The 57,671-nt window shown below is 40.1% G+C and carries 46 protein-coding genes and 1 pseudogene (2 of these 47 running past the window's edge); 25 read left to right on the top strand and 22 right to left on the bottom strand.

Annotated features, from left to right (window positions below; all coding sequences use genetic code 11):
* The 5 genes from ilvA to ATS74_RS03970 form a co-directional block, all read left to right on the top strand.
* Window positions 1–831: the 3' portion of a threonine ammonia-lyase, biosynthetic gene (gene ilvA, locus ATS74_RS03990; RefSeq protein ID WP_058547653.1), read on the top strand. 723 nt of this gene lie to the left of the window's left edge; the window shows 831 of its 1,554 coding nt (coding positions 724–1,554); its start codon lies off the left edge, out of view; the stop codon is at window positions 829–831.
* Window positions 832–975: 144 nt separating this feature from the next.
* On the top strand, window positions 976–1,959 hold the full coding sequence (locus ATS74_RS03985) for an ABC transporter substrate-binding protein (protein WP_058547677.1): 984 nt from the start codon (window positions 976–978) through the stop codon (window positions 1,957–1,959).
* A 56-nt stretch (window positions 1,960–2,015) separates the two neighbouring features.
* Complete coding sequence (locus ATS74_RS03980; RefSeq protein ID WP_058547652.1) at window positions 2,016–3,191, top strand: methyltransferase; 1,176 nt, start codon at window positions 2,016–2,018, stop codon at window positions 3,189–3,191.
* A gap of 31 nt (window positions 3,192–3,222) precedes the next feature.
* Window positions 3,223–3,882 (top strand): carbonate dehydratase, encoded by a 660-nt coding sequence (can, locus tag ATS74_RS03975; RefSeq protein WP_058547651.1) that lies wholly within the window; start codon window positions 3,223–3,225, stop codon window positions 3,880–3,882.
* A gap of 8 nt (window positions 3,883–3,890) precedes the next feature.
* Window positions 3,891–4,541 (top strand): NADH dehydrogenase, encoded by a 651-nt coding sequence (locus ATS74_RS03970; RefSeq protein WP_058547650.1) that lies wholly within the window; start codon window positions 3,891–3,893, stop codon window positions 4,539–4,541.
* 46 nt (window positions 4,542–4,587) lie between these two features.
* Here ATS74_RS03970 and ubiK read toward each other — a convergent pair whose 3' ends face one another.
* Window positions 4,588–4,851: a ubiquinone biosynthesis accessory factor UbiK gene (gene ubiK, locus ATS74_RS03965; RefSeq protein ID WP_058547649.1), complete on the bottom strand. Its 264-nt coding sequence runs from the start codon at window positions 4,849–4,851 to the stop codon at window positions 4,588–4,590.
* A gap of 161 nt (window positions 4,852–5,012) precedes the next feature.
* Between ubiK and rep the strand changes: the two genes are divergently transcribed.
* Window positions 5,013–7,031, top strand: a complete 2,019-nt coding sequence (gene rep, locus ATS74_RS03960) for a DNA helicase Rep (RefSeq protein WP_058547648.1) — start codon at window positions 5,013–5,015, stop codon at window positions 7,029–7,031.
* A gap of 1 nt (window position 7,032) precedes the next feature.
* On the opposite strand, the gene ATS74_RS03955 is transcribed toward rep, so the two are convergent.
* The 3 genes from ATS74_RS03955 to elbB form a co-directional block, all read right to left on the bottom strand.
* Window positions 7,033–9,600 carry a diguanylate cyclase domain-containing protein gene (locus ATS74_RS03955; RefSeq protein WP_058547647.1) on the bottom strand — a complete coding sequence of 856 codons (2,568 nt, stop codon included), beginning with the start codon at window positions 9,598–9,600 and terminating at the stop codon, window positions 7,033–7,035.
* Window positions 9,601–9,762: 162 nt separating this feature from the next.
* Entirely contained in the window at window positions 9,763–10,158 is a 396-nt protein-coding gene (locus ATS74_RS03950; RefSeq protein ID WP_058547646.1) for a c-type cytochrome, read from the bottom strand.
* A gap of 223 nt (window positions 10,159–10,381) precedes the next feature.
* On the bottom strand, window positions 10,382–11,029 hold the full coding sequence (gene elbB / locus ATS74_RS03945) for an isoprenoid biosynthesis glyoxalase ElbB (RefSeq protein WP_058547645.1): 648 nt from the start codon (window positions 11,027–11,029) through the stop codon (window positions 10,382–10,384).
* 524 nt (window positions 11,030–11,553) lie between these two features.
* Between elbB and polA the strand changes: the two genes are divergently transcribed.
* The 3 genes from polA (at window position 11,554) to ATS74_RS03930 (ending at window position 15,884) form a co-directional block, all read left to right on the top strand.
* A complete protein-coding gene (gene polA, locus ATS74_RS03940; RefSeq protein ID WP_058547644.1) occupies window positions 11,554–14,289 on the top strand; it encodes a DNA polymerase I in 2,736 nt (911 codons plus the stop codon).
* A gap of 492 nt (window positions 14,290–14,781) precedes the next feature.
* Complete coding sequence (locus ATS74_RS03935; protein WP_058547643.1) at window positions 14,782–15,369, top strand: YceI family protein; 588 nt, start codon at window positions 14,782–14,784, stop codon at window positions 15,367–15,369.
* Window positions 15,366–15,884: a DUF1285 domain-containing protein gene (locus ATS74_RS03930; protein ID WP_058547642.1), complete on the top strand. Its 519-nt coding sequence runs from the start codon at window positions 15,366–15,368 to the stop codon at window positions 15,882–15,884. The genes ATS74_RS03935 and ATS74_RS03930 overlap by 4 nt, the downstream gene beginning before the upstream one ends.
* A gap of 3 nt (window positions 15,885–15,887) precedes the next feature.
* On the opposite strand, the gene yihA is transcribed toward ATS74_RS03930, so the two are convergent.
* Window positions 15,888–16,553 (bottom strand): ribosome biogenesis GTP-binding protein YihA/YsxC, encoded by a 666-nt coding sequence (gene yihA / locus ATS74_RS03925; RefSeq protein ID WP_058547641.1) that lies wholly within the window; start codon window positions 16,551–16,553, stop codon window positions 15,888–15,890.
* A 283-nt stretch (window positions 16,554–16,836) separates the two neighbouring features.
* Here yihA and ATS74_RS03920 point away from each other — a divergent pair, with 283 nt between their 5' ends.
* The 3 genes from ATS74_RS03920 to ATS74_RS03910 all read left to right on the top strand — a co-directional run bounded on the left by ATS74_RS03920 (window position 16,837) and on the right by ATS74_RS03910 (window position 19,343).
* Window positions 16,837–17,469, top strand: a complete 633-nt coding sequence (locus ATS74_RS03920) for a c-type cytochrome (protein ID WP_058547640.1) — start codon at window positions 16,837–16,839, stop codon at window positions 17,467–17,469.
* A 755-nt stretch (window positions 17,470–18,224) separates the two neighbouring features.
* Window positions 18,225–18,815 (top strand): Der GTPase-activating protein YihI, encoded by a 591-nt coding sequence (gene yihI / locus ATS74_RS03915; RefSeq protein WP_058547639.1) that lies wholly within the window; start codon window positions 18,225–18,227, stop codon window positions 18,813–18,815.
* A gap of 12 nt (window positions 18,816–18,827) precedes the next feature.
* Window positions 18,828–19,343, top strand: coding sequence for a DUF2489 domain-containing protein (locus ATS74_RS03910; protein ID WP_058547638.1), 516 nt, complete (start codon window positions 18,828–18,830; stop codon window positions 19,341–19,343).
* A 75-nt stretch (window positions 19,344–19,418) separates the two neighbouring features.
* Here ATS74_RS03910 and hemN read toward each other — a convergent pair whose 3' ends face one another.
* Window positions 19,419–20,792, bottom strand: a complete 1,374-nt coding sequence (gene hemN, locus ATS74_RS03905; protein ID WP_058547637.1) for an oxygen-independent coproporphyrinogen III oxidase — start codon at window positions 20,790–20,792, stop codon at window positions 19,419–19,421.
* A 109-nt stretch (window positions 20,793–20,901) separates the two neighbouring features.
* On the bottom strand, window positions 20,902–21,435 hold the full coding sequence (yjgA, locus tag ATS74_RS03900; protein ID WP_058547636.1) for a ribosome biogenesis factor YjgA: 534 nt from the start codon (window positions 21,433–21,435) through the stop codon (window positions 20,902–20,904).
* Window positions 21,436–21,579: 144 nt separating this feature from the next.
* Between yjgA and pmbA the strand changes: the two genes are divergently transcribed.
* From pmbA to ATS74_RS03885, 3 genes are all read left to right on the top strand, one after another.
* Window positions 21,580–22,929 carry a metalloprotease PmbA gene (gene pmbA / locus ATS74_RS03895; RefSeq protein WP_058547635.1) on the top strand — a complete coding sequence of 450 codons (1,350 nt, stop codon included), beginning with the start codon at window positions 21,580–21,582 and terminating at the stop codon, window positions 22,927–22,929.
* 117 nt (window positions 22,930–23,046) lie between these two features.
* The gene (locus ATS74_RS03890; protein ID WP_058547634.1) at window positions 23,047–23,529 is read left to right on the top strand and encodes a DUF721 domain-containing protein; all 483 of its coding nucleotides are present in this window, start codon (window positions 23,047–23,049) and stop codon (window positions 23,527–23,529) included.
* Between the two features lie 256 nt (window positions 23,530–23,785).
* Entirely contained in the window at window positions 23,786–25,861 is a 2,076-nt protein-coding gene (locus tag ATS74_RS03885; protein ID WP_058547633.1) for a M13 family metallopeptidase, read from the top strand.
* A gap of 101 nt (window positions 25,862–25,962) precedes the next feature.
* Here the strand turns inward: ATS74_RS03885 and ATS74_RS03880 are convergent, their stop codons facing one another.
* The 4 genes from ATS74_RS03880 to ATS74_RS03865 all read right to left on the bottom strand — a co-directional run bounded on the left by ATS74_RS03880 (window position 25,963) and on the right by ATS74_RS03865 (window position 32,602).
* Complete coding sequence (locus ATS74_RS03880) at window positions 25,963–27,030, bottom strand: phosphotransferase enzyme family protein (protein ID WP_058547632.1); 1,068 nt, start codon at window positions 27,028–27,030, stop codon at window positions 25,963–25,965.
* Window positions 27,031–27,035: 5 nt separating this feature from the next.
* Window positions 27,036–27,434 carry an 8-oxo-dGTP diphosphatase MutT gene (gene mutT, locus ATS74_RS03875; RefSeq protein WP_058547631.1) on the bottom strand — a complete coding sequence of 133 codons (399 nt, stop codon included), beginning with the start codon at window positions 27,432–27,434 and terminating at the stop codon, window positions 27,036–27,038.
* Between the two features lie 60 nt (window positions 27,435–27,494).
* Window positions 27,495–30,203: a preprotein translocase subunit SecA gene (gene secA, locus ATS74_RS03870; RefSeq protein ID WP_058547630.1), complete on the bottom strand. Its 2,709-nt coding sequence runs from the start codon at window positions 30,201–30,203 to the stop codon at window positions 27,495–27,497.
* A 371-nt stretch (window positions 30,204–30,574) separates the two neighbouring features.
* Window positions 30,575–32,602 carry a methyl-accepting chemotaxis protein gene (locus ATS74_RS03865; protein ID WP_058547629.1) on the bottom strand — a complete coding sequence of 676 codons (2,028 nt, stop codon included), beginning with the start codon at window positions 32,600–32,602 and terminating at the stop codon, window positions 30,575–30,577.
* Window positions 32,603–32,719: 117 nt separating this feature from the next.
* On the opposite strand from ATS74_RS03865, the gene ATS74_RS03860 reads away from it, so the two are divergent.
* Entirely contained in the window at window positions 32,720–33,490 is a 771-nt protein-coding gene (locus ATS74_RS03860; RefSeq protein WP_058547676.1) for an NADP-binding protein, read from the top strand.
* On the opposite strand, the gene hutH is transcribed toward ATS74_RS03860, so the two are convergent.
* The 3 genes from hutH to hutC all read right to left on the bottom strand — a co-directional run bounded on the left by hutH (window position 33,487) and on the right by hutC (window position 37,518).
* On the bottom strand, window positions 33,487–35,022 hold the full coding sequence (gene hutH / locus ATS74_RS03855; RefSeq protein WP_058547628.1) for a histidine ammonia-lyase: 1,536 nt from the start codon (window positions 35,020–35,022) through the stop codon (window positions 33,487–33,489). The two genes, ATS74_RS03860 and hutH, sit on opposite strands and share 4 nt — an antisense overlap.
* 2 nt (window positions 35,023–35,024) lie before the next feature.
* On the bottom strand, window positions 35,025–36,698 hold the full coding sequence (gene hutU, locus ATS74_RS03850; RefSeq protein ID WP_058547627.1) for a urocanate hydratase: 1,674 nt from the start codon (window positions 36,696–36,698) through the stop codon (window positions 35,025–35,027).
* Window positions 36,699–36,810: 112 nt separating this feature from the next.
* On the bottom strand, window positions 36,811–37,518 hold the full coding sequence (hutC, locus tag ATS74_RS03845) for a histidine utilization repressor (RefSeq protein WP_058547626.1): 708 nt from the start codon (window positions 37,516–37,518) through the stop codon (window positions 36,811–36,813).
* 112 nt (window positions 37,519–37,630) lie between these two features.
* Here hutC and hutI point away from each other — a divergent pair, with 112 nt between their 5' ends.
* Together hutI and ATS74_RS03835 are read left to right on the top strand one after the other, a co-directional pair.
* Window positions 37,631–38,878, top strand: coding sequence for an imidazolonepropionase (gene hutI / locus ATS74_RS03840; protein ID WP_058547625.1), 1,248 nt, complete (start codon window positions 37,631–37,633; stop codon window positions 38,876–38,878).
* 123 nt (window positions 38,879–39,001) lie between these two features.
* Entirely contained in the window at window positions 39,002–40,666 is a 1,665-nt protein-coding gene (locus ATS74_RS03835; protein ID WP_058547675.1) for a bifunctional diguanylate cyclase/phosphodiesterase, read from the top strand.
* A 33-nt stretch (window positions 40,667–40,699) separates the two neighbouring features.
* Here the strand turns inward: ATS74_RS03835 and ATS74_RS03830 are convergent, their stop codons facing one another.
* Both ATS74_RS03830 and rraA read right to left on the bottom strand, forming a co-directional pair.
* Entirely contained in the window at window positions 40,700–41,746 is a 1,047-nt protein-coding gene (locus ATS74_RS03830; RefSeq protein WP_058547624.1) for a formimidoylglutamase, read from the bottom strand.
* A gap of 1 nt (window position 41,747) precedes the next feature.
* A complete protein-coding gene (gene rraA, locus ATS74_RS03825) occupies window positions 41,748–42,245 on the bottom strand; it encodes a ribonuclease E activity regulator RraA (protein ID WP_058547623.1) in 498 nt (165 codons plus the stop codon).
* A gap of 205 nt (window positions 42,246–42,450) precedes the next feature.
* On the opposite strand from rraA, the gene ATS74_RS03820 reads away from it, so the two are divergent.
* From ATS74_RS03820 to ATS74_RS03810, 3 genes are all read left to right on the top strand, one after another.
* Window positions 42,451–42,990, top strand: coding sequence for a phosphatase PAP2 family protein (locus ATS74_RS03820; RefSeq protein ID WP_058547622.1), 540 nt, complete (start codon window positions 42,451–42,453; stop codon window positions 42,988–42,990).
* Complete coding sequence (locus tag ATS74_RS03815; protein ID WP_058547621.1) at window positions 42,987–44,018, top strand: MJ1255/VC2487 family glycosyltransferase; 1,032 nt, start codon at window positions 42,987–42,989, stop codon at window positions 44,016–44,018. The genes ATS74_RS03820 and ATS74_RS03815 overlap by 4 nt, the downstream gene beginning before the upstream one ends.
* A gap of 107 nt (window positions 44,019–44,125) precedes the next feature.
* A complete protein-coding gene (locus tag ATS74_RS03810) occupies window positions 44,126–46,006 on the top strand; it encodes a methyl-accepting chemotaxis protein (RefSeq protein ID WP_058547620.1) in 1,881 nt (626 codons plus the stop codon).
* 27 nt (window positions 46,007–46,033) lie between these two features.
* On the opposite strand, the gene ATS74_RS03805 is transcribed toward ATS74_RS03810, so the two are convergent.
* The 5 genes from ATS74_RS03805 to priA form a co-directional block, all read right to left on the bottom strand.
* A complete protein-coding gene (locus tag ATS74_RS03805) occupies window positions 46,034–46,408 on the bottom strand; it encodes a gamma-butyrobetaine hydroxylase-like domain-containing protein (protein ID WP_058547619.1) in 375 nt (124 codons plus the stop codon).
* 62 nt (window positions 46,409–46,470) lie between these two features.
* The gene (gene hslU, locus ATS74_RS03800) at window positions 46,471–47,799 is read right to left on the bottom strand and encodes an HslU--HslV peptidase ATPase subunit (RefSeq protein WP_058547618.1); all 1,329 of its coding nucleotides are present in this window, start codon (window positions 47,797–47,799) and stop codon (window positions 46,471–46,473) included.
* 11 nt (window positions 47,800–47,810) lie between these two features.
* Complete coding sequence (gene hslV / locus ATS74_RS03795) at window positions 47,811–48,329, bottom strand: ATP-dependent protease subunit HslV (protein ID WP_002958366.1); 519 nt, start codon at window positions 48,327–48,329, stop codon at window positions 47,811–47,813.
* A gap of 79 nt (window positions 48,330–48,408) precedes the next feature.
* On the bottom strand, window positions 48,409–48,936 hold the full coding sequence (locus ATS74_RS03790) for an SPOR domain-containing protein (RefSeq protein WP_058547617.1): 528 nt from the start codon (window positions 48,934–48,936) through the stop codon (window positions 48,409–48,411).
* Window positions 48,937–48,956: 20 nt separating this feature from the next.
* Complete coding sequence (gene priA, locus ATS74_RS03785) at window positions 48,957–51,143, bottom strand: primosomal protein N' (protein ID WP_058547674.1); 2,187 nt, start codon at window positions 51,141–51,143, stop codon at window positions 48,957–48,959.
* A gap of 230 nt (window positions 51,144–51,373) precedes the next feature.
* Here priA and rpmE point away from each other — a divergent pair, with 230 nt between their 5' ends.
* Both rpmE and ATS74_RS03775 read left to right on the top strand, forming a co-directional pair.
* Window positions 51,374–51,589, top strand: coding sequence for a 50S ribosomal protein L31 (gene rpmE, locus ATS74_RS03780; protein WP_002958369.1), 216 nt, complete (start codon window positions 51,374–51,376; stop codon window positions 51,587–51,589).
* Window positions 51,590–52,104: 515 nt separating this feature from the next.
* Window positions 52,105–53,346: a malic enzyme-like NAD(P)-binding protein gene (locus ATS74_RS03775; protein ID WP_058547616.1), complete on the top strand. Its 1,242-nt coding sequence runs from the start codon at window positions 52,105–52,107 to the stop codon at window positions 53,344–53,346.
* Window positions 53,347–53,410: 64 nt separating this feature from the next.
* Here ATS74_RS03775 and metJ read toward each other — a convergent pair whose 3' ends face one another.
* The gene (gene metJ / locus ATS74_RS03770) at window positions 53,411–53,731 is read right to left on the bottom strand and encodes a met regulon transcriptional regulator MetJ (RefSeq protein WP_002958371.1); all 321 of its coding nucleotides are present in this window, start codon (window positions 53,729–53,731) and stop codon (window positions 53,411–53,413) included.
* 268 nt (window positions 53,732–53,999) lie between these two features.
* Here metJ and metB point away from each other — a divergent pair.
* Window positions 54,000–55,246, top strand: a pseudogene (gene metB / locus ATS74_RS03765) (cystathionine gamma-synthase).
* 169 nt (window positions 55,247–55,415) lie between these two features.
* Window positions 55,416–57,671, top strand: partial view of a bifunctional aspartate kinase/homoserine dehydrogenase II gene (metL, locus tag ATS74_RS03760; RefSeq protein WP_058547614.1) — the 5' portion only. It continues 90 nt past the right edge of the window; the window shows 2,256 of its 2,346 coding nt (coding positions 1–2,256); the start codon lies at window positions 55,416–55,418; its stop codon lies off the right edge, out of view.

Below are 57,671 nucleotides of genomic sequence, written 5' to 3'. Positions count from 1 at the left end.
CGTTTAGCCCAAAAGTTTTGCGACGAAGTAATCACTGTGACTAGCGATGAAATTTGCGCTGCCATGCAAGATATTTTTGTCTCTACTCGCGCAATTGCAGAGCCTTCTGGCGCTCTTGCAACGGCAGGGCTTAAAAAGTGGAGCCAACAATCGGGCTTAAAAGGGCTGCATTTAGCAGCGGTGCTTTCGGGTGCTAACTTAAACTTTGATCGTCTTCGTTACGTAGCAGAGCGCACTGCGCTAGGTGAAAAAAACGAAGCGTTATTAGCCGTTACTATTAAAGAAGAAAAAGGCAGCTTTAAGCAGTTTTGTGCTTCTTTAGGTGGCCGTGCTATTACTGAGTTTAACTACCGTTATGCAGGACCTGGTGAAGCGCAGATATTTGTAGGTATTGCCCTGCGCCAAGGCGAGCAAGAGCTTAATGAGCTAAAGCAAGACTTAACAAGTAACGACTATCAATTTTGCGATCTATCAGACAACGAACTCGCTAAATTACATGTGCGTTACATGGTTGGGGGCAAAGCACCAGAGCAATTACATGAACGTCTACTTCGCTTTGAGTTTCCTGAATATCCGGGCGCACTTGCACGCTTTTTAGATACGCTTGGTAGTAATTGGAATATTACGCTATTTCATTATCGCAATCATGGCGGCTCTATGGGTAATGTACTGGCTGGCTTTGCTATTGAGCCAAGCCAATTTGATATGTTCAACGAGTATTTAAACCGTTTAGGTTATAGCGTTCAAGATGAAACACAAAATCCATGTTTTACGCAGTTTTTAACATCTCAATCGCAAAACCCCAAAGCTGACGATTTAGTCTCAGCTTAATCCTCATATAAGCAAGCGCTCTAAGTAGGGTGCTTGCTTTATCTTGTGTTTTACATATAGTTACAAGTATTTACCATTATTTGGAACTCCCAGTTGCCTATTAAAGGATTAATACTCGTAACGTTACTTTTTTGCAGCCAGCTTATGGCACAAGAGCATGTGACTTTACAGTTAAAATGGACACATCAATTTCAATTTGCCGGTTACTACATGGCCAAAGAAAAAGGATATTACAAAGAACTCGGCTTAGACGTAACTATTAACCCGGCCAACCCTTTTATGCCCGACACCTTTGCACCGGTGGCTTCAAATAAAGCGCAATTTGGTGTAGCGCATTCTGGTATTTTACAGCAAAAAGTAAAGGGTCAGCCTTTTGTTGCCATGGCTGCTATTTTACAGTTTTCACCTTATTGCTGGATGGTTAAAGACACTTCAGATATTTTTCATCCCCGAGACTTTGTTAATAAACGTATTACTAAAGTAAGCCGCCTAGACAGCACTGAGCTATTGGTAATGCTTAAGCGCAGTGGTATAGATGTAGATAACCTTGCAGTTTATGACGGTGAAAACCCAACTCAAGCATGGGTAGAAAATAAGCTTGATGCTACACAGGTGTATGTCACTAATCAGCCCTATTACATGACTCAGCAAGGCATAGCCCATAGGCTTGTTTGCCCGCAGCGCTACGGAATGGACGTATATGGTGATATTCTATTTACGAGTCAATACATGCTTAAAAAGCATCCCAAAACGGTTGAGAACTTTTATCAAGCAAGTTTAAAAGGGTGGCGTTATGCCATGATGAACATGGATGAAGCGATTGCTATTACGCAATTAAAATACGCTAATCATAAAAATTTCCATCAATTAGCGTATGAAGCTGAAGTACTTCGAGAGTATATTATGCCGCCCACAACTAACCTAGGTAATATGTCGATGGCAAAATGGCGCCTGATAGCCGATTTATATGGCATTGGGCAAAATGAGTTTGATGAAGTAAAAGCTGACTTTATTTATAATTACGAAGAGCCAGAAACTATGCAGTTATCGTGGATGTTAATTGCTGCAATACTGGTGAGTATAATTTCTATTCCGCTGTACTTACGGCTTATTTTTAGCAAAAAGTAAGCGTTTAAAAGCGCTTAACTGGTATAATAAATCGTCTTTTTTTAGTTTAAGCTGTTATGACGTTAGCTGAGCGATTTTTTGCACTTGATACATTTTTAATGAGCACTCGCCAATATTGGCAGTGTACAGCGTTTGATTTTGAGAGCTGCCCGTGGCCAGAGTTAACAACCTTACTTAATAACTTAACTGATCAACAAGTCGTTGAACTTGATTGTGATCAGGAGCGGCTGTATGAGTTTTTTGCCCCTCATATAAATAACGTAAGTAAACTAGCTTTACTGTGCGAAATACCACAAATTAATGCTTCTCGCAGTGACTACCCATTTTGGATAAGTACGGGTATTAAAGGGCGTAAGTTTGAGCAGCTACAAGACTTTGTATCGGCATTACCTAACTCTGCTGAGCCAGTTATAGAGTGGTGCGCAGGCAAAGGACATTTAGGTCGAATGCTTGCTTTTAATGGCGCAAGTAGTGTGCACAGTATTGAACTTCAAGCTAATTTATGTGAACAAGGACAAAAAAGTGCTCAGCAACAAGGTTTAGCAATGCACTTTAGCCAAGCTGATGTACTGAGTGACGACACTCAGTCTTTTTTTAACGAAGACACCCACGCTGTTGCACTGCATGCATGTGGGGCACTACATCAAGTATTTATGCAAAAAGCATGCTTTGCCAAAGCCAAGCAAATTAGTTTCTCCCCCTGTTGCTATCATTTATATACGCCAAATAACTATCATGCAATGAGTGACGCTGCTAAGCAAAGTGAGCTTAATTTAACTCATCGAGACTTAAAGTTAGCTCTGCAAGAAACCGTTACTGCGCCTTCTCGATTAGATAAAGTGCGTAAAACAGAACTTGAATGGCGTCTTGGGTTTGACGCGCTTAGAAAATCGATAACTAACGAGCAGTCATATGTCAGTGTGCCATCGGTTAACAAGGCTATATTTTCAGATTCATTTAAATCATTTTGTGCATGGGCTGCTGAGAAAAAAGCATTAAATTTACCTCAAGGTATTGATTATGAATCGTTTTTAAATATTGGCCAAGCAAAAAAGAAAGTCACTGACCGAGTTGAACTGGTTCGACATGTGTTCAGAAGGGCAATTGAGGTTTGGCTTGTACTCGATCGTGCTTTATATTTGCAACAGCAAGGTTATCAAGTGAGTGTTAAAACGTTTTGCGAAAAGCAGTTAACACCACGTAATATATTGATTCTTGCCAATATAAATTAAATTCCCTGTCCTCGACTTAATAAGAGATGCAATGAGAAAGTTAAAAAATTTATTCGAAAACAACAAACGCTGGGCTAAACGCACAAGTGAAGCAGATCCTGAGTTTTTTAAAATTTTATCAATGCAACAAAACCCAGAATACCTATGGATTGGTTGCTCAGATTCTCGTGTTCCTGCAAACCAAATAGTTGATTTATTACCCGGTGAGTTATTCGTACACCGCAACGTAGCAAACGTTGTAGTGCACACCGATCATAACTGTTTATCTGTAATGCAATACGCAGTTGAAGTGTTAAAAGTAAAACATATTATGGTGGTAGGCCACTATGGTTGTGGTGGCGTACAAGCTGTATTAAACGATGCTAAATTTGGCTTTATTGACAACTGGCTTCGCCACGTAGGTGACGTGAAAGAAAAACACCTTGAGCATCTTAATGCTATGGATGAAACACAGCGCTTGAGCCGTCTTATTGAGCTTAATGTAATAGAACAAGTGCGCAATGTGTGTAGAACCAACATAGTGCAAGACGCATGGGAAAAAGGGCAAGACTTGACGATTCATGGTTGGGTTTACGGCCTTGAAAATGGCCACTTACATGACTTAGAAGCAGTTGTAACTTGCGCCGCAGAAGAAACCGAAAGTTATAAAAGAGCGGTACAGCACGTTTTTAAAAAAGCGGGCTGTGAGTAACTTAGCGCATGGCTAAAACGGCGGTTTTAATAGGTGCTACAGGCTTAGTGGGCAATGAGCTACTGCATAAGCTACTAAGTAGTGAACATTACTCAAAGGTAGTGACTTTAAGCCGTCGTGATTTAGCTATTTCGCATGTTAAATTAGTAAACCATGTGATTGATTTTGATAAACTGACTCAATATTCAGAACTCATTAAAGGCGATGTTTTTTTCTCTTGCTTAGGTACTACGCTTAAACAAGCGGGTTCAGTAGCTGAGCAGCGAAAAGTCGATTTTGATTATCAATTTATAGCGGCGCAATTAGCTGCAAATAACAATATTCCCCATTACTGTTTAGTTTCTTCTAGCGGGGCTAATGCACACAGTCGTAGCGCATACTTAAAAATGAAAGGAGCGCTTGAAGTTCAAGTTAAGCAGCTTAATTTTTCTAAGTGCAGTATTTTTCAGCCATCGTTGTTATTAGGTGAGCGTAAACAATTTAGAGCGGCCGAAAAAATAGGGAGTTATATTTTTCCGGTTATTACAATGCTGCCTTTTTTAAAGCGTTATAAGCCAATTACGGGCAAACAAGTTGCGCAAAAAATGCATACGGTGAGCATTGAGCAGCAAGCTGCGTTATCGTATTACGTGCTCGATGAGTTATTTAAATATAGCTAAAAATACAAAAGGCAGCCTAAGCTGCCTTTTGTATTTTTACGCTTAATTATTCAGCGTCTGATTTAGCACTTAGCTGCTGCTCAAGTAGGGCAACTTTTGCTTCTAATTCTGTCAGTTTTTCGCGAGTACGAATTAGCACTTGGCTTTGCACATCAAATTCTTCACGGCTTACAAAGTCCATTTCAGCAAGCTTGTTTTGTAAAACTTGCTTAGTTTTACCTTCAAGTGTGTCTGCTAAGTTTTTTACACCTTGTGGCATATTGCTCGTAATTTGCTTTGCAATTTCTTCAAGTTTTGCTGGGTTGATCATAATTGTCCCTTCGGCCTTGCCTAAAATGATAATAACTCATATTACCTTATACCCAATGTATTTAACACATGATCATCTTTATCGAATTAATTAAGGCAATTGCTTTGCCTGCTGTGGTGGTTACGTTAAAATTGCGCGTCTTTTAAATCTCTTTGGTCGTTATGAAACTCAATCCTAAACAAGATGAAGCAGTAAAATATATTAGTGGTCCATGCTTAGTTTTAGCTGGCGCAGGCTCTGGTAAAACCCGTGTTATAACAAATAAAATTGCTTACTTGGTACAACAATGTGAATACAAAGCGCGAAATATTGCAGCTGTAACGTTTACAAATAAAGCCGCTAAAGAGATGCGTGAGCGCGTGTTACAAACGCTTAATAAGCAAGAGGCAAAAGGATTATGGGTATCGACGTTTCATACCTTAGGCCTTGAAATAATAAAAAAAGAGTTAAAAACGTTAGGCTTTAAAGAGGGCTTTTCGTTATTTGATGATCAAGACACTAACCAGCTTTTAAACGATTTAACTGAAGACGAATTAAAAAACGATAAAGACTTACTCAAGCTATTAAAAATGCAAATAGGCAATTGGAAAAATGAACTCATTTTACCAGAGCAAGCAGTGCGTGAGGCACGCGATGCACAGCAGTCTTTATTTGCACAGTTATATGCGCGTTATCAAATTCAGCTGCGCGCCTATAACGCATTAGATTTTGATGATCTTATCATGATCCCAACGTTATTACTTACCAATAACGAGACTTCTCGAGAGCGATGGCAGCAACGCTTTAAGTACTTGCTGGTGGATGAGTATCAAGATACCAATACCAGCCAATATCAGCTTGTTAAGCTACTTGTTGGTGAGCGCGCACGTTTTACTGTGGTAGGTGATGATGACCAATCTATTTACTCATGGCGTGGTGCAAGGCCGCAAAACTTAATCCTTTTAAGTAAAGACTACCCTGGCCTTAGACTCATAAAGCTTGAGCAAAACTATCGTAGTGCACAACGAATTCTTAAATCGGCAAATATACTTATTGCAAATAACCCACACGATATTGAAAAGAAATTATTTAGTGAGTTAGGTTACGGCGAACCCATTAAAGTAATTGGTTGTCGTGATGAAGAGCATGAGTCGGAGCGTGTAGTTGCAGAGATCATATCTCATAAGTTTATGAAACGAACGAGCTATAAAGATTACGCTATTTTGTATCGCGGGAATCACCAGGCTCGTGGTTTTGAAAAATCATTAATGAGCAACCGTATACCCTATAAAATAAGCGGTGGAATGTCGTTTTTCTCTCGCTCAGAAATCAAAGATATTATGGCGTATCTACGTTTGCTAGTTAACCAGGATGACGATAACGCATTTTTACGCATTGTTAATACGCCGCGTCGTGAAATAGGCACGGTAACCCTTGAAAAGTTAGGAACGCTTGCAAACGAAAAACACCAAAGTTTATTTGCAACCTGTTTTGATAACGACTTAGGCTACAGACTTAAAGGCCGTGGCTTAAATGCGCTTTCGGGATTTGCTCGCTGGGTAGTAGAGCTATCTGACAATGCAGTGCGCAGCGATACACTAGAAGCCGTCAAAGATTTAGTTCGTAACATAAACTACGAAGCTTACCTGTATGAGTCATCACCGAGTGCAAAAGCGGCTGAAATGCGAATGAAGAACGTTTCTGAATTGTATCGATGGATCACCGATATGCTCACCGGCGATGCTGATAACGAGCCGATGACGCTCGCTGAAGTTGTAAGTAAGCTAACCCTTCGCGATATGCTTGAGCGCAACGAAGAAGAAGATGAGTCAGATGCAGTGCAACTACTTACTCTACATGCATCAAAAGGCTTAGAGTATCCGTATGTGTTTATGGTTGGCATGGAAGAGGGGCTTTTACCACACCAAGTCAGTATTGATGAAGATAACGTAGATGAAGAGCGCCGCCTAGCGTATGTAGGTATTACTCGAGCGCAGCAAGAGTTGACACTAACGTATGCAAAAATACGTCGTCAATTTGGAGAAACATCGCAAACGGAGCTAAGCCGGTTTGTACAAGAGTTACCGCAAGACGATTTAGCATTTGAGAACAAAAAAGCGCCCAACACTCAAGCTGAACGAATGGAAAAAGGCCAAGCTCGTGTTGCAAACTTACGGGCTATGCTTAAAAAGCCAGAGTAGCTTAACTTAGCTGTGACTGAGACACCGCAGATATGCCTTGTGCATGTGTGAGCGTGTGTTGCTTACCTACAAAAAAGGCTAGTCCGTGCTTATCTAATAGGGCTCTAAAATTAAGTATAGATGGGCCTTTAGCAATTACTTTCATATTCTTAAGTTTGGTAATTGCTAGTACACCTTGTAGCTGTAAATCAACGCTATCTTGTTGTAAAACACGTTTACTAAATGTGGAGCTAAGCAGTAAGTAATCGAAATTTATATCGGTTAGTAAGTTTAGCTCGCATCTATCTTTAGCAAAGTTATTCAGCCCAATAGAAAACCCTAACTGAGGTAGCTTTTTAAGGTTTTCTATTTGTGTTGCACTAGCATGGCGAATTTCTTGCTCATCAAATAACAAGCATAGCTGGCTTAAGCCTTGTTGTTTATTTAATACATCGGTAAAAACAATAAACTCTAACTGTTCAAGTAAATTACTTGAACATGGCACTAGTGCCATTGCTACATTGGCACTGAGTGCTTGTGAATAGGCCTGCTGCAACAATTCTAATTCAACTTGTACATGCTGATCTTTATCTGTTGCAAACTTTTTCAAAATATCAAAACTAGTGCAACCTAAGACGGGGTGTTCGCCAAAGGCTTCAAATAAAGACTCTGATTGAAATTGCTCATTGAGCGTAATAATTTCGCTGCTTCTAAAATGCATTGGCAGTAGGTCTAGATGATGAAGTGTCTGCGATTCTTGTGTAGGAATTGATTGAGTTAATAATGGATGAAACAGCTCGTAGCGGTCACGACCTGAATTTTTAGCATAATACATGGCGGCATCAGCATCACGGATAATTTCATCGGTGTGAGTATATTGTGGTTGTGAAAAGGTCACACCAATACTTGCGCCACTTTGTATACACGTACCTTTGCTACAAAATGGTTTTTTCATTATATCAATAATACGATTAGCAACGTCTTCAGCTTGCTGTGGCTCAGTTAAGTGGGTTAATAAAATAACAAACTCATCGCCACCTAAGCGCGCTAGTAAATCGTGTTCACGTATACAATGCGCAAATAAATCACCTACGCTTATTAAAAATTGATCGCCAGCTTGGTGTCCTAACTGATCGTTTATATCTTTAAATTTATCTAAATCAATAAATAAAACTGCAAAATGATGATCGGGAAAACGCTGATAGTGCTGCAGTGTTTTCTCTAGTTGCGTTAAAAATAAGCTGCGGTTAGGTAAGCCGGTTAACGAGTCGTGATGAGCATCGTGATAAAGTTGTTGCTCAATTTTTTTACGTTCATCTATTTGCATCTGTAAGTGCAGATTAGCTTGCTGAAGCTCTTTTGTTTTTTCGCTAACTCTAAACTCAAGCTCTTGGTGACTTTTTTCAATCGCTTGATTGGCAAGCTTAGTTTGTAAAACAGCAGCAATTTGATGCGATACAAAGGTAATTAGTTCACAATCGTCTTGGCTAAAAATATGTTTATTATTATATGCTTGGCAAACTATTAAGCCTATTACACCTTGTGATGTTTTAAGAGGAGCACCTAGCCAACTCGTTGCTTTTTGCTCTAAAGGTACAGGGGCTGAGCGCTGTACAACGCCGCTTTTTAATAGCTCCTTAGCTCTACAAGGGTGTATGAGCTGCGTTTGCTCAGTGCTAATTACTAACTCGCTATAACCTTTAGCAAAACGTCGAGGCTTTGCTACATCTCTAAACTCATCAGCGTAATAGGGAAAGTCTATCCAACCGCTTTCTTTGTTATATAGCGCGATATATAAATTGTCGGCATAGGTAATGGTTTTTATTATTTGATGTATTTGAACGTAAGCGTCATCAAGGTTTTTTGCTTGTGTGGCAAGTTCAGAAATTTTAAATAATATTTGTTGTCGTTGTAGCGCGCGCTTTCTCTGCTCTACTTCAATATTCAATGCATCATTACTTTGCGTAAGTGCACGGGTACGGATTTTTACTTCTGATTCAAGTAACTCACGTTTTTTTACACGCTCAATTGCCGTTGCTAAATAAAGTGACATAACTTCTAAGAGCTGTATTTGCCCAGAGCTATACCCTTGTTGGGTATCGTAGCTTTGTGCGGCAAGTACGCCAATAATATTTTTTTCTTGATAAACCGGAACGCCTACCCAATGCTCCGCAGGTGTACCTAATGCTTTAAATAAGCCATTTTCTGCGGCTTGTTGCATTTGTTTTTTTGTAAAATAAGCGGTTTTACCTTGCTTAAATACATAACCCGTAGCCCCCTCATCAAAACTATTTGATTGGTTGAGCGCTACAGCAATACCGTCTTTCTCATCTGAAAAATAAGATAGTTCCAATGAGTTGTTATACGAATTAGAAAGCACGACATAAAAGCTTTTACTCGGTACATATTTTTGCAATATATCGTGGATGGCAGGATAAAGTAGGGTTAGCTCGGCAACAGTACTCGCTTGCTCTGATAATTGTATCAGAGCACTTTGTAGATGGTGAGATTGCTTGTACTTTTCTAATAGCGCTTTGAGCTTTTTATTTTGGTGCGCTAATTTACTCGGTACATTGGGTTTATCTTCCAATGACGTTGACCGACTGTTTTTATTGTATAGTTATTGCTCTTATAATTTCACTTTTAAGGGGACGGGTCAAGTAGCTATTGTGGTAAAAATGCGGCTAAAAGCGTTAAAAAGGCATTAAAAAAGGCCTACCTAGGGTAAGCCTTTTTACATAACTAAATATGTTTACTTAGATGTCATGAAATCGATAGCAGCGCTAATCTCGTCATCAGAACAATCCATACAAGTACCTTTAGGAGGCATTGCATTAAAACCATTAAGTGCATGCTCAAGTAAAGTGTCTTTACCTTTAGCTATACGTGGAGCCCAATCATCAGCTGATTTAGGTGCACCTAATGCACCAGTACCATGACATGCAAAACAAGCACCTTGGTATACTTGCTCACCTGAACGTGGGCCTGTTGGCTCAGCAGCAACAGCTGCTTTGTCGCCTTCAAGGTATACAGCACCAACCGGCGCGAGACGTTTTTTAATTGCATCTTCAGTCATAGACTTATCATATGGCTGTGCGTATGCGGTGGTTGCTAGCATTACTAATACTGCAGCTGTTAGTTTTTTCATTTTGCCTTGCTCACTTCGATTTGAACGTGATCAATCACGATTATAGATGACGGAAATTAAACCGATTATAACTCTCTGAAGCAATTTATAAAACGCTAAGAGACTATTTTATTAATAAAACTGGCTAATTTTTGCGTTAACGCAATAAAATTTAAAAATTAACGTTACTTTGCAAAGTAAATAAACAAAGTTAATTAGCTACATTACAAGCGGTCACTTTAAATTAGTCCAACGACAATACGCAGCGTACAAGCTTTGCGATCCCTGCATCGGCTTCAACAAGCGATTGCGCAAGCATATAAGCAGGAGTGGTTACTAATTTATTTGGTTGATCAATTACAATATCATCAACAGCACAGTTTACATGCTTAGCGCCAAGTGATGTTAATGCATTTGCTGTGTCTTCATCAGTGCCGATAGTAAGTGAAGCACCTTCATAAATAAAGGGGATCAAAGCTGGAGCTATACACATATAACCAGCCGGTTTTTTTGCTTTTGCAAATGCTTTACCTGCTTCAAGTACTTCAGTGTTGATAGTGGCATTTGTACCGTTAATAGCAAAGTCACATAAGTTTTTTGCCGCTCCAAAACCACCCGGAACAATTAGCGCATCAAATTGTTGTACGTCTAATTCTTTCAGCGCTTTTATATCGCCTCTGGCAATACGTGCAGCTTCTACAAGTACATTACGAGTTTCGGGCATTTCTTCACCCGTTATATGGTTTAAAGTGTGATGCTGTGTTATATCTGGTGCAAAGCACTGATAACTAGCATCATTTTTAGCTATGTGCAAAAGGCTAAGTACGGCTTCATTAATTTCGCTACCATCAAAAACACCAGACCCTGCTAAAATTACGGCTACTTTTTTCATGCTTTTGTGCTCCTTAAATCATTTTTATAAGTCGATTGGATGAAGTCTAACATGCCCAAAATTTCTCGCTAAAATAAATTTTTAGTATAAAAAGCATTCGCTGCGCAAGCTATTTTGCGGTTTATGCCATTTGCGATCACTTCGCCTTTAAAAAAATTATAAAGGATCGCTATGATCTTTGATCCATTATGCTAGAATACTCCTCCGGTTATTTAAATGGATACAAATAATCAAAGTGACTAACAGCGGATGTAACAGTTAGAAAACCTTTTTCCACATTGGTTTAAAATAATAAAAAAAGAACCTCGTATTATCTTTTTTAAACAAAAACAAACAGTTAAAGTATTTTCTAAGCATTTTATATTGCTTCGGAAGAATAGCTTGTGGCTGTTATCTACATACTTATCCACAGCTTGCTCTAATTTATATACCACGACGGATGATAATTCACAGTCGTTTTATTTACTGCCTTATGGCATGCTTACAATTACCTTAATTTTTTGTATTTAGGATCCAAATTCACCATGGCTCAGATCCCCGAAAACCCACTAATTTTAGTTGATGGCTCTTCATATTTATTTCGTGCTTATCATTCTCCGCCGCATTTGACTAATTCAAAAGGCGAGGCTACCGGGGCTATTTACGGTGTGATCAACATGCTTAAAAGCCTAATCAGACAATATGATCCGTCGCACATGGTAGTGGTGTTTGATGCCAAAGGTAAAACCTTTCGTAATGATATGTATAGCGAGTATAAAGCTAACCGCCCGCCTATGCCGGACGACTTACGGACGCAAATAGCACCAATACACAGCATTATTAAAGCAATGGGTTTTCCGCTTATTAGCATTGAAGGTGTTGAAGCCGATGATGTAATTGGGACCTTTGCACGCATAGCATCAGAGCAAAAACGTCATGTACTCGTTTCAACGGGTGATAAAGATATGGCTCAGCTTGTAAATGAGCATGTAACACTTATTAATACCATGACCGACAGTATTTCAGACCCACAAACCGTAGTAGAAAAATTCGGTGTAGGCCCTGAGCTAATTATCGATTATTTAGCATTGATGGGTGACAAGGTTGATAACATACCGGGTGTTGAAGGATGCGGTCCTAAAACAGCTGTTAAGTGGCTTCAAAAATACGGTTCGCTTCAAGGTGTAATGGATAACGCTGGTGACATTAAAGGTAAAATTGGTGAAAAGTTAGCAACGGCGCTTGATCACCTGCCTTTAAGTTATGAGCTTGCAACAATAAAATGTGATGTTGAGGTTGAATCTGATCTTGATACCTTTAAGCTCCAAGAGCCAAATAAAGATGAGTTAATTGCATTATATGGTGAATGCGAATTTCGTCGTTGGTTAGCAGAATTATTGGATGATCCTAAAACCGCAGATACACATATAGATGTGCCTACTGAGGCAAATGAGCTGCCAAAAGTAGAAGATGCACATTACGAAACTATTTTAACCGAATCACAATTTGATACGCTTATTGAGCAGTTAAATAGTGCTGATTTATTTGCGTTTGATACCGAAACAACCAGCCTTGATTATATGCAAGCGCAGTTAGTCGGTATGAGCTTTTCAGTAAAAGCGGGTGAAGCAGCTTACTTACCTGTTGCGCACGACTACCCAGGAGCACCTGAGCAATTAAGCCTTGAGTTTGTAATGCAAAAACTTGGGCCAATTTTAGCTGATGCAAATAAAGCCAAAGTAGGACAAAATCTTAAGTACGATAAAAGTGTGCTGGCTAATGCCGGTTATGAACTTAACGGTATTAAGTTTGACACTATGCTTGAGTCGTACGTATTTAATAGCGTAGGCACACGCCATGACATGGATTCATTAGCACTTAAATACCTAGGCCATAAAAATATTAGCTTTGAAGATATTGCTGGCAAAGGTAAAAAGCAGCTTACCTTTAATCAAATTGAGCTTGAAAAAGCCGCACCTTATGCTGCTGAAGATGCGGATATAACTCTGCGTTTACACGAAGTGCTGTGGCCTAAATTAGCGGCAGATGAAAAGCTAAAATCGGTATTTGAAGAAATAGAAATGCCTTTGGTAAATGTTATTTCGGATATAGAACGCACAGGTGTAGCAATTGATAGCAACATGCTTGCAGCGCACAGCCAACGCTTAGGTGAACGTTTACTTGAACTTGAAAAAGAAGCATATGAAATAGCGGGCGAACCATTTAACTTAAGCTCACCAAAACAATTACAAGTTCTATTATTTGAAAAGCTTGAGCTGCCAGTTATTAAAAAAACGCCTAAAGGTGCGCCTTCAACGGCTGAAGAAGTACTGCAAGAGCTTGCCCATGATTATCCATTACCAAAAGTAATTATTGAACATCGTGGATTATCTAAGCTTAAATCAACGTATACCGACAAATTACCGTTAATGGTCAATGAGAAAACGCAACGTGTGCATACGTCTTATCATCAAGCGGTTACAGCAACAGGGCGTTTAAGCTCAACCGATCCTAACTTACAAAATATACCAATTCGCTCTGAAGAGGGACGCCGTATTCGTGAAGCCTTTATAGCCGCAGAAGGTTATAAAATTGTAGCTGCCGATTATAGCCAAATTGAGCTACGTATTATGGCGCACTTATCGCAAGATAAAGGCCTACTTAATGCCTTTGCAAACGGTTTAGATGTTCACAGTGCAACTGCTGCTGAAGTATTTGGTGTTGAGCTTGATGATGTAACCACAGATATGCGCCGTAAAGCTAAAGCAGTAAACTTTGGTTTAATTTATGGAATGTCAGCCTTTGGTTTAGCGCGTCAGCTTGATGTGCCACGTCACGAAGCGCAGCACTATATTGATAAATACTTTGAGCGTTTCCCTGGTGTACTTGAATACATGGAAACAACCCGCGAAAAAGCCGCTGAAAATGGGTATGTAGAAACTATTTTTGGTCGTCGCCTGCATTTACCAGAAATCAATGCGCGCAATGGCGCTCGACGCAAAGGTGCTGAACGTGCAGCAATTAATGCACCAATGCAAGGCACAGCGGCAGACATTATTAAAAAAGCAATGTTAAGTGTACATAGCTGGGTAAGCGAGCAGGCACCAAATACGATTAAGTTACTTATGCAAGTTCACGATGAACTGGTATTTGAGATTAAAACGGATTGTGCACAAGCGTACACAAAACAAATTTGTGAACTCATGTCGCAAGCAGCCATACTTGATGTGCCTTTAATCGTAGAAGCCGATGAAGGTGAAAACTGGGAACAAGCTCACTAATACTTAATTATTTATTTACTTTAAAGCGCCACTAGGCGCTTTTTTTATGACTGTAAAAAACTAGCGCAATAATGCTTTAGGTTTTTGCTGTGAACAAGGTTTAGTTAAAAGTAGGTTAATTTAAGCAACTATTTGTATTAAATAGTTATATGTTCGTCAATTCGAACTGTTTTTGAGGAATATCATTGTATTTTTATGCGCTCTTTTGTTAAAGTCCCGCCCGTCCTCATCCTGTAGGACATCCTGTTGATGATGCATCTGAAAGGATGCAACAAATTGATAGCTTCTCCCCAGTTTGCTATACCGGCCTGCCATATTTTTGGTTGGCCGTTTTTTATTCTGCTCCTAAAAAATCAGCTTTATTAATTTTGCTTATCGCGTTATCCATTCGTTACTTTGAGGTGGTTTGGGTACATCGCAGGTGATACCATCAAAGTGCTATTATTTTTAATTTCTATTATTTCCATTATTTTTATTACTAAGGAGTGCGTTATGTTTAAAGCATTAGCTATTGCAGGTTTTTCTTTATCAAGTTTAGTCATTTCTAATGTTGCGCAGGCTGATTGGCAGCTTGTTAATGATAAAAGCCAATTGAGCTTTGTATCAATTAAAAAAGATTCAGTTGCTGAGGCCCATCACTTTACCAACCTCGAGGGCATGCTTACAGATAGTGGTAAGTTTAGCGTAAATGTCGACTTAAGCTCTGCAGAAACGCTTATTCTAATCCGTAATGAGCGTTTAGCTAAACTATTATTTGAAGCGAGTAAATTTCCAAATGCTGTTTTAAGTGCTGATTTAGTTAAAGAACTTAGTAGTGTTAAAAAGCCAGGCCAGCATGTGCTTAAAGGTATTAATGCTGAACTAGATTTTCATGGAAACAAAAAACCATTCAAAATTGATGTGTTAGTAACTAGCTCACAAAACGGTGACTTAAGCGTTTCATCTTTCACCCCGATTATTATTAATAGCGATGATTTTGGCGTAACTGAAGGTGTTAAGCAGCTACAAAAATTAGCGGGTTTACCGTCAATAGCGACAGCTGTACCAGTTACATTTGCACTAACACTTAAAAAACAGTGATCTCTCTTGCACAGCTTAGTAAGCAATTAAGCGAGCCAAGCAAACCGTTTAACAGCTGGCAGCCAACTCATTGTGGTGAGCTGCCAATTGTTATTGATGAGCAAGGGCAATGGTTTTACGATGGCAGTGAGATAACTCGCATTGCTATGGTGAAGCTATTCGCCAGTGTTTTATGTAAAGAAGGTACGCAGTTTTACTTAAAAACCCCAGTCGAAAAAATAGCGATAGAAGTGCAAGATGCGCCATTTATAATTGTGGATTGGCGTTTTGAAAATACAGCACAAGGAAACGTTTTGTGTTGTATAGATAATATAGCGAGGCAATGGCTCATAAGTGCTAAGCAGCCATTAACTATACAAAACTATAAAGGTATAACAGTGCCTTATTTACAGCTGCCGTATGGTTGCTGTGCACGTATAAGTAGAAATGTATTTTACCAGTGGGCTGAAATAGCCGCAGTAGATGAGCGCGGCTATTATATAAAATCAGCAGGAGAAAAGTTTTATCTTTCTTAGCAATTAAGCATTAGAGTCAGTTTCTTCACTTTGCTTATCTTGTGGTGGGATTGCTACAACGGGACCTAAGTACCATTCATCTAGCTTTTTAGCGACTTCAGGTAAGCCTGTGCCTTTAAGCGATGAAAACGCATGTACAGTAATGTCACCGTCAAGCTGGCTTAACTCACGACGCACTTGTAGTACCTGTGCCTTACGCGCACCTTGCTTAAGCTTGTCTGCTTTTGTTAAAAGGGCAAGTACTGGTATTTCGCTACCTATAGCCCAGTTAATTAAATCTTTATCTAAGTCTTTTAATGGATGGCGAATATCCATTAATACCACGATACCTTTTAAGCTTTGGCGTTTTTGTAGGTATTCACCTAACGACTTTTGCCATTTCTTTTTCATTTCAATTGGTACTTTCGCAAAACCATACCCAGGTAAATCGATTAAGCGCATATCATCAACATCAGCAAGTTCAAAAGTATTGATTAGCTGAGTACGCCCTGGTGTTTTACTGGTACGTGCTAGCTTTTGGTCTGTAAGCGCATTAAGGGCACTTGACTTACCAGCATTAGAGCGACCAGCAAACGCGACTTCAATTCCCGTATCAGCAGGTAATTTAGTAATGTCTGGAGCGCTTGTTACGAAAGACGCAGTATTATATTTGATACGAGATTTGAGCACAGGCTCTCCTAAAACTTAAAAATGGTCATGTTGAGTAAACTAAATTCACTCAGGGCGCGTATTTTATACTATAAAGGATGTATTAAAAAGCGTATTTAAACACCTTAAAGCAGCACAAATGGCACATTAAAAGACACTTAAAGCTTAATCTAGGTCAAAACCCTATAATTTATAAGCTTAATATGAGTAGAAAACGTGCCAGAGAATTTTTTATCGTGTAGAATACATGTATTACAACTATCTATATTGTAGATGATACAGGGTCGGAAACAGAGAATTCACCATGAAAAAAATAGCACTATCTTTAACAATATTGCTTGGTGCGTTGTCAGCAAGCAACGCAACAGCATTCGATGGCGATGTAAACGCAGGTAAAGAAAAATCAGCAACGTGTGCGGCTTGTCACGGCCCAGATGGTAATGCGCCGGTTAATATCTACCCTAAGCTTGCAGGTCAACATCCAGATTATATTCTTAAGCAACTTCAGGATTTAAAATTAGGTATGACTTCTGGCGGTAAAGAAGGTCGTATGGATCCGGTTATGAGCGCTATGGCTATGCCACTTAGCGAGCAAGACATGAAAGATTTAGCTGCTTATTTCTCTTCACTGAATATGTCTGAAGGTTCAACACCTAAAGATGTGGTTGAAGTTGGTAAAATGCTTTTCAAAGCGGGCGACGCGGAACGTGGAATTCCATCATGTGCAGCATGTCATGGCCCTCGTGGTAATGGTTCATCGTTAGCTAAGTTTCCTAAAATTTCTTTTCAACATCCAGAATACATCAAGGCTCAACTTGAAAAATTCCGCGATGGCACTCGTAGTAATGACCTAAACGGCATGATGGGCGATATAGCTAAGAAATTAACAGATAAAGACATCGAAGTGCTTTCTCAGTACTTAGGTGGTTTACACTAAAGTCGTATTTATTTAGCCGTCACTAGTAAATACACTGTAATGTGTTGAAAAAGCAGCCTAGGCTGCTTTTTTTTGTTTTTTAATTTACCGATATTACCCACCTCTGATGTGAGACATTGTCCATATCCATCTGTAAGAAAAGTCTTCTTTTAAATTATCACTTTAACTTAACCTTCTGAATTTTAAGGGTTGTTGTACATGTTAATGTAATAATTATAATAAAAGTTATATAAACCAGTTGTAACAAAATTATTAACGAGTAAATTAACCACTGTCGCAAAACAACAATAACAAAATGGATTATGCTAAAGGAAAATGGCGCGACACGACTACATAGCACAAGATGTTGCTACTAAAGGAAATAATAAAAAAGAGTCAGGACGACCGAGAATAATAAAAAACTCATGGAAGTTTAATAATAAAAACAAAAGGGAATGTTACAGGGAAGGTATTAATAATAACAAAACGGACTGATAATAATAAAAATAATAAAGACTAAAAAAAGTCGAAGGGAGAAGTGTCCAGATAATGGCGCTCAGATTAGCAGGCGGTAGAGATGTTTTCTCTACCGCCTTTTTATTTGTCCTGTTACAATACCCACCGTTTAAAATTAGCGATTATTAGCTAAGGCGCTTTTTAATGAGTAACCCAACCTCTATAGCATAGCGCAAACTGAATTCTTCTGGCTAGGCCAGCACTGCGATGCCCATTAAGTTGCGCCTCGCTCAAAACCTCTTAAGTGAGATGATCAAGATATGAGTAGAACTAAAAAGTCACGCAAAAGCCCATCAAATGGACCTGTTCGTTTAAGCCAAGACAAGCTTAAAGAAATGCGCGCATTAAAAGAGCAGCGAGTTAAAAAAACCAAAGGTGCTAAGCCAGGTTCTCGTAACGCTCCAGAGCTATTAGATGATGATAGCCAAAAAGGTGGTTATACGCCCAAAGATAAGCGTGTAGGCAGTAAAAAAGCAGTGCCATTAATTGCTACAGCACCTGAACCTAAAGTTGAAATGAAACGTAACTTAAAACCTACGGTTGAACTTAAAAAGGTTACTGAGCCTGAGATAACGCCAGAACAAGAGCTTGAAGCACTTGAGAATGATGAGCGCTTACTTAAATTAGTCGAGCGCCATGAAAAAGGTGAAATGCTAACAGGTAAAGATGCTAAGTACTTTAATAGCCGTATTGCTCGCCATCAGGCTTTATGTAAAATCCTTGGTATTGAAGATGAAGACGAGTTTGAAGATGATTTCGAAGATGACTTTGCAAGTGAAGGCAACGCTGACTTCGATCAATACTTATCTGACGATTTAGCCAATGAATGGCTAGACGAAGACGACAAATAGTAAGGGCAAATAATGAGTACAGCGTTGATCATAGCCTTATTTGTAGGTGCTGCGATTATTGCTGGCTTAGCATTTTATGCGGGTCAGCTGCTTTATAAGTTAAGTGCACAAAAAAAGCTAATTGCAAAAACTCAAGCTGAGCAGCAAAAAAAGCTTAAAAAGTCGCGTTTAGAGCGTAATGCTAAATTGGCCGACAGCATTCATTTAATTGCTCGTGCAATGAATGAAGAGCAGTGTGAGTTTTCTGAAGGGTGTTTGCGTATTTGGGTACTTATGTCTCAATACGCATTTGAAGATGAGCGTGATTTAACGTCTCAGTACCCTGGCATTTTTGAAATGTACGAAGTAGTTAAAGAAATGCCAACGCATGATGCTCGTAAAAAATACTCTAAAAAAGAGATTTTTAAACAAGACACTGCTCGTTGGCGCGCAGAAGAAAAGCTTAATGACGCTATAAAAGCTGATTGCGCAAAAATTATTGTAGAGTTTAAAGCGGCTCCTGGCAGCGATAAAGTCGTGTTTAATTAGGTGCTATTGATAATATAAAAAGCAGACCTAGGTCTGCTTTTTTTGTGCCTATGTATTTATTACCTAAAGTTCAGGCTAAATCACTCTGGAAAATCGCGTTGCGTTGATTTGTTTTTGTAAGTGAGCATCGAAGCACATGCAAATTATACGTATAAATAAATTGCCGCGTGGCGTTACTTTAATCGTATTGTTATTGATTGTTACCATGGCATCATCTATTAGCGGAATAAGTGCAGTCAGAGCATCTGCAAAGTAACTATTAAATTCAATACCATGCTTATTGGCAAACTCTTCTGTATTAAGCTCAAACTGGCAAATAAGCTGTTTAATAGCATCAGCACGTATTATGTCATCAGTATTTAAATGCATCCCTTTACTAATCGCACAGCCGCTTTGTGTTTCGGTTGCATGATAATATTGCTTTAGCTCTTTTTGATTTTGCAAAATAGCACTGCCAATTTGTGAAATAGACGATACACCTAAGCCTAGTAAATCACAGTTACCATGTGTGGTGTAACCCTGAAAGTTACGGTGTAGCTTAGCTTCGTTTTGTGCAGTTGCTAGCTCGTTTTCGGGGCGAGCAAAATGATCCATGCCAATAAATTGATATCCTGCTTGAGTCATTTGTTCAAGAGTGTTTTTGAACATAGTCAGTTTGTCATGCGCGCTAGGCAAATCTGCATCTTTAATTTTACGCTGTGCAGCGAAGCGTTCTGGTAAATGAGCGTAATTAAATACCGATACACGGTCAGGGTTTAACGCAATTAATTGCTCAATAGTATGCTTAAAGCTTTGAGGTGTTTGTAGTGGAAGCCCATAAATCATATCTGCATTAATTGATTTAAAACCAAGCTCGCGAGCTTGAGTAATTAGTTGCTTAACTTTACTGGCTTGTTGTGGGCGATTTACAGCAAGTTGTACCTCATCATTAAAATCTTGAATACCAAACGATACGCGGTTAAAGCCTAGCACACGCAAATCAACGAGCATGTTGTCGCTAAGCGAGCGTGGGTCTATCTCTATTCCACGCTCAGTTGTATGAGTAAAATCAAAATGCTGCTCTAATAAAGTCACTAAGCGAGTCATTTGCTTAGTATTTAAAAAAGTGGGAGTTCCACCACCTAAATGTAATTGCTCTACGGTGTAGTGTTTAAATAGGGGAGCTTGGGCCTTAATTTCTTTAGCAAGGTAATCTAGATACACATCTGCTTTTGATTGATGACGAGTAATAATTTTATTACAGCCGCAGTAATAACAAAGTTGGCTACAAAACGGAATATGTATATACAAAGATAGTGAACGACTAGATGATGATTCAATAGCGCTTAGCAAGTCTTGCTGGTTATAACCTTCGCTAAGAGAAAGTGCCGTAGGGTAAGAGGTGTAGCGAGGACCTGAGACATTATATTTGTTTATTAGGGAATCATCCCATTTTGGAAGTTCTATCATCACGCGCACCTTGTATATTAATAAGGTGCAAATTATAAAAAGTTTTGTAAGAAGAGTTTTTGATCTACAACAAAAAAAGGTGCCGCAGCACCTTTTTAATTTTTTAACGCTAGTAAGTCACTGTATGGGCATCTTTAAGATACTGAAATAACTCTTTGTAGCCTTTACCTGGTTTTTCAGCTTTAGCTTCTTTGGTCGCATTACGAACTAACTGGCGTAATTGCTGGCGGTCCAACTCAGGAAACTGCTCAATAGTTTCATTTATTAGATCATCACCTTGCTCAATTAAGTCTGCGCGAAGCTGCTCAATTTTTTTAACCAATACTTCAGCTTGGTTATTTTTATTTAGCATTACATCAATTATCGCTTTAATTTCTTCGATGTTTTCTACAGTACGAAGCGTTTTAGCAATGTAGTTTAAGTGACGACGGTAAGCATCACTTTTATTACTAATTTTATCAGCAACAACCATGGCCTCTTTTAAATCGTCATTTAATGGTAGGCGCTCACGCTGTTTTTTACCCATTTTGGCAATTTCAGAACCTAACTGATGAAACTCTTGCGCTTCGCGCTTAAGCTCCGTTCTTGATACGTATATAATTTCTTCTTCAATTTCAGCAGGCTTGCCTTTTTTCTTTGCCATGGGGTGCTCTTAAATAAAAATAACTTTTGCCATTATACGCGATTCTTTTAGTGATTAATATTAGCTGATGTGGTGCAGTGAGTGTGTTAGCATTTAACTATAAAAAATGCGTGCAATATTGCCTTAAGGCTCAGGACTTAATTTATGAAAAGCCAACAACACGATCCAATTTATTCTCAAATCTCTCAAGTAAAAGATGCCGTAGCCGAAGTGCTTGAGCATGCAAAAAAGTTGGGTGCAACAGCTGCAGAAGCTGCAATGTCGAGCACATCTGGTTTATCGGTTAGTACACGTATGGGTGAAGTAGAAACCATTGAATTTAACCAAGACGGTGGTTTAGGTATAAGTGTATATGTTGGTAATAATAAAGGCTCTGCGTCTACCGCCGATTTGAGTCCAAAAACACTGCGTACCGTTGTAGAAAAAGCGATAGATATAGCTAAATTTACATCTGATGACCCATTTAATGGTGTTGCTGATAAAGAATTACTTGAGTTTGCACCAAAAAATTTAGATTTATACCACCCGTGGGATGTAAGCCCAGAGCAAGGTATTGAGCTTTGCCATGCCGCAGAGCAAGCTGCATTAAATGCTGATGAGCGAATTGTTAATTCAGACGGTGCCAGCTTTTCATCGCACCAAGGTTTACGCGTATATGGTAACAGCCATGGCTTAATTGCAGGTTTTCCTCGTACTCGTCATAGCATTAGCACTATGGTAATAGGTAAAGAGGGCGAGCATATGCAGCGTGACTCTGCTTACACCGTTGCGCGCGATCAAGCGGGTTTAAATGATGCTGCAGCTGTTGGGCTTGAAGCCGCTGCAGAAACGCTCGCTAAACTAAACAGCCAAAAACTAGGGACTATGAAGGTGCCTGTTATTTTTAGAGCTGATATTGCCAATTCACTGTTTGGCCATTTAGTGTCGGCCATTGGTGGTGGTGCACTTTATCGTAAGTCGAGTTTTTTACTCGACAGCCTTGGCACACAGGTATTTAGTAACTGTGTAAATATAGCTGAGCGCCCACATATTTTAAAAGGTTTAGCATCATCGCCTTTTGATAGCGAAGGGGTTAAAACGCTTGATCGTGAAATAATCCAAGGTGGCGAGCTACAAACCTATTTATTAGCAAGTTACGCTGCACGTAAAATGAATATGACGCCAACAGGCCATGCTGGCGGTATACATAACTGGTTAGTTGAACAAACCCATAATGATTTATCGGCTTTATTAAAAACCATGGGTACAGGTTTATTAGTTACTGAGCTTATGGGCCAAGGTGTAAACACCGTTACGGGTGACTACTCGCGTGGAGCAGCTGGTTTTTGGGTCGAAAACGGCCAGATTCAATACCCAGTAAGTGAAATTACTATTGCCGGAAATTTAAAAGATATGTTTAAAGGCATTAGTGCAATTGGTGGCGATATTGAGCGAAGAGGCGGTATTCAAACTGGCTCAGTACTTATAGATCAAATGCAAATAGCAGGCGCTTAATACCAATTTGCAATAATACTTAATTAAGCGAATTGGTGTAATATAAAAGCGCTCAGTTAAGCCAAACATTTACGTGCTTGGCTTAACTGAGCTTTATTTAAATTTATGGGGTGTTAAATGGCAAAAGATAGATATGCACCAAAGCCGTTAACCGACATTATGGCGGGGCTCAACAACCGCTTGTCGGCCTATGCAGGTAAAAGCCAAGCACTTGATAAACAGCAAACTCTATTAAAAGAGTTTTTAGGACCTAAGCTAAGCGAAAAGTGCAGAGTGAGTAACTACCGTGATGGTACCTTAATGATTGAGGCTGTATCGGCTTCTATCGCGCTTAAGCTTAATTATTTGAAAATGGATATGCAGTCACACTTTAGAGCTGCAGGCATGGCTGAGCTTGGGCAAATAAAAATTACTGCAAATCCGCAAGCTACTCAGCGATTAAGCGCTACTGGCAATAAAAGCCAAGCACAAAGCGCAGTTACGGGAAATTCTCGTAAAATGAGCACTCAAACCTCTGATTATTTAAATGCGATCGCTGCATCTGCACCTCCTTCTCTAAAAGAAAAATTAGAGCGCCTGGCTCTGCACGGAAAAAAATAATTTTTTTAAATTCAAATAATTTGTCATTGGTAGGGCTATTTCGTTTGCTCATCGCATTCAAAATACTTTGTTACATATTCTATTTTAATGTTTGTTTAATGGGGTTTATTATACCCACATGGCGTACTTTTATCTGAGTTCGCTCTTGATACCCATTCCATTAAGTGAAAGCGTGCTGTGAGTGCTATTACATTCCTCAAGTATTCAAGAATTTAATGGAGTTGGTATTAAATTCTAACTAACAAACGGAATAACTATGAAGAAAGTAACTATTACCGCCGCAAGTATTGCACTTGCGCTTGGCCTAGTAGGTTGCGGTGAAAAACAACAAGAAACAAAAGTCACCGAAACTGCAGCAGTCACGGCCCCTGCAGACAAAACGCTTGAGTTAGGTGTAGACCTTGCCAATATGGATGAGTCTGTACGTGCACAGGATGATTTTTACTACCACGTAAATGGTCAGTGGCTTGCTAAAACAGAGATCCCGGGCGATAAATCTAATTACGGTTCTTTTTCGCAACTATATGACGAGTCGCAAAAAGCGATGAAAGTGGCTCTTGAAAGCGCGGCTGCTAATAACGCGGCTAAAGCGGGCAGTGACGAGCATAAAATTGGTGCTTTTTATAAAAGCTATATGAATAAAGACGCGCGTAATGAAATGGGAATTACACCACTTCAGCCTTCTTTAGATACAATTGATAGTGTTGAGTCTAAAGCTGATTTAGCTGGCCTAATGGCTAAAATTCAAAAGCAAGGTGCTAGCTTACCATTTGGTTGGTTTGTAAATAACGATGCTAAAAATTCAAGCGAATATGCCTTGTACTTATCACAATCGGGCCTTGGTTTACCGGACCGCGACTACTACTTAAAAGATGACGAAAAATTCACTAAAATTCGTGCCGCTTACGAGCAATACATGACCGATATTTTAGCTAAATCAGGTGTTAAAAATGCATCTGAAGCCGCTAAAAGCGTTATCGCATTTGAAAAGTCTTTAGCTGATGCGCAGTGGAGCCGAGTACAAAGCCGTGATGCAACAAAATCGTATAATAAGATGACGGTTGCCGATGCTGATAAACTAATGGGCGATTTTGATTTAGCTACGTTTTTTAAAGACGCTGGTGTGGATATACAAGAAATTATTGTGCGTCAGCCAAGCTACCTAGAAGCATTTGCCGATGTGTATAAAAACACAGACGTAACAACGTGGAAAAACTATTTAAAATTCCATTTTGTTAGTGGTTATGCACAGCTACTTAGTGACGATTTAGTTGACCTTAAATTTAACTTTTACAGCACAACATTACGTGGTGTAGAAGAGCAAGCACCACTTTGGAAAAAAGCCGTTGATGCTTCTAACAGTGTACTGGGTGAAATTTTAGGTAAAGTTTACGTTAAAGATAACTTCCCGCCAGAAGCGAAAGCGCGTATGGAAGAGCTAGTTGATAACGTAATCAAAGGTTACGGTGTAGCTATTGAAAACCTTGAGTGGATGAGCCCTGAAACTAAGCTTGCAGCGCAAGAAAAGCTAAACAAATTTACCCCTAAAATTGGTTACCCAGATAAGTGGAAAGACTACTCTGAGCTTACAATCAATTCAGATGAACTAGTAGGTAACTACATTCGTTACAGTGAATGGGCTTACAAAGACATGATTGCTAAATTAGGCAAGCCTGTTGATCGTTCTGAGTGGCACATGACGCCGCAAACGGTAAATGCTTATTATAATCCGGTAAACAACGAAATTGTATTTCCTGCTGCAATTTTGCAACCACCATTCTTTAATTTAGAAGCGGATGATGCTGTAAACTACGGTGCAATTGGCGCGGTAATTGGCCACGAACTAGGCCACGGTTTTGACGACCAAGGTGCTAAATACGACGGTGACGGTAACTTACGTAACTGGTGGAGCGAGACTGACCTTACACAGTTTGAAGAGCGTACAGGTGCACTCGTTGCACAATACAACGAGTACAAACCGTTTGAAGATGCAGGTGTTAACGGCGAACTAACGCTTGGCGAAAACATTGGTGATTTAGGTGGCTTAACTGTAGCGCATAAAGCATATATGTTATCTTTAGGTGATAGCAAAGCGCCGGTAATTGATGGTTACACAGGCGATCAACGCTTCTTTATGGGCTGGTCACAAATTTGGCGCCGTAAGTATCGTGATGAAGAGTTACGTAACCGCTTAATGACAGACCCACATTCACCAAGCCACTACCGTGTAATCGGTATCTTGTCGAACATGCCTGAATTTTACGAAGCGTTTGACGTAAAAGAAGGCGACAAAATGTATATCAAACCAGAAGATCGCGTAAAAATTTGGTAATTGATATTTATTTTAATTAGCTTAACCAAAATTTAGGTTAACTTAATAAAAAACCAGCAAGTGTTTAGCTTGCTGGTTTTTTTATACCAATAACATTGCTGCTATTGCATGAGGGTTTTATGCATCCAGCTTTCATTACTTAAAATGTTTTTATACAAAGCCAGTTGGTTTTGAGCACGCTCTAAATTATGCTCTACATGAGTAGTTTTAAAGTACACATCGTTATTTAAGTAATCAGTTAGAAAACGCACACTAAGCATTAACGGCATAATTTTAGCACCAAGCAATAAGCTTGATTGCTCTGACTTACTCATAATAGGCTTAAGCGGAGGGAGGTAGCCCTTAACGAGCGCCTCAAAAATCTCTTTACGAATAACTACCTTATCAAGGTTGGTCGAGTCTTCTGCCTCAGCGCAACAAAATGTACGTACCATGTCACCAAAATCATACAGTAAAAACCCTGACATACAGGTATCTAAATCGATAACCGCTTTTGCTTTATGCGTATTACTACAATACAGCATGTTATTTATTTTAGTGTCGTTATGGCAAACCCGAATAGGTAAGTCTGCGGCTATATCACTGAGTTCTTTAATTAAATGCTGCTGCGATAAGCAAAAGGCTATTTCGCTTTCACAGCGAATGAGACGCTTATCACTACTTGTATTTATAGCTGAATTTAATTGCTCAAAGCGCATGGCTAAGTTATGAAAATCCTCAATAACAGTGTAAAGCAATGTGGCGTCAAAATCGTGAAGGGCGCTTGCAAAGGTGCCAAATGCTAAAGCTGCCTGATGTGCTTGCTCTATGGTTTTAACCACATCTTCACTAAAGCTTTGGCTAATAAAGTTAAGTACTCGGTACTGCTCGTTTTCAATGCTTATTAAGTACTCGTTGCTACGTGTGCTTATGTGTTTAACAATCTCAAGCGGGTAGCTGTTGCTTTGCTTTTTAGTGTATAAGTGCTGTTCAATTAATTTTGCATTATTAATGAGGTGTGCAGGGTATTTAAATACATGGGTATTAAGCCTTTGCACAATAAATTGCTGCGACGCATTACTAAGCAGCCACGTCGTATTTATGTGGCCGCTACCTATAACGCTAACCTGAGTAAGCTCAGGGTTTAGCGCTAAAAGCCCACTTAATTTATTTTGAATTAACGTATTCATTTAACCTACGCGTATCGAGCTTGTATTTTTTCAATAATATCAGCGTTAGCCGCAGGGAAGTCGTAGTTACTAAGCTCACTAATGGCAACCCATTCGCTTGGTTGTCCTTCAGCGCCACGCGCTTCACCACTAAAATTACTAACGACATGAATATCGAGTTTTACACATTTATCGCCGTAGTCATGCTCAATCACCATTAGCTGGCTAGAGCTGTGAATTGTGATCCCCACTTCTTCTGTTAGCTCTCGCTTAAGCGCTGCAAATACGCTTTCGCCAGCCTCTACTTTGCCACCCGGAAATTCCCATAAGCCACCTTGGTGTTGCTCATCACCGCGCTTACAAATAAAAATGGCATTGTTTTTTTTAATAACACCTACGGCTACATTTACTATTTTTATTGTCATGTTTTTACTCCATAAAAAAAGCGACGCTAGCGTCGCTTTTTAATTACTTACAATGCGTGGTTATTTTAATTTACCACAACACTGTTTGAATTTTTGACCTGAACCACAAGGGCACGGATCATTACGGCCAACTTTTGGCTCTGTTCTAGCCATTACGGTTGCGCTTTGAGGTGCTTCACCGCCTACGTGCTCAGCTTCTTCATGTTGGTATTCGCGAGGAGCATTTTCACTCTTACGGTGTTGCTCTTCTACTTTTTCAACATCTTCTTCTGCACGTACTTGTACTTTACTTAAAATGCCAACTACATCAACTTTTAAGTTTTCAAGCATTTCAGAGAACAGCTCAAACGACTCGCGTTTGTACTCTTGCTTAGGATTCTTTTGCGCGTAACCACGTAAGTGAATACCTTGGCGTAAGTGATCCATTGCAGCAAGATGATCTTTCCAGTGCTGATCAAGGCTTTGTAGCATAATCGCTTTTTCAAACTGGCGAAGTACAGAGTCGCCAACTTGTTCTTCTTTTTGCTGGTATGACTGCTCAACAGCTTGCTCAATACGTTCACGAAGTTTTTCTTCGTAAAGTTTATTGTCATCGGCTAACCACTGAGTAATTGGTAGCTCAATTAAGAAGTCTTGTTTTAAGCGTTCTTCAAGGCCAGGCACATCCCACATCTCAGCAAGGCTTTGCGGTGCAATGTACTGGTCAATAACACCAGCAAGTACATCACCACGGATAGCCGTGATAGTTTCTGAAATATCGCCTTCTTCAAGCAGTTCGTTACGCTGAGAGTAAACAACACGACGTTGATCGTTTGCTACATCATCGTATTCAAGTAGTTGCTTACGTACATCAAAGTTACGTGCTTCTACTTTACGTTGTGCGTTTTCAATTGCGCGGTTTACCCATGGGTGCTCAATTGCTTCGCCTCGTTGCATGCCTAGCTTACGCATCATGTTAGTCATGCGCTCGCCGGCAAATATACGCATTAGCGCATCATCCATTGATAGGTAAAAACGGCTAGAGCCGGCATCACCTTGACGACCAGAACGACCACGTAATTGGTTATCTATACGTCTCGATTCATGGCGCTCAGTACCGATGATGTGTAAACCGCCAGCATCAATTACTGCATCATGGCGAATTTTCCATGCTGCTTTAATTTCAGCAATTTGCTCATCTGTTGGAGTTTCTAGTTTTTCAACTTCGCTGTTCCAGTTGCCGCCAAGCACGATATCGGTACCACGACCGGCCATGTTGGTTGCAATAGTAACAGTGCCTGGTAAACCTGCATCAGATACGATGTCAGCTTCTTGCGCGTGAAATTTAGCATTAAGTACATTGTGCTTAATTTTTTCTTTGCGTAAAAACTGTGATAAATACTCAGAACTTTCAATTGAAATAGTACCGACAAGCACAGGCTGTCCGCGCTCTTGGCAATCTTTAATATCAATTAAAATAGCTTCGTATTTTTCTTCTTGCGTTAGGTAAACTAAATCGGCGCGATCATCACGAATCATCGGCTTATTAGTTGGCATAACTACGGTATCTAGGCCATAAATTGACTGAAACTCAAATGCTTCAGTGTCGGCTGTACCTGTCATACCTGCTAACGTTTCGTATAAACGGAAGTAGTTTTGGAAAGTGATTGAAGCAAGTGTTTGGTTTTCGTTTTGAATTTTTACGCCTTCTTTAGCTTCAACAGCTTGGTGTAAACCTTCAGACCAACGACGACCTTCCATTGAACGCCCTGTATGCTCATCGATAATAATGACTTCGTTTTCTTTAACAACGTAATCAACATCTTTTTGATAAAGCTTATGAGCGCGTAGTGCTGCATATACATGGCTTAAAAGGGTAATGCTACTTGCAGAGTAAAGCGAGTCGCCTTCTTCAATTAAGTTACGTTCAGTTAATAAGTCTTCAACTTTAATTTGGCCGCGTTCAGTTAAATGAACTTGCTTAGACTTTTCGTCAATTGTGTAATCGCCATCGCCTTCAACACCTTCTTCGTCTTCTTTTTCTTGAAGCTCTAAAAGCGGTACTATTTTGTTGATTTCGATGTAAAGCTCAGAGCTATCTTCAGCCGGACCTGAAATAATAAGTGGTGTACGCGCTTCATCGATTAGGATTGAATCCACTTCATCTACTACTGCATAAAACAATGGGCGCTGTACGCGCTCATCAATGCTAAATGCCATGTTGTCACGAAGGTAGTCAAAACCAAATTCGTTATTTGTACCGTAGGTAATGTCAGCAGTATAAGCTTGCTTTTTCTGCTGTGGCATCATGCCAGGTACGTTACAGCCCACAGTTAGGCCTAAGAACTCAAATAACTCGCGGTTTGTTTCAGCATCACGTTTAGCAAGGTAGTCGTTCACGGTAATTACGTGTACGCCTTTGCCTGTTAAGCCATTTAAGTAGGCAGGAAGTGTTGCTGTTAGTGTTTTACCTTCACCGGTACGCATTTCTGCAATGCGACCTTGATGTAAAACCATACCACCTAATAGCTGTACGTCGAAGTGACGCATGCCATTTACACGCTTTGACGCTTCACGTACCACTGCAAATGCTTCTGGTAAAATGTCGTCAAGGCTTTGTCCGTTATCGTAACGTTCTCTAAACTCAGCTGTTTTAGCTCTTAAATCTTCATCAGAAAGCGCTTCTAATTGCGTTTCTAGCGCGTTAATTAGCGCGACCGTCTTTCTTAGGTTTTTAATAGTGCGGTCATTGCGACTACCAAAAATCTTGGTAAATAAATTAGATATCATGATAAAACCGTTACAATGTATTCTTTGTTAACCGAGTGTCGGCTAACCCATTTTTTACAATTGGTAATTAATATGTGCTTTTACATAACACGTAGAACATATTAATTAGCAATTTTGTATTAAAGCGCCCAAAAAGCACTGTTTATTACGTGCGCTACTATACCAGACTCTGGCAAACAACAAACTATCTCAACAAAAAGATGTGTATTTAAAACAGAAAATTTTGATCTGATGCGAAAAAATCGCTTTAACTGATTTAATTACGCTAAAAATAGCTGCAAGTTGTAAAGATATGGTGCTAAATAAATTAAAAACAAGGGGAGTAGGCGCACAAGTTTTATACTTAGCGCTCTACATTGTTACCCCATATTTTATAACTTAAATTGGTTTACTGTTTTATTAAGTGCGGCAGCTAAATCGCTTAAATCACGCGCTTCATCAGCAAGTGTATAAGCATGATCGGCTGTACTATTTACTAAGTTGTTAATTGCCGATAGGCTGGTATTAATATCTTCAGCAACAACAGTTTGCTCCTCGGTAGAGGTGGCAATTTGGTGGCTTTGGTCTTGTACTTTAGTAACCGATTGCGCAATATTTTGCAGTGAGCTAAGTACTTCTTTGGTTTGTGATACTGAGCCTTCTGTTTGCTCTTGGCCTTGTAGCATCATTACCGATGCTTGCTGCGCTATTTGTTGCAAGCGAGAAATCATATTACGAATATCGTCGGTAGATTCTTGCGTACGACTTGCAAGTGAGCGTACTTCGTCAGCTACCACGGCAAAACCACGACCATGCTCGCCAGCTCGGGCTGCTTCAATAGCTGCATTAAGAGCAAGTAAGTTAGTTTGATCGGCAATGGAGTTAATTACATCAACTAATGCACCTATGTTATTACTTTCTTGCTCAAGGCCTGCCACTACTTTAGATGCTTCACCTATGTGAAGTGCAAGCTCGGTCATTACTTTTTGTGCTTGCGTTGAACGATTAGCCCCTTTTGCTGTAATGGCTTGCACTTCTTCGGCAGCACTGTTGGTGTGCTGCGCATTACGTGAAATTTCAAGTACGGTACTGGCCATTTCGGTAACCGCAGCGCTTACGCTATCTACTTGTTGTTTTTCTTGCTGTATTTCAGTATTTGTTTGCTCAGATACGCGCCTAAGCTGCGCTGCTGCATTAGTTAATTGCTCTGCTTGTGCGGCGGTTTCGAGCATCATGGCACGCAGTTTATCAATAAAGGTGTTCATATGATTAGCCAACTGGCCCACTTCATCTTTACTGTCGATATTAATTTTTTGCGTTAAATCGCCTTCACCCGATGCTATATCACGCATGATGTTAGTAAGTGTTGTGATAGGCTGCGAGATCATTTGAGTAGCCCACAAAATCATGGCTAAAATAATAACAAGCATAATAATTACAGCTGTAATAGTGGTAGTAACGGCTGCATTTACTGGCGCTTCAATCATGCTGGTAGGAATAAGTATCCCTACGTACCAATCTAAATAAGGCTGCTCTAGTTGCAAACGGTGGTAAACCACATAAAACTCTTCACCTTTTAAAGTAACCAGTTGGCTACCCTCAAGGTTATTGCGCATTTGAGTGTTTAGACTTTTAAAGCCAGATGTATTTGCAAATTGTTGTTCTAGGCCGTCGAGCCCTTCTTTACCTTTAGGGCCTTCGTCGGTAATAGATAATTTATGGCCTGTGGCTTTTGAAAAGTGTACTACTTTTTGATTGCCGTCGAGCAAAAACCCGTAGCCTTGACCATTAAAACGAATGTCTTCGACCATATCGTTAATTTTATTTAGCTGCAGATCAACACCGCCCATACCTATGAGTTTACGATGCGCGTTATATACTGGTTGTTGAACTACTGCTGATGCCACACCTGTAGTTAAGTCAACCGAAATTGGCCCCACGTAAAGCTTGTTGATTTGCAAAGCTTCTTGCCACCAACCACGCTTATAAGCATAGTAAGGTTGGCCGTTGTACTGACTGGTACGTTCGTTTTCTTTAAAATATTCACCAGTGGTTGCTGAAGCAAAAAAGGCTGATAATACGTTTTCATCATTTGAGCTAATACGCACAAAATCTTGGTTTACTTCGCTGTAACCTGGTGCATTTTTAATTGGTTGATCACGCACATTCCAATTTTCAAAAAAGTTGACTAAATGCGGGTTATTTACAAAAGTCGACACCAATTTACCGTACATTGCAAAGTAGCTTTGCATTGATAGTTGTTCGCTTTGTAGGTAGCTTTGTGCTTCGCGCTCTATGTTAACTCGGGAAAGATCTGCGATATGTTTAATAAAAAAAGTTGAGGCAATTATCAGTAAAACTGTAATCGTTCCACCAATCAATAATAATATTTTCTTCCGTAATGATAAATTATTTAGCATGAGTGTACGTATTATTGTTATTTAGTAAGTTATATCTAATCATATCTTACTTAAAATCGCTACGAAGTTAGATAGAAAGCACTAATTATGCGTTTAAAATGAAGGGTTATGCAAAAAATGGAAACTAAAGCTAATAAATTAGTAGTACTAGGAGCTGGTTGGCTTGGTCATGCTTTGTGCGTACAAGCTAAACACGCGGGTTGGGAAGTACAAGGCACTCACCAAAGTGTTGAGCATAGCGATGATTTTCAGCGTCAATTTACATTGGTTGATAACAAGCTAAAACACGAAGTGGATTTGCGCGATGCCTATTGGGTGTGCGCTATACCTCCACGTAGCCGTAACACGCAAAGTAACTATCCAGAGATTTTAGCATCAGCACTTAATCTTGCTAAGCAGTTAAATTCAAAAGGCTTTATATTGTGCTCATCTACCGGGGTGTATGACCAAGAAGCTGGTGTTTATAGCGAAAGCAGTGAGATATCGTGTACAAATGAGCGACAAATAAAACTATACGATGCTGAAGAGCAAGTACTCGAACAAAACGGTAAAGTACTGCGTTTAGCTGGGCTCTTTGGGCCAAATCGTGAGCCTGGTCGTTTTGTTGCAGGTAAAGAGCTAAACACATCGAGCCAACAAGTGGTTAATATGGTGCACCAGCAAGATGTAATAAATGCTATTTTTTCGGTAATCGAAAATTTTAATACGGGGCAAAATATTTACAATGTAGTCAATCCGTCACATCCGACTAAAGCGAATTATTATGCACTAAAGTGTGCTCAGCATGGCGGTGAAATGCCTACCTTTACAAGCGATGAAGTGGCTGAGCGAAAAGTGCTGGGCTCAGCCATTGAAGCATTAGGATTTAGTTATCAGCACACAATTTAATGTGCTGATGGCAGCGGGTTATCTATAACAAAACCACACAATACACCCTGCGCTAAAAGCATATTTGCAGATTCAATATCAGGGGCAAAGTAGCGGTCTTTGTCGTAGTAGCTAACATACTTACGTAGTAGTGCTTTGGCCTTTTCTACTTGCTCAGATGCTTTAAGTGGTGCTCTAAACTCAAGCCCTTGGGCGGAGGCTAGCCATTCAATAGCCAATACGCCTTGGGTGTTATTGGCCATTTCATTTAAGCGCCTAGCAGCAAAGGTTGCCATAGAGACATGATCTTCTTGATTTGCTGATGTTGGCAAGCTGTCTACAGAGGCAGGATGCGCGAGTGATTTGTTTTCTGATGCAAGTGCGGCGGCGGTTACTTGGGCAATCATAAAGCCAGAATTTACCCCACCGTTTTCTACTAAAAAGGGTGGCAAGGTTGAGAGGTTTGAATCAATTAGCAAGGCTATGCGTCGCTCGGCCAATGCGCCAATTTCAGCAATCGCAATTGCTAAATTATCGGCTGCCATAGCCACTGGCTCTGCATGAAAATTTCCACCTGAAATAATATCGCCAACATCAGCAAACACCAGCGGGTTATCGGTCACCCCGTTTGATTCACATAAAAGCACCTCTGCGGCTTGGCGTATTTGTGTTAAACATGCGCCGAGTACCTGAGGTTGGCAGCGTAAGCAGTAAGGGTCTTGTACTTTTTCACAATTTACGTGAGATTGACTAATTTCAGAGTGTTCACTGAGAAGCTCTCTAAATACGCGAGCAGTATCTATTTGTCCACGTTGGCCTCGAATATCATGAATACGGGCATCAAATGGTGCACGGCTTCCTTTGGCAGCTTCAATACTTATAGCGCCAATAACGCAGCTTTGCGTGTATAAATTCTCGGCTCTAAATAAACCTTGTAATGCAAATGCAGTAGACGCTTGTGTGCCATTTAATAAGGCTAAACCTTCTTTTGCAGCAAGTGTAAGGGGCTCAAGCGCCGCTATTTTTAGGCCTTGGCTTGCGCTAATAACCTCGCCTTGATAGCGCATTTGGCCTTCGCCTAATAGCACCAAGCACATGTGGGCTAGGGGGGCTAAATCGCCCGATGCGCCAACAGAACCTTTTTTTGGCACACACGGATACACTTCACTTTTTAATAGCTGCATAAAAAATTGAATTACTTGCAATCGAATACCAGAGTAACCGCGCGAAAGCGAATTTACTTTAAGGGTTATCATTAGCCTTACGGTACTGTCATCCATGTATTCGCCAATACCCGCAGCATGCGAAAGAACAATGCTGCGCTGAAGTAACTCAAGCTCGCTATCGGCTATTTTAGTATTGGCTAATAATCCAAAACCTGTGTTAATTCCGTATACGGTGCGGTGCTCGTTTATTACATTTTGAACGGTTTGTGCACTGGCTGCTATTTGTGCCTCGGCGCTGCTTTCTAAACTTAAATTAACAGCTGAATCGTTAATTTTTCTCAGTGTGTTTAAATCAAGGTGTCCGGGTGTGAGAGTGTGTGAAATCATGACTATTCCTTGTTTAGCATAGGTAAATCTAAGTTTTGTTCTTTAGCACAATTTTTTGCAATGTCGTAACCTGCATCGGCATGTCGCATTACGCCTGTGGCGGGGTCGTTCCAAAGCACGCGCCCTATTCGCTCTTTTGCTTCATTACTACCATCGGCAACAATAACCACGCCAGAGTGTTGGCTAAATCCCATTCCTACGCCGCCGCCATGATGCAGTGATACCCAGGTAGCACCGCCAGCGGTGTTTAATAAAGCATTAAGTAATGGCCAATCTGATACAGCATCTGAGCCATCTAACATGCTTTCGGTTTCTCGGTTGGGGCTGGCAACAGAACCCGAATCGAGGTGATCGCGGCCAATAACTACAGGGGCTTTGAGTTCGCCATTTTTAACCATCTCGTTAAAAGCGATGGCAAGGCGGGCTCTATCTTTTAAACCTACCCAGCAAATGCGTGCAGGTAATCCTTGAAATTGAATACGCTCTCGTGCCATATCTAGCCAATTATGCAAATGTTTATCATCGGGGATGAGTGCTTTTACTTTAGCATCAGTTTTGTAAATATCTTCTGGGTCACCCGAAAGTGCAACCCATCTAAATGGACCTATGCCCTCACAAAATAGAGGGCGAATATAAGCAGGTACAAAGCCAGGGAAGTCGAACGCGTTAGTTACGCCTTCATCAAATGCCATTTGGCGAATATTATTACCGTAATCGGTTGTTGCAGCCCCAGCTTTATGTAGCGCTAACATAGCCTTTACTTGCACAGCCATTGATTGTTTAGCGGCTTTTACAACTGTTTGTGGCGCTTGCTCTCGCATTTTAGCCGCGTGCTCCATGCTCCAACCTTGTGGCAAGTAGCCATTGAGAGGGTCGTGTGCTGAGGTTTGGTCGGTTACAATATCGGGAGTAATATCGCTGGCAGCAAGAGCTGTAAATACGTCGGCTGCATTACCGAGTAAACCCACCGATAACGCTTCACCTTTTACACAGGCATCGGTAATTAATTGCAGTGCATGTTCAAGATTTGTTGCTTTAGCATCAACGTAGCCCGTTTTAATTCGAAAATCGATACGGGTTTCGTCACATTCAACTACCAGAGCGCTAAAGCCTGCCATTGTTGCAGCTAATGGTTGCGCACCACCCATACCGCCAAGCCCGCCGGTTAATACCCATTTACCCTTTGCGTTACCAGAAAAATGTTGTTTTGCCATAGCAGCAAAGGTTTCGTAGGTGCCTTGTACTATGCCTTGCGAGCCAATGTAAATCCAAGAGCCTGCCGTCATTTGCCCGTACATCATCAACCCTTTTTTATCGAGCTCGTTAAAGTGCTCCCAATTTGCCCAATGTGGTACTAAGTTTGAATTGGCAATAAGGACGCGAGGTGCATTGCTGTGGGTTTTAAATACGCCTACCGGTTTACCCGATTGTATAAGGAGGGTTTCGTCGTTTTCGAGTCTATCGAGTGTGTCTATAATTTTATCAAAACTAGGCCAGTCGCGCGCCGCTCTACCAATTCCACCATATACCACCAGTGAATGCGGATGCTCAGCAACATCAGGGTCTAAATTATTCATTAGCATGCGTTTAGCAGCTTCCGTTTGCCAACTCTTAGAGCTTATTTTATCGCCATGGGGAGCACGTATTATACGTGTTTTATCTAATCGACTGTCCATATTTTACTCCTGTTGTATATACAAGGTAATCGGCTTTTAAAAAACGCCTTTTAAAGCGTTTTTATATTTAATCTGAACTGTGCTTGATATAATTTTTTATTTTGCATTCAGGTTATTTTTTAAATGTTAAATGCCCACCTAAGCGGTATTTACTCCCAGGCGATACAAGTCGTGCAAAGCTAACAATGCCTTTGGATGACCATGTACGGCGGATTACTTGTAGACAAGGTTCTTCGTTATACAAATTAAGCCATTGGCACATTTCGTTATTTGGCATAATAGCTTCCACAGTATGGCGGGCTTGTGTAAGTGGAGCCACGTTCGATAAATATTCGTGAGGTGTGAGTAATGTAAAATCTTGCTGCAAATAATCTTTTGCAAGCTCAGGGTTTACAAAGCGCTCTTCAACTTGCAGTGGTTTTTCGTTTTCGTTGTGTACAAGTACGCTGCGATAAACCACGCTGTCTATTTCTACCCCAAGTGCAATTGCAATAGGCGCGACAGCATTAATAGATTCGAGAATATGTACACTACAGCTATAGCGGCCATTACGCTCTTTGACCTCATCGGCAATATTTTTTATTTCCAGTAATGATGACTGCGATTTAAAACTCGCTACAAACGTACCTAAACCTTGGCTGCGGGTTAAAATGCCCGCATCGGTAAGCTCGCTTAAAGCACGGCGTGCTGTCATACGGCTAACGCTAAATTGGCTGCTTAACTCATTTTCTGAAGGAACGCGCTGATCTTCTTGCCACGATCCATTTTTAATTTTATCGACAATAAATTGTTTTATTTGAGCAAATTTAGGTGTTGTCATTGAAAAAGTGAGCTGTATTTATAATAAACAATGTTAGTTAAGATGACACAATTGCCTTGTATATACAAGATGGGTTGTTAGACTGTATTTTAAGCAAGTTAAGGAGTTGAATATGCAAAATAAAATATCAAACAATGAGCTAGGTGACATCGACTTACTAATTACTGATGCCAATATTGCCACTATGGACACCGCTATAGATGCTCCTTATGGATCAATAGAAAATGCAGCCTTGGCCATAAAAAATGGCAAGATTGCGTGGTTAGGTAAGCAATCTGATTTACCAAGTTTTGATGTATTTGCAACACCAACACTCAGTATTAAAGGACAGTGGTTAACGCCAGGGCTTATAGATTGCCATACACACTTAGTATTTGCGGGCTCTCGCTCACAAGAATTTGAACAACGCTTGCAGGGTGTAAGCTATGAGCAAATTGCTGCTCAAGGTGGCGGTATAGCAAGTACAGTCGCAGCCACGCGCTTAGCTGATCGTGAGCAACTCTTTGTTGATGGTAAAGATCGCTTAAACACCTTACTTGCTGAAGGAGTCACAACTGTTGAGATTAAATCAGGTTATGGGCTTGATGTTAAAAATGAGCTTAAAATACTCGAAGTAGCCCGCTTATTGGGTGAACATCATCCTATTGATATTATAACCACCTTTTTAGGGGCGCATGCTTTACCACCTGAGTATAAAGGGCGTACTGATGAATTTATTAATTTAGTTTGCACCGATATGCTTGAGCAAGTGGTTGCAAATAACCTTGCAGATGCTGTTGATGTATTCTGTGAAAATGTGGGTTTTAGCTATGAACAAACCGAGCAAGTGTTTGAAGCCGCTAAAAAGCATAACCTACCAATAAAATGCCATGCAGAGCAGCTATCTAATCAGCGTGGTGCACAGCTGGTGGCCAAATTTAAAGGTTTGTCGGCTGATCATATTGAATACCTTGATGAGGATGGTGTAAAAGCAATGGCGCAAGCAGGGACTATTGCTGTGTTACTCCCCGGTGCATTTTATTTTTTACGAGAAACTCAGTTACCTCCCATTGAGTTATTACAAAAATACAAAGTGCCCATTGCCATTGCGAGTGACTTTAACCCGGGTACTTCACCTTTATGCTCGCTACAGTTGATGATGAATATGGCGTGTACTTTGTTTAGGTTAACACCAGAGCAATCGCTTGCAGGTGTAACGCGCAATGCGGCATTAGCACTTGGTTTAAATGATAGGGGCGTGCTAAAAGTAGGAGCAAGGGCTGATATTGCACATTGGCAAATAGGCCACCCATCGCAATTAAGTTACCAATTTGGCGTAAATAAACTGTTAAATCTATGGATTTTGGGTAGAATTAATTAGTTTTGTATTATTTTTGTTCATAATTAACATGCTTTTATTGAATTTTATAGCTAATGGAGTGGCGTAAGCTTGAGTATTTTGACTGACAGTAACTTTCCGATTTTTTTTAGTGGTTCGCTTTTAATGGCGATGATCGCTACGTTATTTTCGGTTAAAAATATCAGTATTAAATTTAGTTATTTGTGCACTGGAGTGGTTGGATTAGCCATTTTAAGTAGTGGTGCGGCTTGGTTAGCTATTTTGCTGGCTTTTGGTTTTTGCTTTCATTTGTGGCAGGCTTTTGAGCGAAATAACTGGAGCATGATTATTGTCAGTGCTGCTGCCGGGCTATTATTTGTTGTTTTATTTTCGGCTCATCTATTATTAGAAGTACCACTTTTTTGGGTTGTAGTTGCCATATTATTATTAGCCATCGTTGGTTTTTTAAATGACGAAAGTGCAGTAAAAGAGGTTGTTATAGAACCTCAAAGTATTGATGAGGCGTTTATTGAAGAATCGCCATTATCTATTTTTGCGAATAAAAAGCAGCTACGCCAAGGTTACTACCATTGGTGTGAAAACAACCAAATAAACGCAGCTTTAGTTATTATTCGCCTTGAGGGGTTTGAGCAAGTTAACCAACATATAGGCCGCGACTTTGGCGATATTCTTTTAGCGCAAACTGCTAATAGAATTAAAGAATTATTAGTAAGTGATGAAATAGTACCTATAAACACTCATGAAAAGCTAGCCCATTTAGGCGGATTAAACTTTGCATTCATTTGTAGCTTAGCAAATCAAAAACACTTTCATGAAATAGTGATTGAGCAAATATTAGGGGCAACGCTTAAGCCTTTTAATGTAGCTAACTGTACGGTAGAGGTAAAAGCCCGTGCTAGTTATGTAAATTGTGATGAACAAGACAATAACTTTGATAATTTAATATCGTTTGCTTATCTTGCCCTTGATAGCCACCCAAATCGAAAAGTAGTGCCTTATCATCAGCAAATGATGGTAGAGCAGCTAGAGCAGCAGGCGCGCTTAAAAGAGCTTGCTAATATTGATTTTGCTAGTGAGCTTGAGCTTTATTTTCAACCCGTTATTTGTAATAACGGTGGCCAGATAGAATTTTTAGAATTGTTACTGCGTTGGCAGCACCCTAAACAGGGGATTTTATCTGCTAATCGTTTTATTGATGATATAAGAATTGCAGGGCTTGCTTATCCATTAGCTAAGTTTGTGATAGAGCGAGCAGCAGAGCTCGCAATGGCATTGAGAATTGAAGGCATTACTGTACCACTGAGTATTAATGTGTTTGGCCCTGAAATGCTCAACGAAGAATTTGTTGAATTTGTAGATTCGGTAATAAGTGAGCATCAATTAGAGCCGGGCGACTTAATAGTTGAATGCCCTTTACATATATTCACAAGCCTTGATGATAAAGGCCGAGCGATGATTGCTAGGTTAAATAATATTGGCTTAAAAGTATGTGTTGATGGCTTAGGTGATAACCCTGTGCTGCTTTCTAAGTTACCAAGTTTGGCTGTGGAATATATTAAAGTGGCGCCCTCGCTTACTGCTGATTTTAGCAATCAAAACAACATACGTAGCTTAGTAAGTGGCATGGTTGAAATGCATAACCAACAAAAGACTAAAGTCATATTTGAAGGCGTAGAGACTCTTGAACAACTAAAATTTGTCAAAAGTTTAAAGGCGTATGCCGCTCAAGGTTATTACTTTGGTCATCCGTTAAGTAGTATTGGTTTGATGAGTTGGTTGAAGCAGTGGCGTATGGATTTAGCTAAGTAACTAGCTTAAATAATTTTACAGGGGAAGCGCTGTTTATTGCTCTTTAGCTTGTAAATAGCTATTTGTCAGCGCACTTAATACTTGCCCTGTATGCTCAGCTCCAGCGTCTAAACCGTTAGGGTGTTGGCTAGGCGCTGCTTCACATAAATGTAAATACTTAGCGCGGCGATTACTAGCGGCTAAATGTACAAAATGTTCAGCATCAGCAACACTAAAACCACTGCAATTATAAGCGCTTACTGGCATGTAAGTTATACTATCTAAATCAACCTCAATACCTAGTGCATAATTATCGGTGTTGTTAAGTGCATGAGTGACAGCGCTACTTAGCGTTATTTCTCTTCTTACTGCAATTGCTTGATAACTAGTAAAACTGTGATTGGCTTGGGCCATTGCATCAAGTGTTGCCTGATTATTTTTAAGTTCGTGTAACCCAATTACATGGTAGTTATTTAAGTGCTGCTCGTCATAGGCGTAGGTAAAGCCATTTCCACTATGGCGGCCTTCACATGGTCTGAAATCGGCATGAGGATCTAAATTTATGGCGTTGATAGGGTTTTGGCTGTGTTTACTCAAAGCTCTGATAATACCTAGGCAGTTATTATGTCCGCCCCCTATTACAATAGGCTCAAGACCAGCTTTAAAGATTAAACTTAAAACGGCTTCTACACGTTCATCAAGCTGCCTGCAAAGTTCACGCAACTGAGTTAATTGCTCAGGCTGTTTTGCACTTAGCGGGTTACTTTGCAGCATTAAATCAGTGGTATTAACTTCACCAAGTAGTAATGTTTTTTGAGTTGCAATAAATTGATTATGAGGCTGGTTTAAAAAGCGCTTTAAAAAGGCAGGCCAAGCTTGGTGGGCACCTTTATTTCCTAAATTTGCTCTGGGACCGATATCTTCACAAATACCAAGTAATACATAGCGAATGCCAAATTGAGCTGCATCTATTAGTGCTTGTTGAACGTTTACTTGGGTGTCTAGCAGGGCCATTGACTGCCAAGCTTTAGTTTCGTTTGCGCGGGTAGTGCAAAGAGCTTTAACCGCGCTTTCATCATATACTGTTAAGTAACTGGTCACGTTATACTTCTACGATTTCCAATTCTAGTTCTTCAGCAGATAAAACAATGCCAGTGCTGTCGGCATAAATAAAATCGTCATCAAAAAACGAAACGCCTGCAAAGTTAACACCTATGCCATCTTCACCCGCGCCTTCGCTATCTGCAGCAACCGGAATAGATGCAATAGCCTGAATACCTAAATCTAGGTCTTCAAGTTCGTCAACATGGCGCACAGCACCATAAACAACAATACCTTGCCAGTTGTTTTCAAAGGCAAGTTCGGCAAGCTCTATATCAATAAGCGCACGGCGTGTTGAGCCACCGCCATCAATTAAAAGAACTGAGCCTGTACCATCTTGAGAAAGTAATTCACGGATCAGTTCGTTATTTTCAAAACATTTAACTGTTTTAATGCGGCCACCAAAGGTATGACGTCCACCAAAGTTTATGAACATAGGTTCAAGCACGTCAACCACATCGGCAAAGTGATCGCATAAATCAGAAGTGCTGTAATCCATTATTTTATCCTCAAAAGATACATTAGGTTATAACTCAGTATACCCTCCTTATAAGCAATAACAACGACTTAATAGCAGTAAATTTAAGCAAAATACGCGCAAGATCATCAATAGCAACAATAGTGTCTTAAAAGCGTCACTCAATTGTTATTTACAACACCTAAGCTAAAACAGTGTTCAGATATTATGCAGCTAGGAGTAAGTGATGACTAATAACAGTGTGCTTAAAAAGGTAGCTCAAATGGATGAGCAATTGTTTTTAACTTTATTTAATTACAATTCGCCTAAATGGCTCAAAACAGCAGCGCTTGGTTTTTCAAAAAGCGGAGATGGGACGCTTTACTTATTACTATGTGCAGCAGTGTGGTGGCTAAGTAGTAATGAACAACATCAATTACTTCCTGCTACGGTACTATTAGGTTTTGTTATTGAGAGGCCAATTTATTTTTTAGCCAAAAATCGTTTTGCGCGTATTCGTCCATGTGATTGTTTAGTAACAAATGCCTATATTGTGCCAAGCGATAAGTTTAGCTTACCGTCTGGGCACAGTGCGGCTGCATTTTTGGTAGCGACTATTTTGAGCCACTTCTTCCCTGAATTAAGCTTACTTTTCTTTGCGTGGGCTGCTGGTGTTGCATTGTCTAGAGTGGTATTGGGTGTACATTTTCCGGCGGATATCATTATTGGAGCAGCTATTGGTAGTTCATGTGGCTTATGTGCATTAATGCTGGTGGTGCCTGTATGAAGATATTGTATGGGGTACAAGGTACTGGCAATGGGCACATCACTCGCGCTCGGGTTATGGCTAGTCGCTTTAATGATTTAGGGATAGACGTAGATTATGTTTTTTCAGGGCGTGCGAATAAAGATTACTTCGATATGCATGAGTTTTCTGACTATAAAACATTTCGCGGTTTATCGTTTAGCACTCAAAACGGGCAAGTTAAAGCGCTACAAACACTTAAAAAGGCCAGAGTGTGTAAGTTAGTCAGAGATATAAAAGCCTTCGACGTAAAACAGTATGACTTTGTACTTAACGATTTTGAACCTGTATCGGCTTGGGCTGCAAAGCGATCAGGCATACCGGTGGTGGGGATAAGTCATCAAGCTGCATTTTTATCAGACAGCGTACCGATGTTTGGCCGTGGCATATTAAGAAAGTCTCTTATTAAAAACTATGCACCTGCAAATACCTATTTAGGCGTACATTGGCAACCTTTTGCGCACAATATTATTCCACCGTTTATTGCAAATCATGAACATGGTAATCCGGTTGCTGTTATGAACAAAGTATTGGTGTATTTACCGTTTGAGAACCTAGATAGTATTATTGACTATTTGAAAGATTTTCCTGAAAAAGAGTTTTATTGTTACCATCCACATGCACAGGATAAATCAATTGGGCATATACATTTACGATCTCCTTCTCGCACTGGTTTTTTAAATGACTTAGCAAACACCAGTGGTGTGATTGGTAATGCAGGGTTTGAGTTGGCTAGTGAGGCGTTAAAGTTAGGTAAAAAACTTTTATTAAAGCCGTTAGACGGGCAATTTGAACAAGGGGCAAACGCTCAAACATTGCTTGCGATGGGAATGGCGCATGTTATGAATTACTTAAACCCACAAGCACTTGATGACTGGAACAGTGCACCGCAAAACAAGCAAATTAACTATCCAAGTGATCCTGCACCATTAATTGATTGGCTCCTCAAAAAGCAGTGGGGTAATACTCAGTCATTACATAGCGGATTATGGGGAAGTGTTAATCTATAATAAAACATTTTTTAAAACCGCATTTAAGTAAAAAAAAGGTTAAGTTAATGAGATAGCTGCATTCAATAAGCTATACTGTAAATGCATATTTAACAAAGGCGTTTACGATGAATTTTTTACAAAACTTAACTATTAAAAGACGTTTACAATTAAACGCTGTAGTTGTTGGTTTAGCGATGGTGCTTCTTTTATGCGTGATTATTTTTGAATCACGTACAACCCTTAGTTTAAACAAGACTATTCAATTAGCAGAAGAACTTAACGTGCATGCATTAGCATTGCGTAAACATGAAAAAAACTTTTTGTTTTATAAACAAGAAGACGCGTTAACTGCATTTGAAACGGATTTTGAACAGTTAAGTGATAAAGTAAAAAAGTTAAAACAGTTGATGGCTAAACAAGGTATCGAGCAGGGGCAAGTTCAGCGCTTTGAGCAACTAATAAGTAGCTATAATAATGATTTTAAAACTGTTGTTAAGCTTCAAAAAGAGATAGGCCTAACCCCTACTGACGGGTTGTATGGCAAGCTTAGAAGTTCGGTTCATGAAGTTGAGCAACTATTAAAAGAGCAGCAAAATTACCAATTATTGTCGTCAATGCTGCAATTAAGGCGCTCAGAAAAAGATTTTATGCTGAGATTTGATATTAAGTACCTAGGGCGTTTTAACGAGGGAATTAATACATTTAAACAGCAGATAGCTGCAGCGCAACTTCCAAGCGACTATAAAACACAAATTAATCCTCTGATTGATACATATCAAAGCGAGTTTAAAACACTTGTGCAGGCGCAAACTGAACTTGGGCTAGATCTTGAGTCAGGCGCGCTTGGGGTAATGCGCGATAGCGTAGATAAAAGCGATGCAATTGTTTCGCAAATCGTTAAAGACACTAAGTTACAAGTTGAGCAAAGTGTAGAGCAGGCTCAATTTTTAGCTATTTTAGTATTTGTAATTGCAGGTGTGATTGTATTAGCGCTAGTTTATTTTACGAGCCATTCCATTATTGTACCTATTGAGCGTGTTTATCACACCATTAACGATATTCGTCGTAATAATGATTTAAGTGTGATGATTGAACAAACAGGCAAAGACGAAATCACCACTATGACCATAGACTTTAATAGTTTAATTGGTGATTTTAAAAATCTGATTAATGAAGTTAACACTGCTTTAAATACACTAAATGTGGCTACTGAGCACTTATCTGAAAGTACTGCAGCTACAAGCTCTGGTATGCAAGAGCAATTACATGAAGCAGACATGGTAGCAACAGCTGCTACGCAAATGCAGGCAACTATTCAAGATATCTCTCATAATACTGAAGCGGCTGCTAAAAAAGCAGAGTCAACCAACTTAAGCGCACAGCAAGGGCGTAACGAAGTTGACTCAACGGTTAAGCATATTAGAGATTTATCTAGCTCGTTAGGGAATGCATCGAGTGTTGTATCGCAATTAGAAAAAGACGGTGAAACCATTGGCTCAGTGCTTGATGTGATCCGCGCCATTGCAGATCAAACAAACTTATTAGCACTTAATGCTGCAATTGAAGCGGCTAGAGCTGGAGAACAAGGGCGTGGTTTTGCGGTAGTGGCAGATGAAGTTCGCTCACTTGCTCAGCGCACGCAAGAGTCTACTAGTGAAATAGAAGGAATTATTAATACCCTTCAACAACGCACTCAAGAGGTCGTTAGCATTATGCACCAGTGTCGTTCACAAGGAGATGAAAGCGCGTCTCAAGCAATTAAAGCGGGTGAGCTACTTGGTGCTATTACCGAAGATGTACAAACTATTATGGAAATGAGTACCCAAATAGCCGTTGCGATTGATGAGCAAAGTCAGGTAGCGTCTGAGGTAAATAAAAACGTGGTACGTATAAGAGATATTGCACAAGATGCTTCGGGACATGCTGCTAATAATGCGCAGACAAGTGAAGAAGTGTCTGAGCAAGCACGCGTCCTGTTTACTGCAATTGATAAATTTAAGGTGTAATGACGCTTAAGTGCGGGTCTATAAAGTTCAAGGAACAAACTTTATAGGCACGCTATCTTTACTTTCTTCGTGTTCAGTTACCCGCGCTAAATATTCGCTCCATAACCTATCTTGTTGCTGTTGTAGCTTTTCAAAGTAGCGCCAGCTAAACAGCCCACTATTATGGCCATCATCAAAATCTAAACGCAGAGCATAATGACCAACCGGCACTATGTTTTTTATTCCTACAGCCTGCTTATTAAGTACTAACTTCATTGGGCCAGAGCCATGACCTTGTACTTCTGCTGAAGGGGAGTGAACACGTAAAAATTCGCAGCTAAATATAGTTTTACTGTCATCATCAAAGTAAACATCTAGGTTTTTACTTAAACTGTGATAATGTACTTTTGTTACGTGTTTCATTTTATATATCCCATTAAAAAGCCCCCAATGTGGAGGCTTAGAGTATAGTATTTATGCCTAGCTTATAAAATAAAGCGGCTTAAATCTTCATCTTCTACTAATGCACCTAAGTGTTTTTCAACATAAGCGGCATCGATTACTAATGACGAGCCTGCTTTTTCAGAAGCATCGTATGAAATTTCTTCCATTAATCTTTCCATAACAGTATGCAAACGACGAGCACCGATGTTTTCGGTTTTTTCGTTTACTTGCCAAGCAGCTTTAGCAATACGCTCAATGGCATCGTCGCTAAACTCAACATCAACTTGCTCAGTTTTAAGAAGTTCGCGTTGTTGCTCAGTAAGTGAAGCATGAGGCTCTGTAAGAATACGTTTAAAGTCATCAGCAGTGAGAGCCTCAAGCTCAACACGAATTGGTAAACGACCCTGCAGCTCTGGGATCATGTCTGATGGTTTAGACATTTGAAATGCACCCGAGGCAATAAATAACATGTGGTCAGTTTTAACCATACCGTGCTTAGTATTTACAGTTGAACCTTCAATTAGCGGTAGCAGGTCGCGTTGTACGCCTTCACGGCTAACATCCGGGCCTGACGAATCGCCACGCTTACAAATTTTGTCTATTTCATCAATAAACACAATACCATTTTGCTCTACTGCAAAAATAGCCTGCTCTTTTAGCTCTTCAGGGTTAACTAATTTAGCGGCTTCTTCTTCCGTTAATAGCTTGAAGGCTTCTTTAATTTTTAACTTACGCTTAGTGCGCTTGTCGCCACCCATGTTTTGAAACATGCTTTGTAGCTGGTTGGTCATATCTTCCATACCAGGAGGCGCCATAATTTCTACATTTGGCTGTGCTTGCGCTAAATCAATTTCGATTTCTTTATCATCAAGCTGACCTTCACGTAGTTTTTTTCGGAACGTTTGACGAGTTGATGAATTATCATCACGCTGTGTTTCACCGAATTGATCTTTTGCTGGTGGTAAAAGTGCATCTAAAATACGCTCTTCTGCAGCTTCTTCGGCGCGGTGCTTAAACTTTTTAGTTTGTTGCTCACGTGTCATTTTAATCGAAACATCAACTAAATCACGAATGATGGTTTCAACTTCTTTACCAACATAACCCACTTCAGTGAATTTAGTCGCTTCTACTTTAATAAATGGTGCATTGGCTAATTTTGCTAAACGACGTGCAATTTCAGTTTTACCCACACCTGTAGGACCAATCATTAAAATATTTTTTGGTGTAACTTCGCTGCGCAAATCATCATTGAGTTGCATACGGCGCCAGCGGTTGCGAAGTGCAATAGCGACTGCTTTTTTAGCTTTAGCTTGGCCAATAATATGTTGATCGAGCTCGTGAACGATTTCTCTTGGAGTCATAGCAGACATAGCAATTCCTATTATAATTCTTCGATTGTTTGGAAGTTATTAGTAAATACGCAGATATTGCCTGCAATAGTTAAGCTTTTCTCTACTATTTCACGAGCGCTTAAATCTGTATTTTCTAATAGAGCAGTAGCTGCTGATTGGGCAAAGTTGCCGCCGCTGCCAATTGCAATTAGGTCGTTTTCTGGCTGCACAACATCGCCGTTACCGGTAATGATTAAAGAGGCGGTTTCATCGGCAACAGCAAGAAGGGCTTCAAGTTTTCTCAGGGCTCTATCGCTGCGCCAATCTTTGGCCATTTCTACTGCAGCTTTGGTTAGGTTACCTTGGTGCATTTCTAGTTTGCTTTCGAAGCGTTCGAAAAGGGTAAAGGCATCAGCAGTACCGCCAGCAAAACCAGCGATTACTTTGCCATTATAAAGACGTCGAACTTTACGGGCATTGCCCTTCATTACGGTATTGCCAAGTGAAACTTGGCCATCGCCGCCGATTACTACTTTGTCGCCGCGGCGTACACTTACAATAGTGGTCATGTTATTCCTCATCATCGAGTTGCAGTGGCAACTCGTAAAAAACGATTATGATGAGGTTATATGGGTGAATGGTTTATTTTCAAGTCCAGCCCCAAATTCCGCAGCCGACTATTTTTACACGTTTAAGTTTGTTCTTATCGCTTTCGGCTTGGCGTTTGGTTTTATAAGGGCCTAAGCGTACTTTGTACCAAATACCATTGCTGCCTTTTGCTTCTTTTATTTCAGAAATTAGCCCTGCAAATGCTATTTTAGCTTTAAGTGATTCGGCTTGTGCATGAGTTTTAAACGATCCGCACTGCATAACATACGGGCCTTTTTGCTCAATTTCTTTTACCTCAACCTGAATTTCGTGCTCTCTGATCTCTTTAATAAACTCAGGCGTGCGCGGTATCGCTACTTCTACTTTTTTTGCAGGCGTAGGGTTAGCTTGTTTTTCTACCAGTTTAGGATCGGCATTACTTTTTATAAACCATAATCCGTAAGCAAAACCGCCAACGAGTAACAAGGCAATAATTACTAATAGGATTGGGAAGGGCTTTTTAGCCGGTGCTTGTTTTTTACTGTTTCTGCCTGCAGGCTTTTTATTAATATAATCGTGCTGTGCCATGGTGTTATTGTGGCCTTAACCTAAATCATGTCTATAGGGTCTACGTCTAAGCTCCAGCGAACTTTTTGTGCTAGTTTGCTAGTACTTAAATAATCAACCATTTGCGAAAGATACTGGTGTAATACGCGGCGATCTTGCGCTTGAATATGTAATTGAAAACGATACATACCTGCAACTCTCTCAAGAGGTGCGGGGATCGGACCGAGCAATTGTATACCAGATACCCCATTTACAGGAACCAAATCCGTCAAAAAATCGACGACTTGTTTAATACTGTGCCCTTGCGCCCTGACAATCGCCATATTAGTGATTGGCGGTAAATCTGCATCATCTCGCTCGCTTAAAGCAAAACGAGCAAAGTCTTGATAGCCATTATTAACTAAATCTTGTAAAAGAGGGTGTTCTGGAAAGTGCGTTTGTAATAATACTTGCCCGGGTTCGCCAGAGCGACCAGCACGTCCTGCAACTTGCGTAACTAACTGCGCTAAGTGTTCTGTTGCTCTAAAATCGCAAGAGTATAAACCGCTATCTACATCTAAAATAAGTACCAAGCTTACATCTGCAAAGTGATGGCCTTTAGCAAGCATTTGTGTACCTACTAAAATACGTGCGCCACCGAGATTTATTTCATCTAGTGCTTTTTCAAGGCTCCCCTTGCGACGGGTTGAATCGCGATCTATACGTGTTACTGGTGTGTCAGGAAACTCGCTCGATAAAAACTCTTCTATTTGCTCAGTCCCTTTACCGTTTGGAAAAATTTGCGTGCTTCCGCAGTCTGGGCATTGATGCGGGACATGGTATTGATCGCCACAGTGATGACAAATCATTTGGCCTATCGCTTTGTGAAAAGTCGCACTGGTACTACAGCGTTTGCACTCGCTTAGCCAGCCACACTCATGACAAATAAGAGTGGGAGAAAAACCACGCCGATTTAAAAACACCATAACCTGTTTACCACGATTTAAATGTTGGCGCATAGTTGCAAGGCTTGCATGTGCAATCCCTGCTTGGTCAGGCTGCCCTTTCATATCAAGTAATTTAAATTGGTTATCGGTGGCCGTTTGCGCTCGTTCAGTAAGACTTAAAAGCTGGTATTTGTTATTTATAGCTTTATGTAGGGTTTCGAGTGCGGGCGTTGCACTGCCTAAAATAAGCGGTATTTTGTGTTGAAAAGCACGGTACGCTGCTAAATCTCGAGCGTGGTAGCGTAAGGTGTCTTGTTGCTTGAATGATGAGTCGTGCTCTTCATCAACCACTATCATACCGAGTTTTAAAAATGGCAGGAAGATACTCGAACGTGTGCCTATTACTATAGCGCAACTGCCTTTTTCGCAAAAGCGCCATGTTTGTAAGCGTTCGTTGTCTGTAAGAGCCGAGTGCCATAACATAATCGGTGTATCAGGAAAGCGGCGACGAAAACGGTTTACAGTTTGCGGCGTCAGGCCTATTTCTGGCACTAATACTAATGCTTGCTCGCCGCGCTTTAAAACTTCCTCAAGGCACTGTAAATATACTTCGGTTTTACCACTGCCCGTGACACCTTCTAATAAAAAGCTTTTAAAGCCAGTGCTTTGGTTAATGGCAGTACAGGCAACAGCTTGTTCCTTATTTAATACGGGTTTGGTACCAACGGTAGGCGCAACACTTTGCCATTGATTATCGTGCTCAATAGTTTGTGTTATTAAATCTTTATCTATTAAGCTATCGATTGTTTTTTTACTAAAGCCTAGCGCTTTTAATTCAGTTAACGATGATTTACCTGATTGCGATAGCTGCTTTAATAGGTTTAACTGAGTTTTAGCTTTTAGCGAAGGGACTTTTGCGCCTTTCTCAGTAAGGGTAACCATATTAATACTGGTTTTATCGGGTGATTCACCTTGGCGAAGAGCCCCCGGTAACGCAATGTGTATAGTTTCGCCAAGTGGGTAGCAATAATATCGAGCTGTAAAGCTAAGTAAATCTAAGTGCTGGGCGCTTAAAATAGGGGTATCGTCGATGACTTCTATTATGTTTTTTATTTTGTTCTCTGGTACGTCAGTCGTATTTTTAACACTGAGAATAACAGCTACTTTCTTTTGATTGCCAAATGGCACTAAAACACGCATGCCCGGCTCAAGCAGTGTTGATAACCCGCTGAGTTGTTCTTCTACTTTATAGTCAAAGGTGCGTGGTAGCGGGACTTTAATAGCAACTTCAACAAAACGCATAACAACTTCACCCATAAAATTAATTGCCTAATGTACTAAAAATATGTCTAAAAACCTATAAGGAATAGCACTATAGAAAGAGGTTGTTCACTTTTTTAGCAAAAACATAAATTAATACTTGTGTAGGGGGTTGTTGTTGGATAAAATTCGCGACCAACAAATTTGTTTTAACGACGTATGGTGCCAGACTTCGGGTTTGGAGAGCGATGCGGCCTTAACTAGAGGTTCCTATGAAAGAAGGTATTCACCCTAAGTACGAAGTAATTTCTGCAACATGTTCATGCGGAAACAAATTCGAAACTAGCTCAACTCTTTGTAAAGACATTCACTTAGACGTATGTTCTGCGTGTCACCCGTTTTACACTGGTAAGCAAAAGATTTTAGACACTGGCGGCCGTGTTGATCGCTTCAACAAGCGCTTCGGTGCACTTAGCAGCAAGAAGTAATTATTGCTGTTTAGTTAAAAAAAGCACCTTAGGGTGCTTTTTTTGTGCCTAAAATTTAATTATTCAAGCGACTTTAGTTATTTCCTCTTTTGCATAACTATTTCTGCCTTTTATTATGAGTATGCATAAACCTTTGCAGACAAATCTATTTATATTCTCTATATTTTAGTTAGTACATTTTTTAACTAGGTTGATAAAAGTAGCCAACGTGGAGTCATCTGTTTTTAAAGTAGAGTAATAGGCTATTATTTTAGATTTATAGTAATACTTTAAACGTACATTTTATAAAGAACATTGGAGACATAAAAGCACCTCAAAACGACCTTTTTTGGTGAATTTTTATTTATTAAATGTCGATATAATCCAGCAAAGTTACTGAAAAACCTCTTAAAATTAAAGGATATAGCATATAACAGGATAGACCTGATATTGCTTGGAATTTAAAAATAATAAGGGTATCTTACCCCAAGACACCACCTCTCACTTTAACTTAAATTGCAGGATACCATCGCGTTATGTCAGACTTTCGTGAACAAGCACTACATTATCACTCACACCCAGTACCAGGTAAAATTAGCATTGAACTAACCAAGCCCGCCGAAACGGTTCAAGATCTTGCGCTTGCGTATAGCCCCGGTGTTGCCGAACCCGTTCGTGAAATAGCTGCTGACCCTGCTAATGCTTATAAATATACCGGCAAAGGTAATATGGTTGCGGTAATTACTAATGGCACTGCAATTTTAGGCCTAGGGAATTTAGGGCCTTTAGCATCTAAGCCTGTAATGGAAGGTAAAGCGTTATTGTTTAAACGTTTTGCTGGGCTTGATTCAATCGATATTGAAGTTAAGCATCGTACCACTGAAGATTTTATCAATACGGTTGCAAATATTGCTGATACTTTTGGCGGTATCAACCTTGAAGATATTAAAGCACCAGAGTGTTTTGAAATTGAAAAAGCATTAATAGAGCGCTGTAGTATTCCGGTTTTTCATGATGATCAACACGGTACTGCTATTGTGACTGCTGCAGGCATGCTAAACGCGCTAGAAGTGCAGGGTAAGTCAATTGAAGATGCGATTATTGTATGTTTAGGTGCAGGCGCTGCTGCCGTTGCGTGTATGGAGCTGCTAATTAAGTGTGGCGCACTTCGCGAGCATATTTATATGTTGGACCGTAAGGGTGTTATTCATACACGTCGTGATGACTTAAACGAATACAAGCAGCTGTTTGCTAACAATACCGATAAACGTACTTTACAAGATGTAATTGCAGACGCTGACGTATTTGTAGGCGTTTCTGGCCCTAACTTGCTAGCAGCTGAAGATTTAAAGCTAATGGCAGAAAAACCTGTGGTGTTTGCATGTTCAAACCCAGATCCTGAGATCGATCCTGCACTTGCTCATGGTGCACGCAACGACTTAATTATGGCAACGGGGCGCTCTGACTACCCTAATCAAGTTAACAACGTTTTATGTTTTCCGTTTATTTTTCGTGGTGCACTAGATGTGCGCGCAAGCGCTATTAACGATGAAATGAAAATTGCTGCGGTAGAAGCTATTCGTAGTATTGCTAAAGAGCCAGTACCAGCAGAAGTATTAAAAGCTGCGGGTGTTGATAAGCTTGAATTTGGTGCACAGTACATTATTCCTAAGCCAATGGATCCGCGTTTACTACCTCGTATAGCTAAAGCTGTAGCTGTAGCTGCGGTAGAATCGGGTGTTGCGCAAATTGACTTACCTGAAAATTACATGGCTTAAAGGTATATGCTAAAACAAAAAAACCTCAGCAATGGCTGAGGTTTTTGATTAAAAAGGTAACGATTTATTCTTCGTTTAAAATAGGCACTTCTAAACCCATTTCTTGCATTATCTTTTTAACTTCTTCAGGTACTTTTTCTGCATTGTCTTTGCGTAAGTCATCGTCATTTGGTAATGGCTGGCCTGTAAATGCATGCAAAAACGCTTCGCATAACAACTCACTGTTTGTTGCATGGCGAAGGTTATTTATTTGACGGCGCGTGCGCTCATCCGTTAAAACTTTTAATACATTTAGCGGGATCGAAACGGTGATCTTTTTAACTTGCTCTGATTTTTTCCCGTGTTCTGCGTATGGGTGAATATACTCACCATTCCATTTAGCCATAAGATGTATCGTTGCCTCAGATTATTAATTTCTCACACGGCGTAAAAAGCGTGTAAATATGCGTGAAATTCTATCGATTTAAAAAAGATAGTCAAATAATAGATACCAATCTATCTTAATAAGCCGGCTGTAATTGTAAATATAGCCCCATTCAAGTTTTATAAGTTAGTTATTTTTAGCCATCTAGAGCTTTAAAAGCTTTGACTTATCAAAATGGATAACTTACTCTTTTAGACGTCTAAACATCCAAATTAATCAGGTGACGAATATGAGCGAAAAAAACAAAGCGACTATTGCAGTACGTAATGGCGTAGATGCAGATAAACACCATGGCGCTGTAGTTCCGCCAATTTATTTATCGACTACGTATTCGTTTGCCGACTTTGATACTAAGCGTCAGTACGATTATGGGCGCAGCGGTAATCCCAATCGCGATATATTAGCTGAAACATTGGCTGAACTTGAAGGTGGTGCGCGCGGTATTATTACTGCCACAGGCATGGCTGCCGTGCATTTAGCGACTCAGTTATTAAATAATGACGATACACTGGTTATTCCACATGATTGTTATGGTGGAAGCTACCGTTTATTTACGTCTTTGCAAAAACGCGGATTACTAAAGCTTGAAGTTTTAGATTTAACCAAGCAAGAAAACTTAGATAAAATTTTAGCAATAAAACCTAAATTAATATGGATTGAAACACCAAGTAACCCGGTACTGCGCTTAACAGATATTAAAGCAGTGACTGATATAGCTAAGCAGTGCGGGGCACTTGTTGCTGCAGATAACACGTTTTTATCACCTGCGCTGCAAAACCCAATTAAATTTGGTGTAGATATTGTTGTTCACTCGACGACTAAATATATCAATGGCCATTCTGATGTTGTGGGCGGCGCTGTGATAGCTGCAACACAAGAACTTGGTGATGAGTTAGCTTGGTGGGCAAATAACATTGGTATTACAGGTGCACCATTTGATAGCTATTTAACGCTTCGTGGCTTGCGTACTTTAAATGTACGTTTAAGACAGCATCAAGAAAACGCACTTGCAATTGCCAAGTACCTTGAAAGCTCTGAATTTGTGAGCCAAGTTTACTACCCAGGACTTGAGTCGCACCCTCAACATGCATTGGCAAAGGCTCAGCAACTTGGCTTTGGTGGTATGGTCAGTTTTGATATTAAAGGCGATGTTAACGACGCTGCGGCATTTTTAACAAGCCTTGAGGCATTTAGCTTAGCAGAGTCGCTAGGCGGCGTAGAGAGCTTAATTTGCCACCCTGCAACGATGACGCATGCAGGAATGGAGCCTAAAGCCCGTTTAGAAGCGGGGGTGGGTGATACGCTCATTCGTATTTCGGTAGGTATTGAAGATATAAACGACTTAGTTGCTGATTTCGAACGCGTGTTTGAACTTGTAAAACCAGGGCAAAATAAAAACATTGGCCGTGTAGGTAAAGGTGCTGGCACGCCTGGTGGTATGTGAAATTAAGTGCAGCCCGCCCGGCGCTTTGGTAAGTAATACCAATGCGCAATAATACCTAATCAATTTGAGGGATTAAACCGGCGCTAACTTCGTTAAAAATTTTTCATATAGAACAACTAAACAACGAAATTTTTGCCTTGTTATCGACACGGTTTTCTTATTCTCAAAATAGACATCTTAATTAAGCGAATTGGTATAAATATGGTCAATTGTGTACATAAATTTGGTGGCTCAAGCTTAAGCTCTAGTGAGCGCTATCAAAGCGTAGCTAAAATAATTATTGGGCATACTCAGCCAGGCGACTGTGTTGTGGTATCTGCTGCTGGTAAAACCACAGATACACTTGTGTCGTTGTGGCAAAGTTATCAGCAGCAAGACACACAAGCTGTCGCTGATATTTTACTGCAGTTAAATAACCATCAAAGCGATTTAATTGAGCAATTATTACAAGCTGATTTAAAGCGCAGCGTACTTAAAACATTACTAGAAGAACTAAATATAATTGCAAGCTTAGCGCAAAGTGAGCAGCTCAAAGAAGCGCAATTACTTGCCCATGGTGAGTTATGGTCTGCACGATTATTGGCTGCATATTTACGACAGTTAAACGTACATGCCTGCGCACACGATGCTCGCCTGCTTTTTACTTTAAATGATGGCGAATTACACCATGCTCAAAATAAGCTGCAATGTAACAGTGTTATTGATGCCAACAAAGTGAATGTAGTAACCGGGTTCATAGCGGCAAACACACTTGGCGATACGGTAACGCTTGGTCGTAATGGTAGCGATTACAGCGCTGCATTACTTGCCAGTTATTGTGATGCCAAACAGGTATGCATTTGGACTGACACGCAAGGTGTATTTAGTACTGATCCGCGTAAAGTAAAAAAGGCAATTAAGTACGCTAAAGTGTGTCGCACTCAGGCCAACTTACTAGCACGATTAGGCAACCCCGTTTTGCATGCTAAAACGTTATCGCCTTTAAAAAATACCAATATAAAGCTAGCTGTACGCAGTAGTTTTGATGTTCAAGCAAGTCCAACTCATATTGTTAAAGAAGGTCTAGCTAAGAAAAAGCGCTTTATAACGACGCTACAAAATGTTGATTTATTAACAGTAGAAGGCTTGAGTGAAGGTGAGGTTGCAAGTGTTAGCCAGCTTATTCAGCATAGTCTTCATCACTTTAACCATAATGGCGAAGTATATTTAGTCGTACCGGCTGCACAAACATATCAAGTTATTAATTACTTTGCTGGTAGAGCTAATATTAGTGAGTCGAATTTAAACGGCTGTGCAGTTGTTGCACCAGAGCAAGACATCGGCACACTTAAACTGCAAGCTTTAGAAGTATTAGCTGAGCAAACTATAAAACCGCGTTTTGTACATCAAGATAATGGTTATGTTTTATTACTAACTGACCAATTTATTGATAGTGATGTGCAAAGCACATTGCACGATAAGCTAGTTAACAAAGGCCAAGAAATTGCGATTATAGTAGCAGGGTTAGGTAATGTAGGTGGAGTGTTTATACACCAACTGGCGGATCAATTTGAGCGCCTAAGTGGTGACTTTAGTATTAAATTAGTTGCTTTGGTTCGCTCTCAAGAGATGCTGTTTAATCCAAGTGGAGTTAACCCTCAAACATGGGAAAAACAATGGCAGCTTGAGGCCAAAAAATACCAAAGTAATGATTTATTAAATGCAATTAACGAGCTTGATTATGAGCATAAAGTAGTAATTGATATTACTGCTAGTGAGCAATTTAGCCAGCTTTATACTGACTTTGTGCAAAGCGACTGCCATTTAATTAGTGCAAATAAATATGCGGGCACAGCGCCTACACTTTGGTATCAAACACTTAGAAATAATTTGGCAGAGCGCAACCTACATTGGCGTTATAACACAAGTGTAGGGGCAGGCTTACCTATAAACTTTGCTTTAGCTGATTTACAAAATAGTGGCGATAAAATCACTCGAATAGAAGGCGTGTTTTCTGGCACATTATCGTGGTTATGCAGTAAATATGATGGCAGTGTTGCGTTTTCAGAGTTAGTGCTTGAAGCACAAAAAATGGGTTTTACAGAGCCTGATCCGCGTGAAGACTTATCTGGGCGTGATATGCAGCGTAAGCTACTTATTTTAGCCCGAGAGCTAGGTGTAGATCTTGAGCTTGACGATATAAGCCTCTCGGCACTTATGCCAGTTGAACTTGCTAAGGGGAGCTGGGACGACTTTATAGATAAAAAAACGCAGCTTGATGCGTTTATTGAAGAACACGCTGCAGCAGCGCAAGCTAAAAATGCCGTGCTTAGATACACAGGGTTATTAGAAATTACATGCGATAAAGTCATTGCAAAAGTAGGCATTACCTACGTGCCAAACGGTGATGCGCTAGCAAACTTAACACCTGGCGATAATATTTTTGTGATCAACAGTAAATGGTACAGCGACAATGCA

Origin of the sequence: Pseudoalteromonas sp. H103, from assembly GCF_001469205.1 — a bacterium.
GTDB classification, from domain to species: domain Bacteria; phylum Pseudomonadota; class Gammaproteobacteria; order Enterobacterales; family Alteromonadaceae; genus Pseudoalteromonas; species Pseudoalteromonas carrageenovora.
The sequence above is the reverse complement of the archived record's forward strand: the minus strand, read 5'-3'. Positions and strand labels throughout refer to the sequence as shown.

Excerpts from the sequence above, each read along its gene's own strand:
- ATS74_RS03985 (WP_058547677.1), top strand. The coding sequence starts at position 976 with ATGGCACAAGAGCATGTGACTTTACAGTTAAAATGGACACATCAATTT.
- ATS74_RS03980 (WP_058547652.1), top strand. The coding sequence starts at position 2,016 with ATGACGTTAGCTGAGCGATTTTTTGCACTTGATACATTTTTAATGAGC.
- can (WP_058547651.1), top strand. The coding sequence starts at position 3,223 with ATGAGAAAGTTAAAAAATTTATTCGAAAACAACAAACGCTGGGCTAAA.
- ATS74_RS03970 (WP_058547650.1), top strand. The coding sequence starts at position 3,891 with ATGGCTAAAACGGCGGTTTTAATAGGTGCTACAGGCTTAGTGGGCAAT.
- ubiK (WP_058547649.1), bottom strand. The coding sequence starts at position 4,851 with ATGATCAACCCAGCAAAACTTGAAGAAATTGCAAAGCAAATTACGAGC.
- rep (WP_058547648.1), top strand. The coding sequence starts at position 5,013 with ATGAAACTCAATCCTAAACAAGATGAAGCAGTAAAATATATTAGTGGT.
- ATS74_RS03950 (WP_058547646.1), bottom strand. The coding sequence starts at position 10,158 with ATGAAAAAACTAACAGCTGCAGTATTAGTAATGCTAGCAACCACCGCA.
- elbB (WP_058547645.1), bottom strand. The coding sequence starts at position 11,029 with ATGAAAAAAGTAGCCGTAATTTTAGCAGGGTCTGGTGTTTTTGATGGT.
- polA (WP_058547644.1), top strand. The coding sequence starts at position 11,554 with ATGGCTCAGATCCCCGAAAACCCACTAATTTTAGTTGATGGCTCTTCA.
- ATS74_RS03935 (WP_058547643.1), top strand. The coding sequence starts at position 14,782 with ATGTTTAAAGCATTAGCTATTGCAGGTTTTTCTTTATCAAGTTTAGTC.
- ATS74_RS03920 (WP_058547640.1), top strand. The coding sequence starts at position 16,837 with ATGAAAAAAATAGCACTATCTTTAACAATATTGCTTGGTGCGTTGTCA.
- yihI (WP_058547639.1), top strand. The coding sequence starts at position 18,225 with ATGAGTAGAACTAAAAAGTCACGCAAAAGCCCATCAAATGGACCTGTT.
- ATS74_RS03910 (WP_058547638.1), top strand. The coding sequence starts at position 18,828 with ATGAGTACAGCGTTGATCATAGCCTTATTTGTAGGTGCTGCGATTATT.
- hemN (WP_058547637.1), bottom strand. The coding sequence starts at position 20,792 with ATGATAGAACTTCCAAAATGGGATGATTCCCTAATAAACAAATATAAT.
- yjgA (WP_058547636.1), bottom strand. The coding sequence starts at position 21,435 with ATGGCAAAGAAAAAAGGCAAGCCTGCTGAAATTGAAGAAGAAATTATA.
- pmbA (WP_058547635.1), top strand. The coding sequence starts at position 21,580 with ATGAAAAGCCAACAACACGATCCAATTTATTCTCAAATCTCTCAAGTA.
- ATS74_RS03890 (WP_058547634.1), top strand. The coding sequence starts at position 23,047 with ATGGCAAAAGATAGATATGCACCAAAGCCGTTAACCGACATTATGGCG.
- ATS74_RS03885 (WP_058547633.1), top strand. The coding sequence starts at position 23,786 with ATGAAGAAAGTAACTATTACCGCCGCAAGTATTGCACTTGCGCTTGGC.
- ATS74_RS03880 (WP_058547632.1), bottom strand. The coding sequence starts at position 27,030 with ATGAATACGTTAATTCAAAATAAATTAAGTGGGCTTTTAGCGCTAAAC.
- mutT (WP_058547631.1), bottom strand. The coding sequence starts at position 27,434 with ATGACAATAAAAATAGTAAATGTAGCCGTAGGTGTTATTAAAAAAAAC.
- secA (WP_058547630.1), bottom strand. The coding sequence starts at position 30,203 with ATGATATCTAATTTATTTACCAAGATTTTTGGTAGTCGCAATGACCGC.
- ATS74_RS03865 (WP_058547629.1), bottom strand. The coding sequence starts at position 32,602 with ATGCTAAATAATTTATCATTACGGAAGAAAATATTATTATTGATTGGT.
- ATS74_RS03860 (WP_058547676.1), top strand. The coding sequence starts at position 32,720 with ATGGAAACTAAAGCTAATAAATTAGTAGTACTAGGAGCTGGTTGGCTT.
- hutH (WP_058547628.1), bottom strand. The coding sequence starts at position 35,022 with ATGATTTCACACACTCTCACACCCGGACACCTTGATTTAAACACACTG.
- hutU (WP_058547627.1), bottom strand. The coding sequence starts at position 36,698 with ATGGACAGTCGATTAGATAAAACACGTATAATACGTGCTCCCCATGGC.
- hutC (WP_058547626.1), bottom strand. The coding sequence starts at position 37,518 with ATGACAACACCTAAATTTGCTCAAATAAAACAATTTATTGTCGATAAA.
- hutI (WP_058547625.1), top strand. The coding sequence starts at position 37,631 with ATGCAAAATAAAATATCAAACAATGAGCTAGGTGACATCGACTTACTA.
- ATS74_RS03835 (WP_058547675.1), top strand. The coding sequence starts at position 39,002 with ATGGCGATGATCGCTACGTTATTTTCGGTTAAAAATATCAGTATTAAA.
- rraA (WP_058547623.1), bottom strand. The coding sequence starts at position 42,245 with ATGGATTACAGCACTTCTGATTTATGCGATCACTTTGCCGATGTGGTT.
- ATS74_RS03820 (WP_058547622.1), top strand. The coding sequence starts at position 42,451 with ATGACTAATAACAGTGTGCTTAAAAAGGTAGCTCAAATGGATGAGCAA.
- ATS74_RS03815 (WP_058547621.1), top strand. The coding sequence starts at position 42,987 with ATGAAGATATTGTATGGGGTACAAGGTACTGGCAATGGGCACATCACT.
- ATS74_RS03810 (WP_058547620.1), top strand. The coding sequence starts at position 44,126 with ATGAATTTTTTACAAAACTTAACTATTAAAAGACGTTTACAATTAAAC.
- ATS74_RS03805 (WP_058547619.1), bottom strand. The coding sequence starts at position 46,408 with ATGAAACACGTAACAAAAGTACATTATCACAGTTTAAGTAAAAACCTA.
- hslU (WP_058547618.1), bottom strand. The coding sequence starts at position 47,799 with ATGTCTGCTATGACTCCAAGAGAAATCGTTCACGAGCTCGATCAACAT.
- hslV (WP_002958366.1), bottom strand. The coding sequence starts at position 48,329 with ATGACCACTATTGTAAGTGTACGCCGCGGCGACAAAGTAGTAATCGGC.
- ATS74_RS03790 (WP_058547617.1), bottom strand. The coding sequence starts at position 48,936 with ATGGCACAGCACGATTATATTAATAAAAAGCCTGCAGGCAGAAACAGT.
- priA (WP_058547674.1), bottom strand. The coding sequence starts at position 51,143 with ATGCGTTTTGTTGAAGTTGCTATTAAAGTCCCGCTACCACGCACCTTT.
- rpmE (WP_002958369.1), top strand. The coding sequence starts at position 51,374 with ATGAAAGAAGGTATTCACCCTAAGTACGAAGTAATTTCTGCAACATGT.
- ATS74_RS03775 (WP_058547616.1), top strand. The coding sequence starts at position 52,105 with ATGTCAGACTTTCGTGAACAAGCACTACATTATCACTCACACCCAGTA.
- metJ (WP_002958371.1), bottom strand. The coding sequence starts at position 53,731 with ATGGCTAAATGGAATGGTGAGTATATTCACCCATACGCAGAACACGGG.